Here is a 57,671-nt window from a genome sequence, read left to right on the forward strand (position 1 = left end):
GAAAATTCCCTTCTTTGCCGATCCCGATCAACCGTACAACGAAGTGATGGCCATGGTGGCCCTGCGTGCCAATGCCGATAAAATCATTTTAGGCGGCATGGGGCTTACCAACGACGACTACCTCTTTTTTCGCAATGTATTCGACAATGCCGGAGCACTCGATCGCATCATTTCGTTTGTAAATACCACCGAAGATCCGCCGGTTGAACGTTTGCTGGTGCCCGATATGGCACTGACTGCAGCCGAATATTTTGCGGTGGAGAAGCATGAAAAAGTGCTGGTATTGCTTACCGACATGACACTCTACGCCGATGCCCTGTCGATTGTCTCGAACCGTATGGATCAGATTCCTTCGAAAGATTCAATGCCCGGTTCACTCTATTCCGACCTGGCTAAAATTTACGAAAAAGCAGTGCAGTTTCCCGATGGAGGCTCTATCACCATTGTTGCCGTAACCACCCTGTCGGGCGGCGACATTACCCATTCAATCCCCGATAATACCGGATACATCACCGAAGGACAGCTTTTCCTGCGTCGTGATACCGACATCGGTAAGGTGATAGTCGATCCGTTCAGATCGCTTTCGCGCCTCAGGGGACTCGTAATTGGTAAGAAAACACGTGAAGACCATAAGGACATCATGGATGCCAGCGTGCGGCTTTATGCCGATGCCGCCAATGCCAAAACCAAACAGGAAAACGGCTTCGACCTTACCGAGTACGACGAACGTACTTTGAAATTTGCCAGGGAATACGCCAACGAATTGCTGGCCATCGATGTAAATATCAACACCGACAAAATGCTGGACATCGGTTGGGAACTGTTGAAGAAATATTTTAATGAAAATGAAGTGGCTATCCGTAAGGAAATGATGAAAAAATACTGGTGAGCTACAGTTGAAAATAATAAAGCATGGCAATAAAATACCAGTTTAATAAAACATCGCTGCAACAACTCGAAAAGCAGTTAAAGGTAAGGGTGAAAGCCCTTCCCACCATCAAAAACAAGGAGAGTGCACTTCGGGTTGAGGTGAAACGGGCCAAGTACGAAGTGCAGCGTCTTGAAGCACTGCTCGAGGAAAAAATAAAAGCCTACGACAACATGGTGGCCTTGTGGGGCGAATTTGACACTTCGCTGGTAAAGGTTGAGGATGTGAAGATGAAGGTGAAAAAAATAGCCGGTGTGCGCACCCCGATACTCGAAGGGGTTGAATTTGCCATTGCATCGTACAGCCTTTTTAACCGGCCGGCCTGGTTCCCCGATGGAATTGAGCTGGTAAAACAGCTGGCGCAGATTGGTATCGAACGTGAATTTTTCTATCAGAAAATGATACTGCTCGAACATGCGCGAAAAAAAACCACTCAGAAGGTGAACCTGTTCGAGAAAGTTCAGATTCCTGGTTACGAAGATGCCATACGAAAAGTGAAACGTTTTATGGAAGATGAAGAGAATCTTTCAAAATCGGCTCAGAAAATTGTTAAAGAACGACAGCAAAAGAAGGAGAATGCACTATGATTAGCAGCATGTCGAAATATACCTTTCTCATTTATCATGAAGAGTACCTTACTTTTCTCGATTTACTGAGAAACACCGGGGTGGTGCACATTCAGGAAAAAGCCGATGGCCTTGCTGACGACGAAGCGCTCAACGAAAAAATGAAGCTTCATCAAAAAATTAACGACAGCATAAAACTGTTGAAAGCAAGGAAAGTGGATGCCATAAGTCCGGCACAAACACACGAGGGCGCACCGGAGCTAATCGATCGTATTGAAAAGCTTACTGGCTCCCTTGAAAATGAAAGGGCAAAATTGCATGCGGTGTTAAAAAAATGGCAACAGGTAAAACCCTGGGGACCTTTCAGCATTAAAACCATCGAACAATTAAACGAAGCCGGTTGTACATTGCATTTTTTCTCCTGTAGCAAATCGAAGTTTGATGAAAAGTGGAGAAGCGACTATCAGTTGTTTGAAATCAATCGCGTTGGCTCCCAGATTTACTTTGTTCTTGTAAGCGATACACCTGAAGCACCGGTCATCGATGCTGAGCTTCAAGCGCTGCCCAACGACGATTTACTGGCTGTTGAAAGCAAAAAGAAACAGCTTGAAGAAAAGATCAAAGGCATTGAAAATGAGCTCGACCAAGTGGCAGCATCGGCCATTCCCCTGTTAGAGCAGTACAGAGAGCGTAACAACAGTGAACTCGATTTTCGTAAAGTGGTGCTTAATGCAGGGAATGAAGCAGAGAACCGCCTAAAAATACTGGAAGGCTGGGTGCCCGACGAACAAATGGAAGAATTGGAAGCAGTCCTGCTTGAAAGCGGTGCCTACTACCTGAGAAGTGAAGCCGGAGTGAATGATCAGGTTCCTGTTAAATTGAAGAACAACGCTTTTACCAGCCTCTTCGAAATGATCGGCTCGCTGTATTCGCTGCCCAACTATCGGGAACTGGATCTGACACCCTTCTTTGCACCATTTTTCATGCTCTTTTTCGGTTTTTGCCTTGGCGATGCAGGATACGGCCTGCTCATGTTGGCAGCGACCCTCGTTTTGCGCGCCAAAGCCAAACCTGCCATGAAGGGCGTTTGGACGCTTGGCTTCTTATTTGGAATCGCTACTGTGATCATGGGCCTTGTTAGTGGTACTCTCTTTGGTGTTGAACTGGTAAAATTAGACATCCCCTGGCTGGAGCAATACCAGCGAATGGTGCTTAACCAAAATCAGCTCATGTACTTTGCCGTGGCACTGGGTGTTATCCAGATTATTTTTGGGATTTGTCTCAAGGCGGCAAGGGCCATTAAAATGTATGGCATTAAGCACGCGCTTTCAACCATTGGCTGGGTCATTATTCTGGTAGGTGTTGGCGGAAGTTTTGGCCTGATGAAGATGGAAAACATCGATGCTGAATTGGCCAGTTACCTCATGATTGCTTTTGGCAGCGTGGGCGGCATTTTGGCCCTCTTTTTCAATTCCCCGGGAAAGAACATCTTTATCAATTTTGGACTCGGGCTATGGGATACCTACGGCACTGTAACCGGCTTGCTGGGCGATGTATTGTCGTACATCCGACTGTTCGCCCTGGGCTTATCGAGTGCCGTGCTTGGAAACGTGTTTAACCAGCTGGCTTTTTCTGTCAATATCGACCTGCCGGTAGTTAAGCAGCTGATGATTCTGATGATTTTGCTGCTGGGGCATTCCATCAATTTCTTTATGGCTGCCCTGGGTGCCTTTGTACACCCGTTACGTCTGACTTTTGTCGAGTTTTACAAGAATACCGGTTTTGCCGGTGGAGGAAAAAAATATTCGCCATTCCGTAAAATGGAAGAGGCGCTGAATGAATAGAAAATATTAATAAAAACAGATAATTATGGAACCTATTGTATTAGCTTACATCGGAATTGGTATTATGGTAGGCCTGTCGGGAATGGGAAGTGCTTTTGGTCTCTCATTTGGCGGTAGTGCTGCCATTGGCGCCATGAAAAAGAACGAGAGTTCGTTTGGTCAGTACCTCTTGCTGGGAGCACTTCCCAGTACACAGGGGATTTATGGCTTTGTGGGTTATTTCATGCTTGCTCCGCTGCTTACAAGCAGTATTACCTGGTTGCAGGCCGGAGCCGTTTTGGGTGCCGGTCTCGGACTGGGCGTGGTAGCTCTCTTTTCGGCCTTGCGCCAGGGACAGGTTTGTGCCAATGGAATTGCCGGATTGGGCGCCGGACACAATGTGTTCAGCATTAGTCTGATCATGGCCGTATTTCCTGAGCTGTATGCCATCCTTGCCTTGCTTGTTGCCATTTTGATTGGACAGGCTGTGGCATAATTTAAACGAACAGAAAAATCAAAAGAGGATGCTCGCTTGCGACCATCCTCTTTTTTTTGCCTGTACAGAACAAAAATTCTTAATCAGCAGCTGCTGAGTAAATTATTTGAACGGAAAAAAGAGCGTAAAGGCCAGCTGCCTTTACGCTCTTTTTTATATTCATCGAATATTGCTTTTATACAAAAATCAACTGAGCTAAAATGTATACCGGAAGTAATACAACCAGCGAAAACTTCACAATGTATCCAAAGAAGCTGGGCATTGGTATTTTGTTCTCTTCGGCAATGGCTTTTACCATGAAGTTGGGGCCGTTACCAATGTAGGTCATGGCACCAAAAAATACAGCACCCAAACTGATTGCCTTTAGCAGAAATTCAGGTACTTTGGCAACCAGGGGGGCATTTCCAAACTGGTCGGCAATGCCTTGGGCCAGATTATGGAATGAAACCGCAGTAGGTGCATTGTCGAGGAAAGCACTCAAACCACCGGTAGCATAGTAAAAATGAGCCCCGCTGCTTAAACCGAATGAATGGGCATTCTCCCGAAGGTACAACAGTGCCGGAACCATGGTAATAAAAATACCAAGGAACAAAAAGGCCACTTCGACAATGGGCCCCCAGGTAAATTTGTTTTCCTCGTAACGCATTTTCTTATTGGTGAATACCAGCGAAAGGAGGGCCATCAGCAGAATCACACCTTCACGTATAAATCCAAAGTAGTGATTGTCGTGGATAATGTGCAAATAATTCTCATTCAGAAAAGCCACCGATAGTACCACGCCAATCAGAAATACAAAATTCAGATTGCCTTTCATCCTGATGGGTTCAATTTCGGTGTGGTCTTTTACAATGGCTGCAGCTGGTTCTTTTTTGTGATAAAACGAATCAACAAAAAAGTAGATGAGCAGCAGCGTGGCATTAACAAATAACCATGGACCAATTAAACTGAAGAACCAGCCAAACGGTGCTCCGCGAAGATACAGCAGGAACAATGGCGGATCGCCCAGAGGAGTGAGCATACCACCGGCATTGGCTACAATGGCAATAAAAAACAGAATGGTGTGTACCTTGAATTTTCTTTCCGAATTGGTTTTGATCACCGGCCGGATCAGCAGCATGGCAGCACCCGTGGTTCCCATAAAGGATGCCAGTATGGCACCAATGGCCAGAAAGAGGGTGTTGATGGCAGGCTTTGCTTCAATGTCGCCTTTCAAATGAATTCCTCCGGTAATTACAAAAAGTGCTCCAAGTAAAATAATAAAAGGAATGTAATCGAACAGGATCTGATGCATCAATGCGTGACTTAAACCCCGTATTACTAAAACTACTGCCAGGGGAATACCCAATACCAGCGATACAATCAATTTGTTCTTGTTTTCCTCCCACCAATGGTGGAAAAACAGCGGACCAATTGCTATAAATAGCAACATTACCACAAATGGTATCGACAACCATAAGGGCATACTTTCTACAGTTCCATGGTTCATAAAGCCAATTTTTAAAATGATTAATTTTTTTGTGGGTTGAAAATAAAAAAATTATCCCCGAATTAAGCAATCACTCATTTAAAAACTGAACTTATAATATCTATAAATCGATTTATTTAAATACTTCAGGGTGAAAATAGGAAGCAAACACTAAACATAAAGTATACAACATCAGGCATTCACAACTTTTGCTTAAGCGTAATAAGACTCATTCTATATTTGTTGGCATTTGTTCATTGCTTCCCATTCGGGTCGATTGAAGCTCCATCCCATTGTAATGACTGTTTCCACTTTGTGCAAACACTTCGGCAGAACCAGCTCCGCAACTAATGATGGTTTTTATGGCAGTATCAACCGGGATGCTGCTTCTGACTACCTTTTCTTTTGGCAAATGATATATATTTCCCGAAGTGGGATTGGGGCCTGTAGGTACAAAAACAGTGATGTAATTGTTAATCTCTTGATAATCGGTAATGAAGCCAGTCATTAATACCCCTGAATTGAAAATATCGACCAGCACTACTTCAGAAAAGAACGACCGGTTTTTTCCAAAGAACTGCTGTACTATTTCACGGGCAGTTTTATAACCTGGAATTTTATAGAAATAAGTAGTTTCAATGTGTTTTAAAAGGAGATTTCCAAAACGGGTACGGATAAACAAACCAATAAAGAAGAAAAGCACAACAATGGCGATCACCGCTATAATGTATACTACCATAGTCGATATGCGGGTATTGGTTTCAAAAAGCTTAACCAGTGGTTCGAGATTCTTTTCGATCATTCCAATTACCCAGCGAAAAAGAACAACGATCAATCCAAGCGGCAGTATGGCTGCAAGTCCCCCAATTAATGTAGTACGAAGAAAATTCAAAATGCTCGATTTGGCCGACATATGAAATAGTATTTGTAATTTACTGAAATTTAAAACGTCTTTTTAAGTGTTGTGTTGCACCGTTCACAGGTAAAAAAGGGTCGTTCACCTTTTTATTCGATTAAATGCAGGTTTTTTTTAGCTGTTTTGTTGCACAAACTTAAACAAAAGCCATGAACATTAACGCTTACATCGAACAATTTACCCGCTTATGGGAACAAGCTGATCCGGCTTTTCCGGCAGGTGAAACACCTGTGCCGTTCGATGAGAAAATTAAACGCGAACAGACCTTAATTGGTTTTTCGGAAAAGCTAAAAAATGAAAGTGAATTTTCCTCTGCTGCCTTGCGTAAGCAGAAAAATAACCGACTGAACAGGGGAATCGAAGAATTTTTCCGTAAGATCATGAATTTCACCGAAGGCGAAGCAGCTGTAATTTCAGGAATGGCCGGTTCGGGTGTGTCGAAAAAATTTATGCAGATGGCCCGGGAATTCGATCCCGAAGTAAGTATGGATGATGTTTTTCAGGCCAGTCGTAACCTGTGGATCATCAATAGTCTGCAAATAATGATGGGCGAACCAATCAGGGTGACACCTTCGGTTTTTGCCTACAGCATGCTTTATCCCTACAGTGATAATTACCTCGACGATCCTGATGTTGATACCATTCAGAAAATCGAATTTAGTAAACGTTTCCGTTTGCGCTTATCAGGCGAAAAAGTGTTAGCCGTTAACCGCAACGAACAGCTGATCTTCGACCTGGTTTATTTGATTGAAAGTGATTGGGATCGAAATAAATTTCCCGGAGTATATCAAAGTCTGTTAGCAATTCACGATGCCCAAACCCGAAGCATCAGGCTGCTCAACGAACGCAGTCAGCTGAGCGACGCCGGGCTGCTCTCGATTTGTATCGATAAAGGAGGAACATCGGTATTGGCCGACGCCTACCTGATGAAAGGTCTGCTTACTGAAGCTGAGGAGCGCTTCTGTTTTGGCTTCGGAACATTCCTGCAATTTGTCGACGACATACAGGATTTGCACGAAGACCTGAACGGAGCACTCGAAACCGCTTTTACAAGGGCTGCCAACCACGGTCAGCTCGAAGAATTTGTGAACCGAACCATCAGTTTCAGTCGTACCGTAATGAACAACATGGATTGTTTCACAGCTCCCAATCTCCATCACATGCAACAAGTGATGATCAAAAGTGTGAATTTTTTGCTCACCGAAGCCATTGCACTCAATGAACGCTTCTTTGACATTGAATATGTTCAGCAAATGGAACTTGCATCTCCCTTTCGCTACGAATTTGTCCGACAACGAAGAAATAAAATGGCAAGCAATCGCATCTCACTGATGAAAAAAATCGAATCAATGGTGATGGAAACCCAGGAGGTGGCAATTTAGGCACGGTATTTGTTATTTTAGTAGTGCAAATAGAAGTAAAAGATTTTTCATAGGTTAGGTTTAGTTAGGTTAGATTAGTTAGTAAGAAGAGAGGGTTGAAGGCCCTCTTTCTTTTTGCCTCTTAAAACGCGACATCCAGACGAACGGCTTTTGTTTTACTACCTGCATGCTGAGCACTTAGCAATTGATATTCTCAAAGCATCCTCCATTTTCTTTTTCGCAATGAAACTTTTTGTCCCGAATTGGGAAGATATTATCTTGCAATTTTTTGTAACTTTTGCCAAACAACCAGGAAGAATGAAAACAGATTTGAAGAATAAAAAGGTGGGGCTGGCATTGGGTGGTGGTGCTGTATTGGGTGCAGCCCATGTTGGTGTATTGAAAGCATTGGCTGAATTCAACATCCGGGTCGATTACATCGCAGGCACCAGCATTGGTGCTTTTGTGGCTGCATTCTACGCCTTTGGAAATAAATGGGACGAAATTGAAGCCTTGGCCGAAGGATTAAACTGGTTCGAAATCAGTGCACTGTCTCTTTCGCGCTACGGCTTAATGTCAAACGAGAAATTAGGGAAACTCATTACCAAAACAATTGGAGATGAACGGATCGAAAACGCCGGCATCCCCTTGGCAATGATTGCCACCGATGCAAGTAACGGGGAAAAAGTGGTGCTTAAGGACGGTCCGGTTGACAAAGCCGCCATGGCCAGTACCTGCCTGCCGGGGCTTTTCAATCCGATAGAAATCAATGGGAAACTGCTGGTCGATGGTGGAATTGTTGAAAATGTGCCCATTGATACGGTTCGGTCGCTTGGTGCCGATTTCATTATTGGGGTCGACTTAAATGCAGCGCATAAATATGAAAAACCCGGAAACATTATCGATGTGTTGATCAATAGTTTTCATTTTACCATGATGGCGGCTTCACGTCTCCAAACCGAGGAAGCCGATCTGCTGATTAAACCCGATTTGTCCGGATTCAGTCGCTCCGATACCAGCCAGATTACTGCATTGATTAAACAGGGATACAAGGATGCTTACAAGGTGCTTGAAAATAAATTCGACAAAATAGAAGAAAGTAAAGCTGAGTAGCTATTCGTGTTTCATCCTGTTATGCTTTATTGTAAAGCAATGTTTTCTTTTGTAGTTTTTGTATTATTTTCATGGCCTGCTTGCCTCATTGTGATAACTGGCAAGTGGACAATGTTCTGATTGTGTTAAAATTCAACAAGATACTATGAAAACGACTCAGCTGTTAAGCATCCTCTTCATTTCCTTTCTTTTTCTCTCGTGTAATTTTGGATCGAAAAATGAATTAATACTTGCAGATAAACAGGGGGTAGCCAGTATTGTACTTTCGCCTCAAAGCGATGAGCTGATCAAATGGGCTGCCACTGAACTGGCCGGTGATCTGGAAAGCCTCAGCGGGCAAAAACCCCGGCTGCTTTTTAGCAACGAACTACCCGAAGGTGAAAACCGGATCATCATCATAGGAAAAGCGGGTGATGAATTGCTGACAAACAACCCGCCTGCTGTACTGGAACAAGTAAACGGTGCATGGGAAAAATTTATGATCGATGCCGTCGGTCAGCGGCTTTACATTGCAGGCAGCGATGTGAGAGGTACCGTTTATGGCATTTTCGAACTGGCCGAGCAGCTGGGCATTTCTCCCTGGAGCTGGTGGGCCGATGTACTTCCTGAACCGGGCAATAAAGTAAGTCTTTCTCTTCCCGAAGGAGGCATCGTTGAGGAGCCTTCGGTACAATATCGTGGTATCTTTCTTAACGATGAGGACTGGGGCCTGCATCCCTGGGCTGCACAAACCTTTGAACCCGAAACAGGCGATATTGGACCCAAAAGCTATGAAAAAATATTTCAACTCCTCCTTCGCCTCAAGGCCAATATCATCTGGCCGGCCATGCATCCCTGCACCAAAGCATTTTACGCCATAGAAGGGAACATGGAAATGGCACAAAAATACCATATGGTAATCGGAACCTCGCATGCCGAACCCATGTTGCGCAACAACGTGGATGAGTGGAAGCACAAGGAGCGGGGAGCTTTCAATTATTTTGAAAACAGCGAAGCGGTTGAAGAATACTGGCGCGAACGCATTCAGCAGGTAGCCGGTGGTGACCATCGTTTTATGGTCACTGTGGGCATGCGCGGTGTTCACGATGGAAAAATGGAAGGAAATGCCACTACCGACGAAAAAGTGGCCATGCTTGAAACCATTTTTGATAAGCAACGACAAATGCTTGAAGAAGAACTCGGGCTGCCGGCCAACGAGGTACCACAGGCCCTGGTGCCTTATAAGGAAGTGCTTGATTTGTACAATGCAGGGCTGAATGTGCCCGATGATGTTACGCTGATCTGGACCGACGACAACTATGGTTACATACGCCGCCGAAGCGATGCCAAAGAACAAATGCGCCCGGGCGGCAGCGGCGTGTATTATCACCTAAGTTATTGGGGGCGCCCGCACGACTACCTGTGGCTGAGTAGCACCCAGCCGGCCCTCATCTGGTACGAAATGAAAAGAGCCTGGGAAAACGGAGCACAAAAAGTATGGATTGGCAATGTGGGCGATATCAAACCGGCCGAATACAACATGGAATTTTTCCTCGACCTGGCCTGGAATATCGATGTGGTGAGTCACGAAAATATCGATGTTCATCTGAAAAACTGGGCGGCACGTGAATTTGGTGAAAAGCTTGCCGACGACATTGCCGCTTTAAAGCAGGAGTATTACCGGCTTGCCATGCTGCGAAAACCCGAATTCATGGGCTGGAGCCGCACCGAACCCAGTACGGCAACGCAACAGGGCGAATTCAGTACCCGGGGAATCAACGATCTGGAAATAAGGCTCAGTCAGTATCACCGCTTGTACCAACAGGCCGATGCCTTGAAAGAAAAAGTAGCTCCCCGTTTACGAGATGCCTATTTTCAGCTGGTAGAATACCCGGTAAAAGGAGCTGCTCTGATGAACGATAAATTCCTCTATGCCCAACTGGCTTACGAAGCCACCGACAAGATCAGCAAAAGCAAGTACGACAGCCTTTCGAGGGAAGCTTACGCCGAAATTGAAGCACTTACCAATTATTACAACAATGAGTTGAGTCAGGGAAAGTGGAAGCACATGATGAGTAGTAAACCACGCAAGCTGGCTGCTTACCAGATGCCCGACTATCATCTGGAGCAAAGTGCTCCTGTAAATGAAAAGGTCGAAAAGGCTGCTTCGAGCCAATTTATTCAGGCCGGTGACTATGTTGCTACTGCAGGCTTTGAACAGTATAAGTGGAAAAAGATTCAAGGCCTGGGCTACAGTGCTCAGTCCCTGACCTTATTGCCGCTTTCCGATCGAAGCTTCGAAACAACACAGCCTTCGGTCACTTACCGTTTTACCATCGACGAGCCGGGAGCATACGAGCTCGAGCTTCGCTGTTTGCCCACTCATGCCAATAATTTTGATCATCAGCTAAGTATTACGGCAGACAACAACGAAGCGCAGACTTTTAAACTGAATACCAGGGGCAGGAGTGAAGCCTGGAAACAGAATGTATTGCGTAATCATAGCCGTATTTTTTACCCGATGAATTTCGACAGTGCCGGTGAAAAAGAAGTTCGTCTCCGTGTGAATCAAACAGGCATTGTAATCGATCAGCTGGCTGTGCGGCCAGCAGGCAGCGAACGGCAGTACATGATTCCTGTAAAATAGTGATCGAAACAGAAATGTTTAAACAGGGGAAATGATTGTTGTATATTTTAAGTTTATTCAACTGCTTGAATGAAGTTCATCAATTCCCGGTCGTGATTATTTACTATGCGACATTCATTATCAAAATACATGGTGACACCGTTTTCGGCAGTGTAGGTTTCCCATGCCGGAAGCACATTCTCAACATTCGGATTGCCTGTTTTTATAAAGTTGATCCATGCCGAACTCATTTTATCGGCCATTTTCCATGCAGCTTCGGTATTTCCGGTCCAGTCGGGCCGCAAGTCAACCGTGTTGAATGCCAGTGGAATGTCCAGGCCGTGGAATGAACCTTTCGAGGCATCATCAACACCGCTTTTCCATGCTAAAAAATAAACATACAAGGGGGCATCGCTCTCCTGGGCCCTTGCATCGGCAGTACGTATGGTATAGGGCCTGAAAACCTTATCAATCGACAATAAATCCTGGGCTGTATAATCGGGGTAGGCCTTTGCGAATAACTCAATGTATCGATCCGTTTTGTCGCCGTAGGTTTTTGCCAGGCGTTCTTTGGCTTCTTCCAGCGTAAGGTCTTTTTCACCATAGAATACAGGCATCATCTCATTCAGCGTAGAACCCATCATCAGTGGAATTTCTTTGGAGATTTCGGCAAAGCCGGGGCTGAAAGGTTGCTGAAGCAACACAGTTCCATCGGCCGAAGGGGCAAAACCAAACATACGTGGCGATCCGGGTTTTCTTGGGCCCGCTATTTTGGCGATCGCCTCATTGCCGGCTTTTACAAGATCGCGGTAAGGAATCGTATCCAGCCTGGCCACTTCTTCGGGGCTGAGTCCTAAATTTTCGAGAACGGCTAAACCCAGTACCTGCGATTGCTCCTTGGTCATCGTATTGATCAGGGTTCCGCTTTGAATGATGGCTTTGTGAAACAAACCGTTTGCTGCCGGCATGCACAGGAGGGTACCCACTTTTCCGCCACCGCCCGATTCGCCTACTATGGTCACATCGGCAGGGTTGCCGCCAAATTTTTCAATATGGTTGTTGACCCACTCCAGCGCTTTTACAATGTCGAGCATACCCACATTGGCCGATTGGGCATATTTTTCGCCACAAGCCGACAAATCGAGAAAGCCCAGGATGTTCAGGCGATGGTTGACGGATACGAACACGATATCTCCCTTCTTTGCCAGGGCTTCTCCATAGGTCATCGGATCGTTGCTGGCACCAACATGAAAACCGCCTCCATGCAGCCAAACCATTACCGGACGCTTTTTGCCATCGTTGATGCCCTGTGTCCATACATTTAAACTGAAGAGTTCCCTTTCGTTCTGGACCGAATCGGGATACCAGGGCACAATTTGTCTCGCTACGGGACCAAAATCGGTACATTCGCGAACACCCTGCCAGGCATCGGGATCCTGCGGAGGCATAAACCTTTCTGCTTTGGCATAGGGAATCCCTTTAAAAGCAAATACTGTATCATGATAGCTGCCTGCAATTTCGCCCGGGGTGATTTGAACATGCGGTGCCTGATTTTGCTTCGGCTTCGGATTACAGCCGGAAAGAATTAATCCTGCTGCAATTAAATACAAAATAATGTTGATTGTTGGTCTCATAGTGTAACTGTTTTGTTGGTTTAAAGTAGGTAGCTTTAGTAAAAAATCATTTCATCACCGGGCGCTTAGGTTCGCTAAGAGTCAGGATTATTATGCGCAGTTTTTATTTTGTTAATTGGTAGTCCTTTATCAACAAATTGGCAGATAAATCAAGTCGTGTCGTTAATTTTCTTATCATGTCGACCGTTAATTTTCTTTTTCTGTTGAGCACTTCAGAAACTCTGCTTTTCCCTCCAATTTCGGGAATTAAATCGACTTGTTTAATTTGCATCTCTTCCATTCTAATCTTTATTGCATCGATTGGGTCAGGAGCCTCGATTGGGTAATGCTCATTTTCATAATTATCAATTAATAATGCCCAGATATCAGCCTCATCACTTTCTGGTGTCCCAATTTTTGCATCGAAAAGTTCATCAAGTCTTTGAAGCGCTTCCTGATAATCCTTTTCTGATTTTATAGGTTTAATGTTCATGTCAAACTTTTTTAAATTGTTTCTGCATCTATTTTGTCATACTCCACATGTGTGCCAATGAATCGAATAAACATCCATTGTTTCTCAAAATTGATCTTGGTAATCAATCGATAGGTATTCCCTTTGATATTAAAAACAATTCGTCCACCTTTTAAAACACTCGCTGAAGAATACGTTTTTTTCACATCAACCGGGCTTTTCCAATCAGCATTCATTGCTGTGTCGTACCAGGTTTTTAAATGTTGTTCACAATCAGCATGTTTCTCCCAATAAGCTCTAAGGGTACCTTTTGAAAATATTCGTTTCATTTTAAATTATTATGGAAACAAAGATAGAAATAAATTCTCGTTTTGAGAACAGAGTGTTCGCCTTATGGGAACTTATTTGTAGCACAATGGACGTCTGTCTACAAATCTGTCCTCGCCCTTGTTTGAACGCAGCGCTAGCGAGTTGTATTTTAGGGAATTACACGTTTTGATGATCAATCTGCACCTTTGGATGAGCATTCTGCATCTTTGGATGATCAATCTGCATGTTTTGATGATCAATCTGCACGTCTGGATGATCAATCTGCACCTTTGGATGAACAAGATTTTCATTTTGATGATCCATGTTGACGTTTGGATGGGCATGGTTTTCTTTTGGTTGAACAAAAGTAATTTTTCGAAGGTCATAGAATAAGTGCGAAACCCTTATCAAATAGTGCATAATCAGTATCAAAGTCAGCAACCGCATCATCAAAATCGGTTTAAGTCTTAGCAAAAAAGTATCGGGCTTCATCCAGAACGATTTTGACTACAGAGAAGCATCGGGGATGGAAGAAAAAAGATTGAAGAGATTGTAGGAAAAGATTGAAGAGATTGAAGAAAAAAGATTGATCATTCCCTTCAATCCTCCTTCAATCTTTACTCAATCTTCACTCAATCTAAAAAAAGCAGGATGTGCTGTTAAATGAAAATTACGATACGAGTCACCTAAGTGCAGCAACGCTGACAGACCGCCTGGTGGCGGTGCTGTCAGGTTTTAGAACGTGAAATGCTAAATCTTTGAATGAAGCGGCAACCCGACAGCGTCCGAAGGACCTGTCGGCGTTGAAAAGAGAAGGAAGAAAAATGATGGAAGTTATTGTAATGAAGGAAATGTCACCCACACCGCGTGGCATTTTTGTGAAGAAAGATCAGGCTCCCTCTACTGATGGCTGTATTATCGCTTAATGGCTCTTTGTTGTTTTTTCGTTTATTCCGATCACATCCCTTTTAGTTCCTTTTTAAGATAAATCATATCAACAAGTTGAATGTCTCCCTCGAACATCGGGTGGTCGTAATGCTCAGTAAAGAAATTCTTTACACGGTGCGATATTTCAAAGCCGCAACTTTTATAAAACGACAGGATGGCAGGTGTTTCGCCAGTTCCGACCAGCATTGTTGGGTAGCTGTTTTTGTAGAAATCGGAAATGAAGCTGATCAGGGCACGACCGTAACCTTGGCTCTGATATTTTTCGTAGGTGGCTATGTTCTTCAGTTCGCAGCTTTCGCTATCGATCGGTACTACCACGCAAACGCTTTTCAAATCATCGTCATACAGAGCAAACAGGTCGCCATCGGGCAAATACCTGTCAATCATGTCTTCCTGCTCGTCGGCCAGCAACAACAGGTCGAGGAACTGTTTCTTGTTTTCGTTAATTTTTTCTATTCTCATTGTTTTGTAGTTTTTTGCTGATTCTTCAAACAAGACAATAGCGAGCTGTCACTTGCTACAAGATGCCAGGCGAAGGTTTCGAACTAAGATAAAAAATATCCGAAACATCCGTAGGTTCCGGCTCCCGCTCGTTTGCAATGAGCCGGAGCAGGCTTAAGCTGTGCCAATCGGCGGCCATCGGTGGTGCTGCATGTTCAACATAGGCATTCAGCTGATCGGCAATTCAGGCAATAACAGGAAAAAATAAAGGTTTCTAAGGTTTCAGTTTCCAGATTTTATCAGACGCAGGCAAGTATTCGGGAAGTGCAGCCGAACCGTACCAGGTGAATATTTCATAAGCAAGTAAGCCGTTTTTGATGGCCGGATCGCTTTGAAGCAGGTTCTCAACTTCCTCTTTAGAATGGATATGGTCGAAAATAAAGATTCCCCGGTAGTTGTTTGCATTTTTTCCTAATGGCCCGGCTACCACCAGTTTGCCCGCTTTGACCAGTTGGTTGATGTTGGCTAAATGACCTTTGAAACTTTCACTAATCAATGCATTGTCGGAAGTCGTATTGCTTCCGGTAGTTAGAATGACAAAAAAGTAATTTTTCATTCCGAAAGCATCTCCACCTAATTTTTCGGCCAGTGCCGGGTCGTAATTCGGGTTCGCCAGTGCGCTGTCTTCTTCACTCGTTCCTGCATTATGTATGCTCATTTTGTTCGAAAGTTGAGCAGGACCGCTGTTGGCTTTCAGTGCGAAAAGTTCGCTTGATGTTGTTTCCTGAAAAACTGTTTTATTCGGATAATCGTCATGGTGGTTTGTATATTCCAGACTAGCTGAATGCTCATCCACCTGGTTGGTTTGTCCAAAGCTCAGCCTGGTCAAAACCATCAATGCAATTATCAAAGTTGGTTTCATCGATCGTACTTTTACTGTTACACTTTAAAGATACAAATCTTATTAATCTGAAGGGTGCTTACAGTTTAAAGGTTCAACGTGTATGGTTGAAATGATCCCAAGTTGTTTGAAAACAATGGTTTCAAGGTCGGTGGCAATTTTATGTCCGTCTTCGATGCTTAAGTCATTGCTGAGTTTGATATGAAAAGTCAATTCCTGATGCCCTACATAATTGTGGATATGAAAATGATGAAGCTGCAGGTCTTCGGGATAAAACGGCGCAATTGATTTTTTAATTTTATCAATCAATTCGGAGCTGGCCTGCTCTCCCAGTAGTTTGTTAATGGCCTCTTTTGCAATTTGATATGTTGCATAAAAAAGCATCAGTGCGATACAGGCGCCTAAAACACTGTCGATCCACCAGAAATGTTTTGCAAACAGAATTCCTGCCAGTACAATCAGCGACGACAAGGCATCTGTACGGTGATGCCAGCCATCGGCTTTGATGCTTACATTGCCGGTTTTTCGACCAATATAAAATGCATATTGCGCAAGCGCTTCTTTAGCAATAACAGAGATGACGGTCACAACGATGGCAAGGGTTCCAAACTCGGTTGCTTCGTGGTTTTTAAACTGGATAATCGCATCCTTAAGAAAATCGAATGCTATAATTCCGAGAAGAAAGGCAATGAACAAAGCAGCAATCTGTTCCCAGCGGCCATGCCCGAAAGGGTGTTCGTTGTCGGGCTTTTTCGATGACAGCTTCACGGCAACAATGACGATGATTGAACTTAACGAGTCGGAGAGTGTGTGCCATGCATCTGCGGTGAGGGCGATCGAACCTGTAACAATTCCTGCCCAAAATTTCAGAATAAAAAGTACGCTGTTAACCAGTACTGAAATCATTCCTTCAAGGTAGCCTGCTTTTTCCTTATTCATACTTGTTGAAATATAGTTATATCAATCTAATTAGTGCCTGGTGTTTTTTATTTTCATCAGCGATTTAACCGACTTGTTCAAGAGTACGATCAGTATTTCCTGTTCCGATTCGGTCATCTCTTCTGTCAATAGTTCTGCAATTCGTTTGTGCAGCTCGGCATGCAGATTAGCAGCTGTTTCGCCCTCTTTGCTTAAATGAACATGAGCACTTCTTCTGTCTTTGTCGGAGGTCACTTTGTATAAAAAGCTTCGTTTCTCCAGCCTTTCAATCATGACCGAGATGGAAGCTTTTGCGATGTTCATCTTCTCAGCCAACTCGCTGAGTGAAGGATTTTGCATGTTTTTTATTAATTCAATGCAATACAACTGTCTTGAAGTGAGTTGGTTTAAATTTGATTTTTGCTTCATTTCTTCTTCAAGTACTTCGCTTGAATGTAGAATGGAACTTAATAACTGTGCCAGGTTTTTCTGCATATTTCAATATTTTACGGAGCAAAAGTAATAAATAATTAGACAAGGCTAACTAAAGCAATGAAATAAATTTCAAACTATCAGGAAGTCCTTGTTTCATGGGAAGGAGTCATTAAGTCACTAGGAAAAAGTCAGTAAGTCATTGAGGAAAAAGCCATTTGTGTGAGATTGTTTGCATCGATGGCTTTCTCTTCTTTTCTAATGACTTACTGACTATTGACTTTTTCCTTTTATCAAATGACTGAATTATTATAGACATGGTGACTATTGACCTTCGGGTCTTTCACAGGGTAAAGTAGAGACGCACTATAGTGCGTCTCTACTGACCAATGACTCTTTCCTTCCTTTTCAATTAAAAAAATTCAGGAAAAAGGTGATTTTTTTTAATTGTCTGTAAAACAAAACGATGAATGTGAGTAGGCATGCTATGTAATCGTTTTCGTAAGCTCCTGTTAAAAGCAGGAAATCAATGAAATGGCTTTTTCGGCATCAAATTTGAACTGTTTGGCACTATACAAACCGCACCGAAAGTTCACCCGGTACCAATGAGCAGAAGTGCATAAAAAAACAAAGCTATGAAACGAAATATAACCTTCCTGCTTATAATAATATTGGCCAGCATGGGGCAGCTCTCTGCCCGGCAGGTAGTAACAGTAAAGGCCACCAGTTACGACATCAGTGACAACCTCGATTTGGAAGCCGTTGCCTTCCTGTTTGGAAGAGCAGACAACCTGGAGGATTTTGAAAGAAAACTGAATAACCCGGAGGAAAGAATTTCGAACCTCGATCTGAACCGCGATGCCTATGTCGATTACCTGCGGGTAGTCGAAGTTTACGAACAGGGAGTTCACCTGGTTAGTATTCAGGCCGTGCTCGACCGCAATGTTTATCAGGAGGTGGCTACCATCGATCTGGAACGCGATCGGCGTGGAACCATCCATGTTCAGGTGATTGGAAACGAGTTTCTCTACGGAATGAACTACATCATTGAACCGGTTTATGTACACCGTCCGGTAATTTTCGACTGGTTCTGGCATCCTTACCACACCGTGTGGGTTTCGCCTTACCGCTGGAATTATTACCCCGATTATTACCGTTACCGTCGTGCCCATGCAATTCATGTTTACCATCATCACATCAGGAACTATTACAGGCACCACGACTTTCACTGCCGCTATGTACCGAATCGTTACAGCAGGGTGGCAGAGAAGATTCACCACCATCACTACCGTAACGACTATGCACGCAAGCATCCGCACAAATCGTTTGAATACCGTAACAAAGGAGTTGAAAATCATCAACAGCTGGTTGAACGTCGTTCGGCACGGCCGGCAATTGAAAACAATCGCAGGAGTTCCGAAATGAATGCACCGGCCAATGTAAGGAGCAGCAACGATCGAAACAGGCAGGCAGCAAGCCCGAATGAGCGCAGTTCACGTCGCAGCTATAGTGCACCGGCTCAGGAAAGCAGAAAGCAGACCAGTCCGGAATACAGTCGGCGCAGTTCAGGCTCCCGGGAGGCCGTTCGCAGCGAAAGTCCTTCCAAGTCAACCACTGTAAATACCGGCAGGACAGCTGAAAGCAATCGCAGGGTTTATACCCGTAGCGAAAGCAGTCCGTCGATTGCAACAACCCGCCCGGCTCGTGAGCAGGTGAAAAGAGAAAGCCGCAGCACCAGCCGGACTTATCAAAAACCAGCCGACAGCCCTGCCAGAAGTAAACGCAGTACAACGGTAGCACCTCCGGCCCGCAAGAGCAACGATGCCCGTCCTGCTTCGCGCAGTGTGAACCGGAGCAGCAATACAAAAAGTCAGAAGGTAGCAGCTCCGGCAAGGTCAGCAGCAAAAAAGGATGAAGTTAAAAAAAGTGCCCCCTCGCGCCGTTCATCCTCCGACAATAAAAGCAACGGACGCAGATAAAGAGCACAACACAATGATATATTAAAAGGCAGCCCGAAACGGCTGCTTTTTTTTGTATGTGTATTTCCTGTATTTTTGAATAGCAAAAGTTTAAAAAATGAAGAAAATACATCGTCCTTACCTCTTATTCGTTCTTGGTATTATCTTGTTTGCTGATCCGCTGGCTGCTCAATATCAGTCGCTCGATCCTTCCTGTCCGATTGAATTTCATGGTACTTATCTGCTGTACAGGCAGCAGAAGATCGAGCTTGGACCCCGTGCCTTTTTCATCGACGGTCAGATGAGCAGGGAAGAGGCTGGTAAGCATCGGTGGGTATTTTCATCGGTGAACGAAGCAGTCGCCCACCTGAGTGATGGCACTGAGGATGAACCCATGGTGCTCTACCTTGCGCCCTGGGTTTACTGGATCGATGACCCCGATGACCAGGCGGTGCGGCGGGGGAAAAACGGTCGTCCTCCCTATGCACTTGAAATCAGTTGTGACTGGTTGCGTTTTTATGGTCTTAGCAACGATCCGTCGAAAGTCGTATTGGCTGTAAACCGTGGTCAAACCATCGGTGCCGAGGGCAACTTTACCATGTTCCGCTTTGATGGTGATGGCACATCGGCTGAAAATATCACTTTCGGAAACTATTGCAACATCGACCTGGACTATCCCTTGAAGCCTGAACTGGGAAGAGAAAAACGGGCCGCTGCCATCGTTCAGGCCCAGCTCATCCACTGCAATGGCGATAAGATAGTAGCCCGCAATACCCGTTTTGTAAGCAGGTTGAACCTTTGTCCTTTTGTTGGTGCCCGGCGTGCGTTGTTCGATCGCTGTCATTTCGAATCGACCGATGATGCCTTGTGTGGTACGGGTGTTTACCTGAATTGCACGCTCGATTTTTACAGTTCTAAACCTTTTTATTATACCCGGGGAACGGGAGCTGTATTTTTAAACTGCGACATCGATGTATATAACGGCGGGCGGCAATATTTCACAAAGGCCAATGGTCAGCTGGCCGTCATCGATAGCCGTTTTGTTTCGGAAAGCAGCAACTACATAGGCTGGCAGGATCATCCGCCACTCGAAACCCGGAATTATCAATTTGGAAACACACTGAACGGACAAGCGCTGTTTATCGGAAAAGAAGATACGGTTTCGACAGTTGACCTTCAGACTTTGCCCCTGCTTGCTGCCTACCGTCTGGAGCATGCCGATACGGTGCTTTACAATGTTTACAATTTGCTAAGGGGAAACGATGACTGGGATCCCACCCATACTGCCCGGCTGATCAAATCGTTGGAAATAAGCGAAAGGCACAACTACAGTATGCTTCCTGTTCAACTCAGGGTGAGCCCCACGCAGGTAAAGATCGAAACAGGAAAGGACAGTTTGCTGCTGAATGCTTCGCTGTTTCGCTTTGGAAATGTGCCTTTTCATGATGAAAAAATCAACTGGCGGCTGGCGGCCGGAGCAAAGCATTTACTTACACTTCATCCTTCAGCCGATGGAGCTGCATGTATCCTGATTCCGCATAACGATAGCAATGAAGCACAGCAGGTCATGGTGGAAGCTTTTACCGAAAGCGGGCTTGAAGCGGCAGCAGTAATCACGGTTTTACCATCGGAACTGCCATCGCCCGACTTTGTTGTTCAGCCTGTTATCCATGCAAAAGGCAATGGAGAGCTGGTGGTGGATTACCGGACCGACACTGCGCTTCCCGATCAGTCGTTTGTGAGCTGGTTTCGCTGTACCGATGCCTCGGGAAAGGATGCAATAGAGGTGGCGGTATCACGGAATGATCAGCCTGGCAAAAACTACCGGCTCACGGCTTCCGATGTTGGCTACCATGTGATGGCAGTTGTCAGCCCTAAAAATGCACGCAGTAAGCCGGGCAAGGCTTTTCGGACAATCACCGCTGTGCCGGTTGATGCTTCGATGGTAACAACAGATCGGGCATCCCTGAAAACGGACTTCCGGCAGCTTTCGGTGAATAATCAACCAGAAATCATCCCTGGCTTCTGGACTTTCAGGCATTTTGACGATTCGGGGACTGAGGCCCGCCAGGCAGTGCCAATGACCGGGAATGCCTGGCATTATGGTGAAGGTCGCGACGGTGCGCATGGGATGAGTGGTTTGTTGCAAAGCGGCAGAAGTGCCACCTTGTTGTATACCCCCTTGCCCGGGCAAAGGGGAAATATGAAACTAAATTTGGAACTGGCTCCATACAAAACGGCCGGACAGGGCTTTAGTGTTGCCCATCTCTACATGGATGTGTTGATTGCTTTCGACACCAAAAGCATGAGTGGTTACGCTTTGCGCCTGATCCGCACCACAAAATATGGAAATGCCGTCGATGCTTACTTTGTAGAGTATAAAAACAATATCGCGACTCCTGTTGGCAAGGCCGTAACCACAAGCGCATTCCGAACTCCCTGTACCATCGAACTCATTGCAAAGGGAAAGCAGCTTTCGGCCCGCTTATCCACCGAAGGGAATTATACCGATCCTGCATTTCCTGAATTATTACCACAGCTTGCTATTTCCGTTGATGTCGATTCGGTGTTCCATGGTGGTTTTGGAATCAATTACAACGGAGGTGTTCAAACCATGATCAGGCAAATAGAGGCAAGGTGGGAGCCATGAAAGCACTCGCTCAAAGGAAAGCGGACGATTTCACAGTGCCAAAATTCTTTAAGGAGATGAATGAAGCAGGCCGAAAACTAATTCTTTCTATTCATCCATGGTTTCAAATTCCAGTTCAATGCCTCCGGTCCATTTCGCCACGAGGTTGTACACCACACAACTGATGGCCGTAGTGATGAATCCAAATAAGGCATAAAGAATGGGCAAAAAAATGAAAAATAAGGTACCACCAAAGGGAAATCCGGGGAAGCCCTGATTGGCGCCCATGTGATTGAAGGTGTTGGCGATCAGTGAAACTGGTAAAATGATTACCAGCGAAAGCAGAAAGAAAATAACAGCAGCTACTTTGGATGTTTGATACACACCCAGTTTTTTTACACGTTTCATGTTGGTAGTTTTAAATTTGTTATGTCAGTTTAAACATGAAATAAATGTATACTTTATTTTCTACTTTTCATAATAAGTTGCTGTGAAATTGCTCCTTTGCTTTCAATACGCACCAGGTAGCTTCCAGCCTTCAAATCAGTGATGTCGATCGTTCGGTTTAGGGGTGTGATCTTCTTCACCAGTTTACCCTGCATGGTATAAAACGTGACCAGGGTAAGCTCCTCATCGCCCGAAATGTTAATAAAAGCTCCGGCCGGGTTGGGATAGAGTTTGAGTGTTGAAAGCTTTGAGTCAGCCGTACTGCTGGTATCGTATACAACGGCGATGTAGTACAGGTTGGCCACATCGGCTTTGCTGATTTCGCAGGTGCCTGCAGCCAGCGTGATGCTTACGATGCCGTTTACGGCCTGATGGTTTTCACCGTTGATCTTGATACTTCCTGAGAAATCTTCATTGAACACGAGGGTCAAACTTGCTTCCTGCGTGGTGGTAAACGAAATGCTGGTGGCTGATTCAATTTTGAGACAGTGGGTCAATGTAAGTTCGTTGTAGTGAACCGTTCCTTTTGAGTCGGAAAGATTGCCACTAATGGAATAGAAGCTGCTGCTCAATCCGGCAGTGGTGAAATTGTGGATCATGTCGCTTTCGTCAACCGGTTCATCGGGATCGTCGGAGTCGTCATCATTGGGAATACTGTCGCCCTGCACAGCCTCCAGTTTCGTTTGGTAACTTAGGAGTGCATTTTTCAAGGCAGTATTGACGGTATAGGCAGCATCGTCGACAGCATTATTGAAGGTCCATGTAAAGTCACCTCCGTGCATCCGTCCGGCATATTTTATCACGGTTTCGCGAGCAGCTTCGGGCGTTTCGGCCGTGTAGTCATACATGAGTTCCGTATTGGTGTCGAAATTATTGTAGCTATTGCCGCCGTAAACTGTTTTGACAGTGCTTTCAATTTTGTTTTCCCTTTCGCTTGCCACAAAGGCGTCGAAATCGTTTTGCGAAGCAGGAAAAGCAGGATCATTGTAGGCTACAAAGCGCTTTTCGCCCGCCATGAAATTATTAAAAGCCTTGATGATACCACCATCTTCCTTCGAAAAGGTAGGCATGTCGGAGTAATCGTTCGAATTGGCTGCTTCATCGTATACATCGGAACCCTGCATCGAAATGAGCATGGGATACTTGCAGTTGCGGAAATAATTGCCTTCGACAAAAACCGATGATCCGTTGGTGGCACCAACGCCGTATTTGGCGATACCGTCGTAATAATTGTTGTACACATGGGCTGAGTAGTAGCGGACACGCGGATGACGCGAATCGGAATGGTCATACCAGTTGTGATGGTAGGTGATGTACCAGCCGGTGGTGCTTCCCTCGCTTAAACCCAGCAGGTTCGATTTGCCGGTGTCCCAAAAATGATTGTACGAAAAAGTGACCCAGGTTGATTTTTTGCAGTCGAGGGCGCCGTCGCCTTTGGCCTGGTCGGCATCTCCACCGGCATTTCCGTAGAAAAAATCGCAATGATGCACCCAAATGTATTCGTTGTTTTGTTGCAGGCCCAAATCATCGCCCTCGTCGCTGTCGGTGTTCATGAAGCCAATGTTCCGGATTTCGATGTTGCTGGCATTTTTAACCCTGATGCCCCAGCCGTCGGCCACAGCATCGTTGCCAATGCCTTCAAAAGTAATGGAGCCCGTTGCGTTGTTGCCGTTTTCGATGACCAGATCGCCTTTATCGGTGTAGGCCGGGTCGGTAATTTGCCCGATCATGCGCACATTCAACGGACGCATGTCTTTGCCTTTTTTAAAACCTTCGAGGATGGCTTGAATGCCAACGCAGGGATTGGAGTTGGCTCCGGCAACTTCGAGCGAAATGCTGTTTTTATTGTTTTCGGTGAGGTACAAAACCACCGCATTGTCTTTTAATGTACCATCGGCCATGTAGGCACCGGGGGTTCTGTTGTTTGAAAAAGCAAAACCTGTCCGGTCGTGCGATATTACCTGTAATTCAGGAGTTGCAATACTTTGGCCTTCCACGTCCTTGTATACCGGTACAACTTCCAGAACATAGTTACCTGCTTTCAATCCCGGTATGTCGGCACGGAAATAGCTGCCGTATGATCGGATCAGCGGCTCATCGATGGCCTGTCGGGCCAGATCTTCTCCTCTAAGATAAACATGGTAGGAGTCGGCTTCTTCATCGGGCTGCCAGCTTACAAAGGCCGATTCAAGCCAGCCTTCATATTCGATAAGACTGATTGTTTGTGCACTGCCTGTAAACGTTACCAAAAGTAAAAACAGAATGAAGGGTATGCGCTGAATCATTGCTTTTATAATAGGTTAATCTGATGTGCAAGATACCTTTTTGGATTGACAAATGAATGCATATACAAAGAAACTAGGGCGGTAAACTATCCTATTAATAAGGGGTAATCGCTTTTCTAAATTTAAAACGACCGATGTCGTTTTCCCTGTCAGCATAAAATTCCAGTAGAATTTTAACCTTTTTGGCTAATTTCAACAAGCTTGGTGGCATCAATAATTTCTATGTTTTTACCTTTGATGCTGATGAGTTTTTCTTCTTTAAACTTGGTAAGTATGCGTGTGGTACTTTCGATTGACATGCCTGCCAGTTCAGCCAGTTCTTTTCGGGAGAGTTCCAGATCGAAGGAAGTTTTTTTATAGATGCGGTTGGCCAGGCAGAGCAGTACATCGGCCATACGGCCATAGGTTTGCTTGTTGGTAAGACAGAAGAATCTGCCATAATTAATTAAGGTATGTTCGCACATGATATCGATAATTCGTTTTCCAAAACTGGCGTTCTGGCCAATTATCTGACGCAAAATCTTGATATCAATTAACTCAACAGTCGAATCGATGTACGCCTGGCAGGAATAAAAGAAAACAGAGTTTTCCTCGCTTAAAAAAGAGATTCCCAGGAGGTTAATCGGGGGAAGTATTTTCAGAATAAGTTTCTGTTCACTGTTGTTATCGGCAATAAACATTTTGGCCAGGCCTTCAGTAAGTAAACCAATGTGTGTCGCAAAGGTTCCCTGTTTAAATATCATCTCACCGCTTTTGTACCGTACTTCGATGCTGTTTTTGTGAATCAATTCGAGTTCTTCTGCCGTTAGCATATCAAAAATCAGTGCTTCTGAAAACGAGAAGGAACAACTATAAGGTATTGATGTGTTGGTTGGCATTTTTCTTTCTGTTAATTCAGGCACTAAAATAGATAAATGTATCAATACTTTTATTGACCTGTGTCAAGTTTTTTACTTGCCGCCGTCACAAAAAATGCCTTTTCATCTCATTCGTTCGACCGTTTCATTGCCAGTGCTAATTCTGGGTAGAAAGGCTGGCCTGTTATAGCTTTGAAACCATAACAAAACCTAAAATTTTCAATATATGAAGGGGAACTTTAAAGAAAGGCTGGAAACGCTGGTTGTTGTTTTTCTATTACCAGTTCTTACTGCGGTTATTCTTTTTCAACTAAAAGAAACCAAGAGCGATCCGGTAAAACCGGAAGCTGTTTTGCAGTCAGAATTACAGATTTCAGCCGATCACAGCAATTATGAGCTACTTCAACAAGCGTTTACCGATCCCAGAAAAGTTACTGAAGCCTGTTTGACCTGTCATACGAAACGGGACGAGGAAATCATGGCCACTGCTCACTGGAAATGGGAAAGGGAAACCGAACTGCCCGACGGACAAAAGGTGAGCATTGGTAAAAAGAACCTCATCAATAACTTTTGCACCGGAGCAGTAGGAAACAATGGATCGTGCATGCGTTGCCACATTGGCTACGGTTGGAAAGATGAATCGTTCGATTTTAACGATCCCAACAATATTGATTGCCTCGTATGTCACGATAATACCGGTACTTATTTCAAGCAAAAGGGACAGGCAGGCTTGCCGGCCACTGCCGAAACTGCTGATGCTTTTTATTCGGTGCCCGACTACAACTATATCTCGGCCAATGTTGGTTTACCCAAACGCGAGAATTGTGGCATCTGCCATTTTCATGGAGGAGGCGGTAACAATGTTAAGCACGGCGATCTGGAAGAAGCCCTGCTCGATTGTTCAAGAGAAGTAGATGTTCACATGACGACCGAAGGAGCCAATATGCAGTGTACCGATTGTCATATTACCGAGAATCACAACATCAAAGGCAGGGCCTATTCGGTTTCAGCAATGAATACGAACCGAATCAGTTGTGAACAATGCCATACCGACGCACCGCATCAAAACCGTATTTACGACCAACATGTTTCGAAAGTGGCCTGTCAAACCTGTCATATTCCAAGTTATGCCAAGGTAAATGCCACCAAAATGTGGTGGGACTGGTCAAGTGCCGGACAAACCAGGGATGGCAAGGCATATCACGAAAGTGATGTTGATGGAAATCACAATTATTTGACAATCAAGGGGAATTTTGTGTGGAACGATGATGTTGAGCCGGAGTATTATTGGTTTAACGGGACAGCCGATCATTATCTCACAGGTGAAAAAATAACCGGAGAACCTGTTAAGATCAATGAATTAATGGGTGATTACCACGATAAGGAGGCAAAAATATGGCCGGTAAAGGTACATCGTGGTAAGCAAATTTACGACACTGAATCGATGGAACTGCTCAATTTAAAATTATGGGCAGAGTTTGAAGGAGAAGGTGCCTTTTGGAAGGATTTTGACTTTGATACCGCGGCTGTTTTGGGAATGGAATATGTTGGCCGTGAATACAGCGGAAGCTACGACTTTGTGAGAAGTGATGCCTATTGGCCAATTAATCACATGGTAGCACCAAAGGAACAAACGCTAAGTTGTAAGGAATGCCACAGTCGCGACGGTCGTCTGAATCAGCTCGATGATTTCTATCTGCCGGGCAAGACTTATAGCGCCTTTGTCGATGGCTTTGGAATGCTGGCTGTAATCATGTCGCTTCTTGGAGTAATAAGCCACGGTATTGGCAGGTATTTTTTCTCGTTAAAACGTAAAAAGCAGAATTAGGATGGAACAAAAAATAAAATTGTACGGAAACTACGAACGCTATTGGCACTGGGCCCAGTTTGGTGCCATTGCCACCCTTACCCTCACTGGTTTTGAGATTCATAGTTCCTATGAGCTGATGGGGTATGAAAGGGCTGTAAATGTTCATAATGTTGCAGGATGGGGTTATTCAATATTGCTTGTATTCACGCTCTTCTGGATGCTTGTGACCGGCATGTACCGTCAGTTTTTGCCAACCACAAAACGGTTTCATGAGCAGTTCAGGTTTTATGCCTTGGGAATCATGAAAAATGAACCTCACCCGGTAAAGAAAACACCTGAGAACAAAATGAATCCTATTCAACGGCTTACCTACTTCGGTTTGATGTGGTTTTTGCTGCCCTTGCAGGTGCTTACGGGTTTGCTGTACCTGTATACCAATATTGCAAAAGACCTGTTCGGTATCGAAAGCATACGGTGGATCGCCCTTTTACATACACTGATGGCTTTCATGGTCATTGTATTTGTGATTGTTCATGTGTACATGATAACCACAGGACATACATTAACTGCTTACCTTGAAGGAATGATTACCGGTAAAGAAAAAGTAGAAGTTCACGAATAAACATAACTCAAAAACAAATACTATGAAACTTAAGTGCATATTATTACTGGTTACCGGCCTGGTAACAGGTTTGATCACCATGGGGCTGATTAGCGATAAAGAGCATTTTGTGTCGACCAATGAAATGGTGGCAATTGCTGAAAACGAATGTCAGGTTTTAAATGCCGAAGGTTTGGCTGAATTGATGATGGGCGAAGAAGTGTACACCCTGATTGACGTTCGCCAGGAAATTGAACACTACTACGGTTACATTCCCGGATCGGTGATGCTGCCCCGTGGAAGCCTGGAATTTAATATTGAAAACAAAGAATTCTGGGAAAACGAAGGAATTTACATGCCCCTGAAGGAGGAAGCCATTGTGGTTTACTGTAAGAAAGGCAATCGTGGAGCCCTGGCTGCTCATACACTTAAACACATGGGCTACAAAAAGGTATACTATCTCGAAGGTGGTTTTAAACAATGGGAGTTGTCCTACCCCGATTATGTAGAGAAAAATCTTCAGGCCCTTGGCGGTGCACATGAAGAAGAAGACACCGGTGGTTGCTAAATCAACCAGGTTCAATGAAAGTAGTATTACAAAATCTATAAAACCGAAAAATTAAAAAAAATTATTATGAAAAAATTGATGAAGTTGATGGTGCTGTTCACCATCGTACCCGCATTATTCTTTACAAGTTGTAAACAAACAACAGAAGAAGCCAATGAATTTCTGACCTTAAAAAGCTATATGGAAGCTAACAGCCTTGACTTAAGTGCGGTTATGACCAATGCCGATGGAGCAAAATTTGTAATCGGGGTTAAAGAGGGAACTGAACTGGATGATAAATATGTGATTGACATTCGGTCGGCTGCCGACTTTGCAGCAGGTCATATCGATGGGGCCAAAAACTATGCCTTTGCTGACATTCTTACTGCTGCTGCCGATGCTGAAACAGCTGGTAAGGCCCCCGTTGTGGTTTGTTATACCGGACAAACGGCTTGTTATGCTACTTCGCTGTTGCGCATGGCCGGTTACTCCGATGCTCAGGCATTGAAATGGGGGATGAGTGGCTGGAGTGAGCAAACCGATAAATGGACTGCCAATTGTGCCGATATCGCCGGGGATCATGCTAACTGGAGTTATGAGGCTGCTCCTTCGATGCAAGCCTTTGCTGCACCGCTGGTTGTAACCGGTAAAGAAGGTGGAGCTGAAATTCTTCAGGCCCGTATTGAAGCAGTAATTGCCGAAGGTTTTAAAGGGCTTAAAGCAACCGATGTGCTGGCTGCCCCTGAGAACTATTTCATCAACAACTTCTTCTCAGAAGCCGATTTCAGTGCTTTTGGTCATATCAAGGGAGCATATCGTATTTCGCCACTGGGATTAAGCAATGTTGAAAATCTTGATCCCGAAGCCAAGGTGGTGACTTATTGCTATACCGGTCAAACATCGGCCGTAATCACTGCCTATTTGCGTGTTTTGGGTTACGATGCCCACAGTTTAATGTTTGGAATGAATGCCCTGTACAATTCAAACGAGGCATGGTCGTCGAATCAGTGGGGCGGAGATTCCAAATCGAAGCAATTCCCCCTGGCCCAATAATTTAAACTCTTTGATTGTTCGTGGTGCAGTATCGCACTGCATCACGAACATTTTTCTGCTTCAACTGAAGGTTTTTGGCCTTCAGTGCCCTGACCGAAATATTAAACATAAAAAATTAAACAATGCAACTAAAAAGAAGAATAGTACTTGCATTTTTGCTAATGGGTGCAATTAGTGCCGCACATGCCCAGGGCTGCGCCGAGCCTTCGTCAGAAGAAGGGGTTTCAGTATTTGGCTTTATTCAGCCTCAGTTGGAAGTTGGATTCACCGATCCTTCAACAAGCACTTTTTCTTTTGAAAGAGCCCGTTTGGGGGTAATGGGAAACATTCCCTACGATTTTTCTTACTATGTGGTAATGGAAATGAGTCCCTTTCTGAACGAAGCGGTACCATATCCTACCTTACTCGATGCTTTCATCTCCTATACCCGCTATGATTTTCTGAAAGTTTCAATGGGATCGTTTAAATCGCCCTTTGGAATGGAGACCAATACCGCCTGTTCTGGTCTGGCCACGGTTTATCGTTCGAAAGCAACCCTTGAATTGAATGCTCCGTTTCGCGATTTGGGTTTGATGGTACTGGGTGGCAGCAGCGATACAAAGTGGCAGTATGCTCTAGGAATAATGAACGGTGCCGGATTGGGACACCGTGATGACAATCATTTTAAAGACCTTGTAGGCCGTTTGGGTGTTAATCCGCTTTCGTGGTTGCATCTTGGAGTGAGCGGCAAATACGGACAGTCGCCTTCGGCTGCCGGTTTGGAGGATCCCGATATCAGAACCCGGCTCGGTGCCGAAATCGAAGCTAATTTCAGTGGTCGTCTGATTGTTCAGGGTGAATACATTTATGCCATGGATCAGGGGAGTTCTATTGTTGGTGGTGGTTGCAGCGGTGGCGGCGAAGTGGTCATTGGCGACAAAGTCCGCTCAGGTGGCTATGTACAGGCCATGTACAATTTAAGCTACCAGTTACAACCGGTGGTGAAATTTGAATATTACGACAGCGATGCCAATATTGTCAACAACGAAGAGTATGTGTTTACAGCAGGTGTAAATTATTTCTTCAACGACTGGACCCGTTTGCAAATGAACTACCGTTATGCTGCTGAAATGCCTGTTGATACACCAAACGACCAGATAGTTCTTCAATTACAAGTTAAATTCTAAAAACAGTATAAGATGAAACAATTAAGCTTAATTATACTATTTGTCGTTGCAGTTGGTCAACTGTTTGCCGCAGGCGACTTTGCAACGGTAAAGGAAGTAACATCAAAAATGATGGACAAAAACACGGTCATTATCGATGCCCGTGCCGGGAAAGAATACAAAACAGTGCACATCCGAAATGCCGTCAATATTCCCATAGAAGAGTTGTCGGTAAAAGAACCGGTTGAGGGAATGCTTAAAAGCAAAGAAGAAATCGCTAAGATTTTTGGAGACCAGGGGGTAACTCCCGATAAAAACGTCTACCTGTACTGCTCGAAAGGAAACAATGCCGGACGCATGTACTGGGTCATGAAAATGATGGGTTTTGAAAATGTGAAAATCATTGATGGCAACCTCGATGCCTGGAAGGCTGAACGCAAGCCGGTTACCAAAAATCCAACCATGGTGAAAAAAGCGACTTTTACACCTGTAATGAACACTTCAACATTGGTTGCTATTGACGATGTTAAGGCAAAAATGAATTCTGCTGTTATAGTTGATGCACGCGCTGATAATTATTTCAACGGTACCGATCCGAAAAGTAAAGGGCATATAAAGGGGGCTGTCGGCATCAACTCCGACCTGATGAAAGACGATCAGGGAATGTTGAAATCAGCCGACGAACTGAAGAAAATTTTCGAATCGAACGGCGTTACCCGTAACAAGGAAGTAATCCTTTATTGCCAAACCAGCACCCGTGCAGGTTTATTGTATGCTATTTTGACTACGATTCTCGATTACCCCAATGTAAAGGTATATGATGGAGCCTACAACGAGTGGGTGGCCAAAGGTAATGAAGTGGTAAAATAATATTGGAATGACTGAAAAATGACTAAAAAAATCCGGATGGACTTTTACCAGTGTATTTCATTTAAAAATACCGTACTGGTCTGGCTGTGATAAAGTTTAATATTTTCGGTTTTGTTAAAGGGGCTGTCTGTACAGGCAGCCCCTTTTTTTGATATAGAATAGTTGTTTTTATTCCGGATCGATTTCCAGATTGACTTTGTTTACTCCTTTGGCAGAGGCACTGATCGTAAAGACATTGCCCGATTCTCCAATTCTTATCAGTGCGGTGGCAATGCCGGCTTCGCTAAGAGGCATTTCCGGATTGATGAGTTGTGCATCGCCTGCTACTTCAAAGTTGACTGTCACGTCGTTGGTGCGAACTATGCTTCCGTTTTTAGCTAGCAGTTTTGCATATACGAATACCACGTCGTTTACTCCCGCGCGGGGTGCTTTTCCGCTTTCGTCTGCAAGTAATTTAATTTCCGAAACTGCTTCAGGAGTTTTCACGCTGTGGCTGGCCACTTCTTCCTGATTGATATAAGCCTTTGCCATCAACTCGCCTGCAATGAACTTCTTAAGCTGAAAGGTAAAGGGCGGGTGAGGAAGCTTGTTGCTGATACGGTTTTGATCGGGCTTTTGTCGTCCCATGCTTTTCCCGTTAAGAAACAGTTCCACTTCTTCGGCATTACTGAAAACCCGTACATTAAGTGGTGATGCTTCGGTCCACCATGAGGCAATATGTACCATGGGGCCGCTTTCATAATGCTCCGAATGTAGCGCAGCATCGCGCTGGCTTTGGTAAAAATAGTAGCTAAACTTGGGCACACGATCGATGCTCATTATTCCCGAGGCTTCGAGGTCGTCGGAGTACCCCCTGTTGTAGTCGAACATTACCCAGTAGCTGTCGGAAAATGCCGGTGTGTCGTAATTCGAATTGTGGGCTTCCTGAATATTGGTGGCTTGCTGAAGCAGACGAACTTCGCCATCACTGAGTAGTTGTCGGCTCGAACGATCGGCCTGTTTCAAATCGCCCCAGTTATCCTGATCCAATCCGGCATTTTGGGCATAGTATTCCCAGTCGCCATATTCCGAAACACTGTAGGGTTTTGTGGGTTCTTTGTAGTGCCCCAGACGGTGCTGGCGGGCCTGCAGGTAGATATCATAGCCATATTCCTGCCAGCCTGCAGTATAACACTGATCACCGGGATATTCAGCGTGGGCAATGCGGTGCAGCTCGTCGATAAAGCTTTCGTCCATCCACGATTCGTTGAGCGATACCTCCCAGGCAAGAACACTGGGATGGTTGCGGTCGCGCCGTACCAGGTCGTGGGCTGTACGGAAAATTTGTTGTTGAAAGAGGCTGTCGCGGCTGTAATACTGCCAACCCAGGATGGCGTCGAGTACTACAAGTCCCAGTTCATCGCAGGCATCCATAAAGGCAGGTGAATGGGGATAGTGCGAAAGACGCACGTAGTCGAAACCTGCCGACTTGATTTTGTAGGCATCGCGGTATTGGGCATCATTGCTCAGGGCATAGCCCATATAGGGATATTCCTGATGACGGTTCACGCCGCGCAGAAACATTTCTTCACCATTGATTTTGAACGAGCCTTTCGTCACTTCGATGTGACGGATCCCAATGCGTGTACTTTCGCCATCGAGCTCTTTCCCGTTTGCAATCACCTTGGTTTTAAGGGTGTATAACGAAGGTGAGGCCGGTGACCACAATTCGGGGTTTTTCACCTCGATGGAAGTGCTCAGTGCTGTGTCACTTCCTGCTTCCAGGCTGGTTTTGCTACTCAGTCCCGAAGCCACCATTTTCTGATCTTTCCACAGTTCGTTAATGACCAGAAAGCTGTGGGAACTTTTGTCCTGATTGCTTACATGGGTTTGAACCTGAACGACTGCCAGTTCCTTGCTTACTTTGGGGTAGCTTACAAAGATGCCACCACCGGCCGTTTTGTTGGCCAGAATGGGATCGGTGATGTGTAGCTGATTTTTGGTAATGAGCCATGCATCGCGATACAAGCCGCCATGCATGTTAAAATCAAGTCGGCGCATGGGTTTTGGACCAGTAATCTTATTGTCGGTATTATCGAGCTTCACCACAATGGTATTCTTCTTTCCGGGAAGTGCTTGTTCAGTAAAATCGAAAACAACCGGCAGATAACCGCCCAGGTGTTTTTTTACCTGCTGACCGTTCACCCAGAATTCTGAAACATTCATGGCTCCTTCAAATCGAAGCATTAGTCGCTGGCCTTTGGCCGATGCGGGGATTTCAAAATCTTTTTTGTACCAGCAGGTGCCCTGCCATTGTCCTTCCATCACCTTAGGCGCAATTACCGGAGTGTGGGGCAGGCTCACTGCTTCCCATTTGCCAATGCTTTCAATTTCTTCAAATTCGGCATCGGCAATGGCAAACTGCCAGTTGTTGTTGAATAAAACTTTTGTTGACTGTGTTTCATTGCAGGCACTTAGCCAAAGAATTGCAGAAACGGTTAAAAATAATTGGATCACCCTTGTCATATTGTATAGATTTTAAATATAGTAAAAGTAAAAAGTCATTGGTCATTAAGTAAAAAAGGAAAAAGTTACTAAGCTAATGCTTAATTTTTTTGTTATGGATAAACCAATGGTGATGGTAAAAGTACTGACATTTTCGTTCCAAAGCCTTCCTGACCATTGACTTTTTCCTTTTTCAACGACTCTTTCCATTCCCAAGGACTTAATGACTTTTTCTTTCTTAATGACCAATGACTCATTGACCAATGACTTTTTTTTATTTCTTATTGAATGCTGAAATTCCCTTTAATGCGTTACCTTCTCTGTCGAACAAACTGCGGCCGATAAACCATACTTTTGATTCGGGTACATACAATCCGTCGGGCTTCCAGTAAAAAATTCCCTTTACCTGAGGATATTGACGTACAATGCTGTCGAGATCGGTCAGAAACCGAAATTGTCCGTCTTCGGTAGGCGGATAGGGCTGTACATCGAGCACCCACTCGCCGGGTTCGGGATAGTGTCCGTTGGCATAATAAGCTGTCTCAACAATGACAATGTCTTCATCGTAATTGTCGGATAACCAGCGCAGGTTCTCTTCCAGATCAGCGAAAGTACCGTGCCACCAGGGATAGTAACTCAGGCCGATCAGGTCGTATTCTATGCCGTATTCGGCCATTTTTTTGAAAAAGTATTCCGTCTCTTCCTTGTCTCCTCCACGGTCGATGTGGATCATGATGGGTACTTCGCGTTCACCATAGGCCGCTTTAACGCCGTTAATACCTGCTTTGAGCAGGGTGGTAAAGCCGCTCCAGTCTTCAATGGAGTCTTTCCATATTTTTCCATCGGGCCAGATCATTCCCGGGGTAATCTCGTTGCCCACCTGCACCATGTCGGGCAGTACTCCGGCTGCTTCCATGGCTTTGATTACCTGGTAGCTGTACTGATACACACTGTCGGTAAGGACCTCAAATGTAAGTCCTTCCCAGGCTTTGGGTTTGTACTGTTTTTGCGGATCGGCCCAGGTGTCGGAATAGTGGAAGTTAAGCAGGAGCTTCATGTCGGCCTCCCTGATTTTTTTCGAGAGTGCAATGGTGTAGTCGAGCGAGTTGCACACAGGCCCTTCCATGTTGGGACTGTGAAACAGGCGCACACGTCCGTAGTTGTAGCCGTTGGCCTTGAAAAGTTCAAGTGCATCTACCGCTTCTCCCTTGTATTTGTATACACCACCTGTATCTTCCATTTTTTTCAATATGGAAAAATCACCACCAATCATGAATTCTTCCGCTTTGTCGGATGATTTGGTGTTGCTGCATCCTGTGCCGGCTGCGATGGTCAGCAAAGCGAGCGCGATTAAGTAGCGTGTTTTTTTTAACATCGTTAGCTGATTTATTTATTGAATAAGTACTTTTTGCGTATAAAGCTGTTGCTTCGCTCTGAAGCACAGCAGGTAAAGTCCCTGTTGCAGCGACTTGGTGCTGATGATTGTCTGTTGCGTGTTGCTTTGCAGAATTTCAATCGTCCGGGTAGTTCCGTCCGTTCTGATCATTTCGATCATGGTAAGGTCATTGGCCCATGGCGGATGATTGATGAATAGCTTGCCATCCGAATTGGGATTGGGATAGATTTTCCATCCTGATTCGTTTAACAGCGAAGAACGACTGCTGGTAAATGTTTCACACGATGCCCACACATAGCTGATGATGGTGTCGGATTGCGGAACTTTAAAGGCACGGTCGGTAGTCCAGTCGGGGTCGTTCAGCAGTTCGTCGGAATTGGCACATGCTTCGGGTACAGTTTCGCGGTAGCTTTCGTAAGCATCCCAGCTGTTGTTGGTGATGAAGTAATAGGCAAACACTTCACCGGGCAGTAGTTCGAATGAAACGGAATAAACATGGTTTCCCTTGTGTTGCATGGCCACAAATTCCCAGTTCGACACCTGACCTACGATGTAAACTCCCCGTGAAACATCCTGCTCACTCATGTCGACATTGAAAGTCACTTTTACCTTGCTGTTGGTGCTCCCGCTTCGAAAAGCATCAGGCCAGCCGCCTCCGCCGTTTTTCATGAAAGAGAGCTGGTTGCGGTGATCAAAAAAGGCAACGTGTTCCTGTGACGAACCAAGCCCCCAGGGAGTCCGGCAAGGAGTAGAAACCCAGGCTGGTTCCCAGAAAATAACGCCGCTGCCTCCGTTTTCTTTCACTGCTTTCGACAAATCGACCATGAACTTTTGCTGGGTAGCCGGCGATACGGGTTGATAGGATGGCGAAGATTTGCCAATGATATTCCCCAGCTGGTCGATGTTTTGAGTATCCCACAAATAGCCGGTTTCGACCACCATGGCCTCGTAGCCCGGATGTTGTGAGCGAAGGGTTTTAATGCTTTGCCCTACTTCGGAAGGCGTTTGTCCGTGATAGGAATAATAATACGTGAAGCCCATGATGTCGAAATCGCTCACCCCGTTGCTAATGATGTTGTTGTAGAACCAGGGCGCTTTAGCGGGATCGGCTACGTGCAGGGCAATTTTAGCCTGAATGTCCGTTTGTTTCGACACATCCCTTACTGCCTTGATGGCCGAGTTGTAGAGTTTAGCATGGCGTGACCATGAAGTGCTGAGTGGTGTTTTCCCGCTGTAATCGCTGTTCATACCCGCATGCGTCATGATGCCGCTGTTGTTTTCGTTTCCGATTTTGACGTATTCGGGCATCAGGTCTTCGGCAGCAAGTGTCGTGAGTGTTTTGAATACGTAATTGTAAACCGAATCGGCCAGGACTTCGGTATTGTTTGCTACTGCTTCCCATGCTTTGGGCACAATCTGACGGCCCGGATCGCACCAGAAATCGGAGAAGTGAAAGCCCAGCATCACTTTCATTCCGGCCATTTTGGACCTGAAAATGGTTTCGCGGGCATCTTCAAAATTGTTGTATTGGGCTTTCACTCCGGCGGGCTGCTTCAAATCTTCCTGCCAGTCGGGATTGTGCCAAAGCCGCACCCTTACCAGATTGGTGCCATTGTCAGCAAAAATCTCAAAAACATCTTTCACTGCACCGTCCTCCCTGAATTCGGCCCCGCAATCTTCCATCATGTTGGCATACGATAAATCGGATCCGGTGATGAATGCTGACTGGGCCTTCAGCTGAAAGCCTGTAATTGTTAAAATGATGAAAAACAGGATATGTAAGCTTCTTATTTGCATCGTATTTTGCTTGAATGGTTCAAGATATAAACTTTCTCTGAAACCAGGTTTGATTTCTGTATCAAATCAAAGTCACAGCGTCCGGTTTTATACCTAGCTGTGACTTCAATTTGTTTTTATTCCTGTTATTTATTGGCTTATTTCATAGTTGGCATTGATTAAATCGACGGTAAGCGTATAGCTTCCGGCTGACAGGTTTGCATCATCGGTGATGTTGCTGCCTTTATAATTCAATTTTCCGTTGGCTCCTCCGTAGTAGTTGTTCCATGAGTCGTTCAGGTGTATCTGGAAACCCCATGGAGAAGCACCTGCAAAGGTTATGGTACCGGAATAGATACCGGGAGTTTCAGTGGCCGTGAGTACCGTGCTGAAATCCCAAATATCGTCCAGTCCTGATACATAGATTTCATTTCCAACTTCAATAAGCTGATAGCTCAATGCTTTTAGCGAAACATCGATAAGATAGAGACCCGGATCAGGTGCAGGCAGGTTGTTGCTTCCCTTGAACAACAGCGTACCGGCATAGGCATCTCCTTCACCAAGAAAGTAAGCATCGTCCCAGTTGTCCTTCTCAATGTTGATGTTGTAGCCCCAGAGTGAGTTCACATTCACCACTCCGGAATAGGCGAGATCTTCTTCGTTATATAGCGAAAGGATGTTGTCAAAGTTCCATGAACCGGAGCTGCCGTCATCAATTCCCGGAAGATAAAGCAGGGGATTGATCTCTTCGGGCTCATCTGTGCCTGATTCAGCAGTGCAGGTCAAGGCTGTCGGGTTGCTCAGATCGATCGTCAGCGTGTATTCACCAAGCGAAGGAACGGTCACTGCGATATTGGATGCCTGACTGTTTAGCCCAATGTACTCACCATTTTGAACAAAGGCTACGGGCATGTCGATGGCCAAAGCATCGTCGGTGTTTGTTGTTACATTGTACAGCTTTCCTGTTCCGTTTACCTGTATGTTCAAACTGGTCGCAGTGGCGTTAAAGCTAAGAAGCCATTTGTTGTTCGCACGATCGAAGTTCATTTCGCCTGAAACGTCGCCACTTACTGTAAGTGTTGGAATTAGCAAAGCCGACCATAGTAAGTTGTTGGTGTCGAAATCGACATAGTAACAACCGCTTAAGCCAGGGAACCAGCAATTCCATCGGCCTTCGTCGGATGAGAGTTCAAAGGGAACTTCACTCACTGCATTGTTTCCCCAAAGGGTCCCGTCGCCCTCGAGCAAGAAGAAATTAAACCATGATGTGGCTCCCACAAAGCCGGAATATTTCCCGTCGGAGGAAGCTGAATAAAGGTAAATACCTGTATCTTCCTGATCGGCATTTAAGATAAAGCCCCTCGACATGTCAATTTCGAAGGGAGTGATGTTTACGCTTACCACATTGCTGAAAACCGGTTCCATGTTGTTACCGGTCGAAGCCTTCAACCTGAAATATACAGGTGTTGATTGTGCAGCCTGAGCGCCCAGATTTTTTGCAAGGGTATTCAGTTCAGCTCCTGTAAAGGTTTTTGAAAGACCTGTTTGTGTTGTTGATGCAACATTCTCAGAGAAGTTGTTCGTGGTTGATGCTTCGAGTATGCTGGTAATGAGGTCGGGTACCGACATTGAAGTATCGCTGATGCTAAGTGTGCTTTGGTTCCACGAAAGGGTGAGCACAAGCTGTTCGTTGTTTTCCTGTGTGATAATCACATCGCTTTCGCTGGCCTGAAGATCGTTCGCTTCAAGTCCTGAAATAGTGATCAATTCTCCCTCTTTTTCACAAGCAGTGAAGGCTGAAATTAAGCCAATGAAGAGGGAAAGTAGTCTTATTTTGTTCATTTTCATAATTTTATATTTATTAGCCAGTCCTTTCATTATTAGTAATCTTCGTTGTATAGATTGGGATTGGCAGTTAAATCAGATTCAGGTATCGGATAAATGTTGAATTTATTGTCAACAGCCATGCCTTCGTTAACACCGCCTTTCCATTGCCAGATATATTCGGCTGTTGTGAATTTGTTGTACCTGATTAAATCGGTACGGCGGGTGGCTTCCCAGTAAAGCTCACGGGCACGCTCGTCGAGGATGAAGTCGCTTGTTAATTCGCCTGCAGTAATTTTTCCTTCGCTTTCATAAGCTTCGCCAAAGGCCCGGGCGCGGAGCAGGTTCACCAGATCAAGTGCCACCGCTTCGGAACTGCCCTTGCCTCCGCGAAGTACACTTTCGGCCAGCATGAGGTACACATCGGCCAGGCGAAACATAGGATAATCGGTATTCACACCTCCGTCGACTGTGTTCGATGCGATTTCACCTTCGTCGGTCAGGTTGGTCCATTTTTCAACATAATAGCCGTTTGTCTGATTGTCAATCACATCGACGGTTTTTGTTTGTCCTTCGGTGAAAAAAAGCTTACGGCCATCGTAGTCATTAAACAAATCAGGCAATTCACCACGTGCCCTGAACATGCCCCACCCACTGGTTACACCATAGTTTTCGGGTACCTGATAATCGGACGTATTGCTTACTGCCCCGCAAACAATGTAGGTGGTTGCGCCCCACGAAACGGTGTAAGTAGCATCTACAGGAAGTGGAAAGATGATTTCGTTGCTGCGCTTATGGTTGTCGGCATTGAAAAGTTTTCGGTAATTGTTTTCGAGTGTGTAGCCGCCTTCGTTGATAATCCTGGTACTCCAGGTGATGCATTCGGTGTATTTGGCTGTACCGGTGTATACTTCGGCATTCAGGTAGAGCCTGGCTAGCAGCGTCCAGGCAGCAGCTTTGGGTGCGCGCCCGTATTCGCAGTTTTCTTTTGAAGGCAGGTCGCCTTCGATGGCGATGAGTTCCGATTCGATGAACTCAAAAGCCTGAGCTGCTTCGTAACGCGGAGGAATGAAAGCACCTACCGGATCGTTTTCGTCGACAAAAGGAATGTTACGGTAGAAATCGAGCGCATGATAATAAGCTAGGGCACGCAGAAAACGTACTTCGGCACGGTAACTGCGGATTTCATTTTGTTCGGCATCGCTAAATCCGACAATTTTGTCATCGACGGAATTACGGAGGAATTCATTGGCCAGCGCAATGGTATAGTAAATACGGTAATACATATCGGCCACCCACGGATCGTTGGCATCCCAGGTAAGAAAGGTCAAATCACCTACTTTGTCCCCTTCGAGCCAGGTTGATGCCAGTTCGTCGGTTCCACATTCCTGCAGGTTAAAATAACAGCGCATGTAGTCGTAACCATTGTTACTGCTCAAATCCTGATTACCGCCTCCTTTTTCCTGTCCGGTAAGTACAAACGAAGCGTACACTTTTGCAAGAACAGCTTTGTAGTTTTCTGCTTCGGCATATACTGTTGCCGAAGTGGTTTCGGTGTTGGGCATCTGATCCAGATCGTCGACGCACGAAACAAACAGCAGTAAGCCAAGGATGATGGTGTAGTTTACTATTTTGTTCATAGCTTTTCTTTTTGAAGTTTAAAAATTAAGACCCAAAGCAAGTGAATAAGTACGTGGTCGTGGATAGAACGATAAATCCATTCCCTGTGGTACTTCGGGGTCAACACCGGTATAATTGGTGATGGTGAATACGTTTTGCACCATCGCACTTAGGTTGAGGCTGCACCAGTTGTTTATTTTACCAAAATTGTAGTTGATTGATAAATTGTCCATTTTCAGGAATGATGCGTTTTCAACATAGTAATCGGAAAGGTATTGGCGGTTTCTGAAACGGGTATCCAGAAAGCTCTTTGAGAGCTTGTTCAGTTGGTACGAGTTGTAGCTGACCGTGCTCCAGGCTCCGGCATTCATGGCCATTCCGTTGTACACATAGTTTCCTGCATTGGCCCTGAAACTCATGTCGATATTCCAGTTTTTATAGTTGACCGAAGTGCTCAAACCAAACAGAAAGTCGGGAGCCGGCGAGTTGTATCGGTACAGATCGGAAGAGTTGATGGTGCGGTCCTTATTCAGATCGGCATACGCTCTCTCAACAGGTATGCCGGTTGTTTCGTCGTACAACTGATGGTAAAGGTAGAACATATAAGGCTCATAACCTTCGGTGAGCACCTGAAAGTGATAGGTGTCGATGGTGGGGCCCACCAGTGTGTTGCTTGCTTCACCACCATCGACCAGTGAAAGATTTTTTACTACCATTTGCTGCCAGGTGGCATTGAAGCTGATGTTCCATTTCAGGTTTCTGGTATCGACAGGTATCGCTGTTAGCACGAGTTCAACTCCACGGCTGTCAACATTCCCCACGTTGGTGAGGATACGTTTGTCGAAGTTACTGCCCGCAGGAACCGGAACAGTTGCCAACAAGTCTTCTGTTTGCCGGTTGTAGTAGTCAACACTGGCCGTGAGTCGTTCGTTGAACATGCCAAGGTCGAAGCCTGTATTCCACGATTTGGTTTTTTCCCATTTGAGATTTGAAACATAGGCTTCGGGGCGGTAAGTGTGATACCACAGGTCGCCAAACTGTACCTGTGCTCCGTCCTGGCTGTAGGTGTAAACAGGCAGGTAGCTGTAATTGCCGATTCCATCCTGTTGGCCTGTAATCCCGTAACTTGCTCTAAACTTTAGGTTGCTGATCAGCCCACTGTCTTTAAGAAAAGCTTCTTCGCTTACACGCCATGCCATGGCCAGCGAAGGAAAGGTTCCCCAACGCATGTCTTCGCTAAAACGTGAGGTCCCGTCGCGTCTGAATGAGGCTGTTAAGAGATAGCGTGAATCGTAACTGTAGTTGAAGCGTGCGTAGTACGATAGCAAGGCGTGTCGCTGGTCGCGCGGAGCATTGGTGTTTTGGATTTCCCCAAGCGTATTCAGCTCACTGTAAGCAGGTGTTGTGGTTTTCCAAAACTGGTAGTCGTAACCAAGTGTGGCTTCTACCGTACTTTTGAGCGCATCAAAATATTTGTTGTAGTTCAAATACGTGGTAAGCAGCCGGTTAATGTTTTTTTGCGGGCCATAAGCAAAATCACGTCCAGTAGTCGTATAATATTGTGTGGCTTCAGCTGGCACAAAAACAGTTCCCTGGCCTTTGGCATAATCATAGCCCATGGTAGAGTGAAATTTTAGTTCTGGTAAAAAGTGCAGTTTGTAGTCCATGTCGATGTTTCCTACCAGACGGTTTACCTGGCTCCTTGAATCGTATTGTTCGATCAGTCCCAGTGGGTTCCGTACGGCAGCGTTTACCGGAAGACCGCTGTTGTCGATGGCTTCGGTGTAAGCTCCGAAATTGTTGTTTCCTGAATACACCTCAAGAGTAGGATTGAATGTTGAAGCGGCCCAGATGGCACCGGTGTTGGCAAAGGTATTGTTGTTTTGCGAGCCCTTGGCATTCAGGGTGAATTTAAGATGATCGTCGAAAAAAGATGGCGAGACCGACAGATTACCACTCATGCGTCGGGCCTGGTCGGTCTTTAAAATCCCGTTTTGCAGATAATAGCCAAGAGAAACCCGTACAGGGGTATTGGGCAAAAATTGCCCCGACAAGCTAAGATTGTTGTCGGTACCCATTGCAGATTGGAAAACCTCGTTGTTCCAGTTGGTATCGGCCGTGCCGAGCAGTGCTTTTTGATCGGCCGTACCATAAGTGTTTATCGCGTCGATGAATTGGTTGGTGGATAGCATTTCGGGAAGACGGGTGAGGGTTTGTATCGAATTGGTACTGGTAAAAGAAGCTTTCAGCCGCTCATTACTGCCTTTTTTGGTTGTAATCATGATCACTCCGTTTGAAGCACGTGATCCGTAAATGGCCGTTGAGGAGGCATCTTTTAAAATGGTGATGTTTTCGATGTCATTGGGGTTGATGAGGCTCATGAAGTTGTTGCTGTTTCCACTGATGCCTCCCCGTTCAAGTGGCAGCCCGTCGAGTACAATCAGCGGGTCGTTGCTGGCGTTAAGGGAAGCGCCTCCACGTATCCGGATTGTGCTTCCCGAGTTGGGTGAGCCATTGCCTGACATGATTTGTACTCCCGAAACTTTTCCATTGATCAATTGTTCGGGTGAGGAGATGAGACCTTCCTGAAAATTGTCGCTGCTTACACTCGATACAGAACCGGTAAGGTCGCTCTTGCGCTGTGTCCCGTATCCAATGGCAACCACCTCGTCGAGGCCCATTACCAGCTCTGAAAGGCGAATGTTGATGTTCGATCTTCCATTCACCGCTTCTTCGATGGTCTGGTATCCAACAAAAGAAAAACGAAGCGTGGCATCGGCGCTGACTTCAATGGAAAAGACGCCATCGAAATTACTGACTGTTCCATTGCCTGTGCTTTTTTCGAATACCGTTACACCAGGCAGCGGTTCTCCCGAAGTGTCGGTAATGTTACCGGTTACAGTGATGTTTTGCGCCCAAAGAAGTTGCTGGGACAAAAGAAACACCATAACACCAATTAGCTGTTTCATTCTCATAGTAATTACATTTAGGTTAAGTTGAAGTGCTTGTACTGCATTATCAGTAAATGAAAAGCAAATAACCCAGGAGCAATACAAGCATTGTAATCACCGTCGCCAATATGCTGATGATGATCTGATACCTGATTGCTTTTTTTTCGGGCTGACTTTTCATGACTCATCACAAAACTACCCGACCCACTTTGCTTAGGCTGGTTCAGATTGCATTATGTTGAAAAGAGAATGATTTAATATGAAAACAAATTGGTCAGATATAAAAACAAATTCGGCATGATAAAAAACCGAGCCAGGCGATTATTCAGATAATAAGTGCCTTGAAGCGTGTTTTACTCTTTGGTGTTGGCATAATCACGGGGATTCATCTGATATTGTTTCTTAAAACATTTAGCAAAGTAGGAGTGACTGGTAAAGCCGGTTTCATCCATGATTTCGGCGATGGTGAGTTTTCCGGTTTTAATCAGCCTTGCTGCTTTTCTCAGTCGGATGCTTCTAACCAGCTCGTTGACCGACATACCGGTTTGCGACTTTATTTTTCGGTAGAGGCTTGAGTGGCTGATGCCGATTGACCTGCTCATTGTTTCCAGTTTGATTTCCGGATCGGAGAGGTGTTTGTTCACATAAGTGATTACTTCCTGCAATAGTTTTTCGTCGGAAGAAAGCACTTCAACCTGCTGGTTCTCGATAATGAGCTGCTGTTTTATAAGCTGATCGGTTTTCCTGCTTTTGAGCAAGAGGTTCTCAATTTGTGCTTTGAGCAGGCCAATGTTGAAGGGTTTGCTTAAGTAGGCATCGGCACCGGCCCTGAAACCTTCAATTTGTTGATTGTCGAAGGTGCGGGCTGTGAGTAAAATGAGGGGGATGCTTCCGTGTTTGGGATGATTTTTCAATTGTTCGCAAAAGGTAATGCCGTCCATATCGGGCATCATGATGTCACTGACGATGAGGCTCACCTGTTGTTTGTCGATCAGTTGTAGCGCTTCATCTGCACTGCTTGCCGTTAAAACAGTATAACTGTTGGCCAACTCAATCGAAAGATAGTTTAAGGTGTCGAAGTGATCGTCAACAAGCAGTAGTACGGGGGCATCGTGTAACTGCGGCCATCGGTCGTATTTTTCTTTTGTTTGCAGTGCTTTTTTTTCTGAGACCATGGTTGTTAACTCCTCCCGATAATTCAATATCTTCAGTGGTAAATCAACGAAAAACGTACTTCCTTTTGCTAATTCACTTTCGTAGCTGATTTTTCCTCCCATTAATTCACAGTATTCACGACTGATGTTCAGCCCTATGCCGTAGCCGGTTGAATTACTGAGGGCCTGTTCGTTATGATAAAAACGCGTGAAAATCTTTTCTTCCATTCCCGGAGCAATTCCACATCCGGTGTCTGCTACCTCGATTCTTAGCAAGCCGGGTTCATGCAAAACTACTTTTAATGAGATGCTTCCACCTTCGCTTGTAAACCTGAAAGCATTCGACAGCAGGTTTTGTACTATCGATTCTGTTTTGTTGATGTCGATGGTACATTCAAGTAGCTTGCAATCGGAACTGAAGCTATAGTGTATCTGACGATTTTCTGCCCTGTCGGCAAAAAGCTGAAACTGCCTTTGAAACAGGTCGATGATGTCGCATTTTTCTTCGTGCAGCTCCAGTGTATTGTTTTCGATTTTTCGTAAGTCGAGCAACTGGTTTACCAGGGACAGCAGGCGACGGGCATTTTTTGAAATTAATTCTACCATACGGTAGTTTTTATTTTCGGAACTTATTGACTGGAGGAGTGAGTCGACCGGTCCCATGATCAGACTTAACGGGGTACGAAATTCATGTGAAATGTTGGTGAAGAATTGTTGTTTGACCCTGGCCAGTTCTTCGTTTTTTTCTTTTTCAATGGTGATGAGCCTGATTTTTTCCTTCCACCTGACTTTGTTGCGATACGTGATAATGAGCGATACGATGGCTGCCTGAAGCAAAAGCAAATAAATGATAATGGCTGCCGGTCCGGCCCAAACGGGTGGTTTTACCTTAATCTGAAGGGTGGCCATGTTGTTGTCGAACCAAACGCCGTCGTTGTTGGTGGCTTTTACCTTAAACAGGTAATTGCCGGCAGAAAGATTGGAGTAGGTAGCCATGTTTTTTCTTCCGCTGGTATAGTGCCATTCGTCGTCGTAGCCTTCCAGCCGATATGCATATAAGTTTCGTTCGGATGCTCCGTAATGAAGGGAGGCAAATCCCAGCTCAAACGAATGCTGATCGTATTTCAACACAATGTTTTTGTTATAGGTGACCATGTTGTCGGTGTTGTTCAGTCGGTTGAGTTGTTTTAACGAAGCAATTTTTTTGTTATTCACAACAAGACTGCTGATAATTACCCTGGGTTCATAGGTGTTTTTCTCAATTACAGCCGGATCGAAGGAGATATAACCATCATTGCCACCAAAATAAATGGTTCCGTCAGGCGAAACTGCCTTGCTTTCATGTAAAAAATTATCGAGTGGAATTCCGTTGTTTTTGGGGAAGGTTTCTACGTTTCCGGTCGGGGTTTCCAATTTGAAAATAGAAGTGAGGGTGGTACCCCAAATGTTTCCCCGGTGATCTTCAACCAGGTTGAGCAGGTAGCTGTCGGCTCCGGTAAACACCGGAAACGAAGCAATGGTTCCTGTATTGATGGTATAACTGAGCAAGAGGTTGTGGGTTCCAATCCATAAGGTGCCGGTAGCCGAAGCATGAAGCGAAGTAACAGTTTCATCTGCGAGCTGCTGGTTGAGCCGGGTAAGCGATTCAATTTTAAAGGTGAGCAAGTCAATCGAATAGATTTTATTTTCTTGCCGCAGCCAAATCTTCTTGTTCGTTGTAACTACATTGGTGTTGAAGTTGGTAATGTAGTCGAACGATAGTTCTTCAATCTCGTTGAAATCGCCCGATACCTTGTACATACCTCCTCCCCAGGTCGACAACCAGAACGAACCGTCGGGCGGACTGATAAAGGCACTGATGTAGTTTGAGCGCAAGCCGCTGTGCAAGTCAAAACTGGCGGTAATGGTATGCATCCGTTGCTTTTTCGGGTCCCAAACATTAATTCCTCCGGCACTCCCTATCCATATTCTTCCCAGACGATCGCCGTGTATGGTGTTAATGTTATTCATTACCAGCTTGTTGTTTGTGGTGTTGGCGGTGAAGCTTGTACGTTGCCCGTCGGGCGAAAGTGCGATGATCCCCTTTTTGGTGGCCAGCCAAACCGTTCCTTCCTGGTCGACATACAAATCGTTGATCTGTGTGCCGATGGTTCGTTCACCTTCGTTAATAACGATGGGTGCAAAGTGGAAAAGAGATGGTTTGCTATTGATTTTGCTGATTCCGTTTGATGTGGCCAGCCATAAAATTCCGGCCTTGTCCTCAAAAATATCCCAAACTACATTATTGGCAATGGAGTAGGTGTTGAATGGATCGTGAAAAGATGCCTGTACCTTTCGGCTTTCGGTATCGATCTGGTAAAGTCCAAAATCGGTTCCAATGTAAACCATTCCGGGCGTAGGGGTGTAAATGCATTTTACCACCTCGTTTTGAATGGCTGTGTTTGAGAGGTTGTAAAGTGCTTTTATGCTTCCCTTTTGCTTATCAAAGAGCACCAGCCCGGTTTCAGTACCAATCCAGAGTAGGGTCTTGTTATTGGCACCAAAGGGTTGTATGTCAAGAATAAGATTGTTTTTCAATTCGGGCTTGTAAGTTCCCTTCAGGTCGTAATGAAGTATTTGTCCTTCGGAATTTAGCTGATTTAAGCCGTCGAAGGTGCCAATCCACAAAGTTTTTTGGCTGTCGAGATAAAGGGCTCTGATAATATTTGAACCAAGATTTGAATTTTGCTTGTTATAAAGATAGAAAGCGCCTGTTTGCAGGTTGATCTTAAAGAGGCCTTCCGACGATCCTGCCCAAAGAATACTGTCACCCTGGTTCAACAGGCACCTGATTTCACGATGGCCACCCAGGTCGATGGGATGACTGTTTCCTGTTGGAGTGTCAAAATAGATCAGGCCTTCGTAAGTGGCCACCCAAAGCCCGGCTTTACTGCTATTTTCCAATGCGGTGATCTGATTGTTGCTTAAAGCCACTTTTCCTTTGGAGCTTTTCCGGTAGATTTGCATTTCATAACCATCGTAGCGTACAAAACCGTTGTTGCTTGCAAACCACATAAAACCGAGTGAGTCCTGGGTAATGTTATAAATTTCGTTGTTGGGAAGTCCGTCTTTTACCTTAAGGTTGTCGAACAAGGGAGTGTTACCATTTTGTTGAGCAAAAAGAATTAGTTGCCCAAGCAGCAGGTAAGCGCTTAAGGCCAGCATAAAACTGTATTTGAACTTATTCTTCATTTTAGGTAGCGTTACAAACCTACTAATTTTTTTTATGGATGCGGCCGAAGGTTTTGAAAAGGGAATACAAAGTGGCAGAAGTTTACGGAAGTTGAAGGGTTAAAAAAAGCCGGAATGGGTATCCGGCTTTTGTGTATTATTTAGAATGGTAAATCGTTCACTGGTGGTGCATCCGAATCGGGTGGTGGCGGAATGTCGTCGGGCGAGAAGCCCGGAACATCGTTGGCCGTTTGCGCAGCAGCAGTAATTTTCCATGCATTGATGTTGTGAAACCAGCGCCCGTTAAATTCGCGCGATTCGACATTAAATGCCACTTCCACTTCATCGCCTGCCGAGAACCCGCTCAGCAGCGATATTTTATCACCAAAAAGAGTAAAGCATACCTTTTTGGGAAACTGCTCATGGGTTTCAATCACAAACTCCTGTTTCGACCATTCGTTACCCGCTTTGCTTGTTCCCGACTGAACAGGAAGTACCTGTAACAACTGACCTTTTACTTCTAAACTCATAAATATGACTTAATTATTCTACAATTTCCAGTAATTCCACTTCAAAAACAAGGGTTGAATTAGGTCCGATCATACCGCCTGCTCCACGTTCGCCATAGGCCAGATTAGCGGGCAGATAGAATTTGTATTTCGATCCAACCGACATCAGCTGTACCCCTTCGGTCCATCCGGGAATCACCCCGTTGAGCGGGAACTGTGCAGGTTCACCTCTGTCGACCGAACTGTCGAACACTTCACCATCGATGGTGGTACCATGGTAATGTACTTTTACTGTGTTCTCAGCACTTGGTTTTGCTCCATTGCCTTCGGTCAAAACTTCGTACTGTAAGCCACTTTCGGTTACCATTACCCCTTCGCGTTTTGCATTTTCGGCAAGAAATGCTTCACCTTCCTTTAGATTAACATCGGCCTGGCGCACACTTTCTTCCTGCAAATAAGCTCTGATGGCCATATCAGCTTCCTGTTCTGAAGCAAAAAGCGGATTGGCTTCTCCTTCGAACGACTTAACAATGCCTTCGGCAATAAGTGCTGCATTTACATTGGGAAACTGTTCTTTTAAGTTGGCTCCGATTGAATATCCCAATGAAAGGGCTACTGAATCGACTTCGGTTTCAACCACAGCCGACGAGCCAGCTGTTTTGCTGTTGTCGCAGGCTGTGAAAGCTGCCAGCATTACCAGGGCAAAAATTACTACTAGATTTCTGATTTTCATTTGTTTATTTTTTTTAGACAATTTCCAATAATTCAACATCGAAGATCAATGTTGTTTTGGGACCAATGGCTCCGCCTGCTCCCTGATCGCCATAGGCAAGATGGGGCGGAATAAAGAGACGCCATTTCGAACCAACCGACATCATTTGCAGGGCTTCAACCCATCCCTGAATTACACCGTTAACCGGGAATTCGGCGGGCTGGCCACGCTCTACCGAGCTGTCGAAAACAGTGCCGTTAATGAGCGAGCCGTGATAATGACAACGTACCTTGTCGGTGGCTCCCGGCTTTGCTCCGTTTCCTTCGTTGATTATTTTGTATTGAAGACCGCTTTCGAGCTCCACAACTCCTTCTTCTTTTTTGTTTTGTTCAAGAAAGGCTTTTCCTTCTTCAACATTGGCTGCTCCTTCGTTGTTTTGTTTGTTTTTGAAGAAACTTTCGATTAAATCGTTGGCTTCCTTCGGACTCATTTGAGGCTGACGGCCTTCCATTACATCACCAATGGCACTGTAAAGGGCGTTTAATTCAACTTCCATGATTCCTGACTGAAGCAGATTACTGGCCAGACTGAGGCCGATGGCATAACTAAATTTTTCTGTTTGAGATGCTAATGACATATATTATTCTTTTAATTCCGGTTCATAAAATGCATGTCCGGAGTGCTAACTGCTGCGAAAATAGTTAAAATTGGGCAACCAGAAAGGAAATGTTTATTTTATTCCCCTGAGCATCTCTCTTTTCCCGGGTGGCCCCTGGAGCCGCTCAACAAGGTAACCAGCAGCCTGTAACATGCGTCGAACGCTTCCCTTGGCCGAATAAGTTACCAGGACTGCCTGGGTATTGGAATGAGCGTACAATTGTTCAAAAACTTCGGCCTGCCACAAATCACGGTGTTTATCGGGGCCAAAGGCATCGAAGTAGACCAAATCGAAACAGGGTAAATTGCTGAATGATTGTTGCAGCAGATCGCCTTTAAGCTTTGTCAGGGTGAAGTATTGGTCGATTTTTATCGCCTGGTTCCATGCACATCGGTGAAGTTGCATAAATGCTTCCTTTTCATTGCTATTGTGCTGTTCGGGATAATTAAGGGCCGTGTATTCATTAGCCGTCAGCGGGTATTTCTCTATGCTGATGTAGTGTGTCTTCTGTTTTAGTTGTTTGGCTTCAAGCAAAGTAAGCCAGGCATTCAGGCCGGTACCAAAACCAACTTCGAAAAGGGTGAGGCTTGCTGAAGGCTTACAAGCGCGCAAGCCTGCTTCAATGAATACATGCATCGACTCCTGAATGGCTCCACGGTCGGAATGATAATGTTCATTCAGTTCAGGAATATGAAGGGTATGCGAACCGTCGGCAGTGAGTATCAGCTTTCGTTCAAGGCCTGATTTCAGTTTTTCTTTCATGGCTAATTCTGATTGAGCACTTTAATTACCTGCCGCTCATATTTCTTTGATACCGGAATAACTTCTTCCTCATTGGTATTCATAATCAGCTCATAACTTTTTTTACCCTTCCTTAGCATTTTTACATTTTTGGTATTGACTGCAAATTTCCGGTGAACCCTGGCGAGTGGATAATCCTTAAGGCTTTCCTCAAAGTTTTTTAAACTGTTCCTGATCATAAATACCTTCTGTTTTCCATTGCTCAGATAGTGAAGGTTAACATAGTTGTCGTTGGCTTCCATGAAAATAAGATCGGCACATTTGACCGAGATTCTTAACTGTCCCTTTTCGTCATGAAAGGGAATGAAAAGCTCTGACGGATCACGGAATTGCTGAACCACCTTATCAAGCTTCTTTTTAATGTCGGTCCAGGCAAAGAACAGGATAGTCAGCGTATAGGGTATGAGCAAAATCAGCGCCGTGTTTTGTACCGCATTAAATAGCAAGGCCAGGGCAGGCCTTTCATCCTTTAAAATGAAAATTTCGAAGGAAGTGAAAAACAAGCCCATAAATAGTATTTCGGCCACAATGAACCAGGCATACACCGCAAAGGTAATTTCGTGAGAGCGCTTGATGTAAAAGAGAAAAACGCGACTGAGAATAATCACGATCATTCCGGTGAGGATGACCACTGCCGATGCCAGTAACAATTGCCACTGATAAACCTCCTGGTACCAGTTTTCGTATCCAAACGGACGATAAATATTGATGAAAATATAAGCAAAAACGGCTGTAAATGCCGTCTGAATAATTGTATTCCTGCGGGTAACCAAATAGTCGGGTACTGTTTGTGCTAATCCCATGATGGCTTTTTAATTTTCATTTCGCTGGTAAAAGTAAGTTTTATGTTGAAGAAAGTACTGCGGTGGTATCTATTTTTTTCAATGCTTATGCTTATTCTTTTTCATCCCTGTATATTTTATTTCACCCCGAAGCCGGACACATTCGCACCAAAATGCGCATGTCCACTTCATATATTTTTTTATCTCGATGAAAAGTGATTCATTTGATCAACGATTTGAAAATAAAGGTCTTTGGGCCGGGAATGTGGTGAATGAATCACAGGTTTTCAAGTTGTTGCAGATAAATAATAACAATTTCCATAACCAATCCAGAATTTCCAGAAGCCTCCGGTGTTTATCCAGAACCCGGAGGTTTTTTTTATTGCTGACTTTTTGTCTTCCCGATCGTCGGTTTTCATCACAGAAAGTGAAAATACAAATTGCTAATGCACATCGATGCCGCTGTAAATCTTTGTGTGCGCTGCATCATCATGTTTTTTAACGTTCCAATTCACCCCTTTATTCATTTTTCAGCCCCATAGACTTGCTTGTTAGCCCCATCAATGGCGCAGCGACTACATTTTTTTCCAATTCATTGGGCAATGTATTTACTTTGACATCAGTGTATTAGTGCAGGTTGTTTTAACTTGCCTCCATACCATCCAATTTAATCGAATAAAATAGAAGAAAGCATGCAAAATAAAACAGAGCAGCTGCTAAAGGCAGAAAAAACAAATCAGGGCGAAAGCGCAGGGGCGGCCATCGAGAGCTATTCATTCACCTCCGACTATAATCTGTCGGTCGATGAAATGCAGGAAGTACAAGGCGATTTGTTTCTGCACGAATTGGTTGATATGGCAGTAACGGCCAATGCACATTTTAAGTACGAAGTACTGGTTCCCGAAAAAGGAAAGAAATACAACAAGGCCATTGTGCTTTTGCACGGACTGAATGAAAAGAGCTGGGAGAAATATTATGCCTGGGGCACAAAACTTTGCCAACAGCTGAACCGGCCGGTTATCTTTTTCCCGCTGGCATACCACATGAACAGGGCACCTAAGCAATGGAGCAATCCCCGGCATTTAAAGGAAGCAGTGCAGCAAAGGAAGGCAGAACAGCCTGGTGGGGACGCTACCTTTGCCAACGTGGCATTGAGTATCCGCCTCGATTCGCGACCCGAGCAGTTCATTTATTCAGGAGTGCAAAGCTATTATGATATCTGGAAACTGGCCAGACAGATCAAGGCAGGCGATCATCCGCTTTTTGAAGGGGGTACTGTCCCCGACTTTTTTGCCTATTCCATTGGTGCCTTCCTGGCCGAAATTCTTATGATCAGTAATCCGGGAGCACTGTTTACTCATTCACGGCTGATGATCTTTGCCGGAGGAACCACCTTTGACCGCATGCACGGTACATCGCGCTACATTATGGATCTTAATGCCTTTAAAAGTTTATTGTTGCTGAGAAAAAACAAAAAGCTGAAGGAAGTGTACCAGCGGCTCAGCGCATGCGAATTGCCCGATTTTGATCAGGTATGGCGTGGTTTTTATGCAATGGTACACGGACGTAAAGGTCGTAAGCTGCGCAATGAGTGGCTGAAAAATTCCAACAATCAGGTATTTATACTGGCCTTACAGAAGGACAAGGTGATGCCGCTGAAGTACATCCTGAAGGCCTATAAGGGAAGCCGTTTTGCTCCGCGCATCGATGTAATTGATTTTCCTTTTGCTTATACCCATGAAAATCCTTTTCCGACAACAAGAGATGCGGGAGAACAGCACTTGGTGAATCGTGCCCTGGACACCGTATTTGAAAAGGCGGTTCGTTTTTTCGCCAGAGGGCAGACTGTGACGCTGGGCAGCAAGGGAATGGCAACATTCAGCAAAGGCAGTTTGTCGTTTGGAATGCAACCCTAATTGTAATGCCAGCCATAAATATGGGCAAAGATGGAGTGGTATGACAAAATTTTGTAATTTTGTGGCCTCATCATGGGGCTGACTGGTTTTGACAGCAGGTCGGGATGGTGAGTAAGCATGCAGGGTTTCGTTTGTTTGCCCTTAATTAAGCAATCAAAATCTAATTGGCGAAGAAAATTACGCTCTTGCTGCGTAACCGAATCAAGTAGGTTACCGCTTAATCCCGGTACAAGGTACCAGGACAAGACATCTCCCGGATGGTTCCGTTTTCTACCGGTCCGATAGTGAGGTGCTATAACAGAGAACTAGGGAATGGCATGCTCCGTGTTATTTCCGAAGCTAAAGGAGCTAAGGCAGCAGTCGGTGGCCCTGATCCAGCTGATGCTCGAAAACCAAGTCGGGGCTAAGCATGTAGAAAGCTGATTATTTCCCTGTTTGGACCCGGGTTCGATTCCCGGCAGCTCCACTTTTTCAAAAAGCAGAACAAAGCAAACTCCTGTAAATGGCACATTTTCAGGAGTTTTTTGTTTTTGGCTCCTGCATCTAAAAGCAAATAAATACACATTTCGAGGTGGCGCTGAGGTGGCGCAGTAAATTTTGCCTTGCGCCACCTTTTACGGTTCTAATGCGCTGTTTTGCACTATTTTGCGTTTCTGTTTCTTCCGTTTGCAAAGTAATTTTACAACCAAAATTTAAATTATTTTACAATGAAAGAAGAAGTAAATTTTAAGGTGCGATTTTTCGCACGAAAAAGCAGAGGTAGAAAGACAGGTAACTACCTTCTCTTAGTGAGAGTTACAGTTAATTCGAAACGAGTTGAAATTTCCTTGAAAAAGGAGGTTCCCATCGATCTTTGGGATGAGAAAATGCAATGTCTGAAGGGACGAAGTCAAAGTGCAAGCAGGTTTAACAGCTATCTTGACAAGATAAAAATGCGATTTAACCTGATTGAACAACAACTACTTTTTGAAAATAAGAAACCAACTGCTGAATTGGTTAAAGCGCGCTATAATGGCGATCCCGATCCCGATGAAGAAACGATACCAACTTTACTCGAACTCTATGATGAACACAATCGTAGATTTCAAGAATTAATTGGAACTAGGAACCATTCAGAATCAACTTACAAACGTCATCTTACTTCGCGCTCACACACCTGCGATTTTATCTTTGAGGTATACGGAAAGGTTGATTTGCCTTTTGAAAAGGTGAATTACAAATTTCTTGGTGATTATGAACATTATCTGAAAGCAGTCAGGAAATGTAACCATAATTCAACGATGAAATACATTAAAAACCTTGGCAAGATTATCAATCAGGCCTATGGTGAAGGCTATATTGAGCGCAATCCGTTTGATAAGTTTAAATTGAGTTTTGAGAATGTGGAACGAGAAAGACTTAGTCAAGTAGAAATTGACAGGATGGTTGAAATGGATATTCCGGAAAAGCGACTTGACAGAGTAAGAGACTTATTTGTTTTTTGTATTTATACCGGAATAGCTTATGGTGATGTGAAAGCCTTGCGTATGCAACATTTACACATTGATGAAGATGGTACCAAATGGGTGAAAAATAAGCGATTGAAAACCAGTGTTGAATTTCTGGTTCCGATTTTACCAATAGCTCAGAAGGTAATTGATAAATATGCTGATCATCCCCAGCGTCTCGAATTTGGCCAGGTGATTCCTGAAATCAGCAATCAAAATTATAACGGCTACCTTAAGGAAGTTGCAATTCGTTGTGCGATCGATAAGAATTTAACGTCACACATGGCACGCCATACCTTTGCTACCACCATTGCATTGGATAATGGCGTTCCGCTTGAGGTACTTTCTAAGATGTTAGGACATACTGATACCAAAACAACTCAGATTTATGCAAAAATGCAGGAAAAAGGCATTAAGCGGGGGATGGCTAATTTGCTGAAACAAAACAAGAAAAAGAACAATCAAAAAAATGAAGGAGGAAATAACAATGATTAATATGGGAAAACTGATACTGCCTACTGTGGTGATAATGGAATACAAATCGGAAAAGCTCACTTTGCGTTTGCCAGAATTCATGTCAAGGAGCTATTTTGATAACAGCCAGTGCTATCTTCATTTTAACTTTGCAAGGTCGACAGTTTTTGTCGACTACTATTGTGAGGACGATTTCTACCTGTCGGATAAATTGGATCTGGATGATTTTGCCAAAGGTGACCTGGAAAAAGAAAGCTTCGAAGCCATTCAGGAACGTGCCCTGAAATTGCTCTGCCAATACATCGACGACGACCAGCAGGAAATGCTGGAACATTTCGATCACTTGTAAGTGAAATAGAATAAGAAAGCGTTAAAGCCCGGTCTATTTTGATCGGGCTTTCGTATTTGCACTACCAAAATTAACAGAACATCATAAATCTGAATCAACTCAAAGAAATTCCAACCCGACTTTAATAGTTCTCTGAATGTTTTAGAGAAACGCTGATATTAACTACTAATCCTTGCAAAACAGTAGGGGGTTTAACGGATGCTTACAATTGCAAAGAACACCGATTCGATTTCTTTCAATAAACATAAAAAAACCTTCTTTAATTACAGAACACCGTAGCGGGATGGATGTAGTTCAATTCGCCAGTTGGCTGAAATCATCGCTGGGCGCTGCATGCCGCTCAGCGTTCTATTTATTAGCAACCGTAATTTATATTTCTAATCTTCTATTCGTGTCTTGTCTATTATCCCAAAATGAAACTATTTGAATATGATCTTGATGCACTTCATAAAAAATCAAGTACACTTTCATTGGAATAACACGGGTAAGCTTATTTGAAGTTAGTCTCCCAATTAATTCATTCTTAGAAAGACTCTTGGTCAACTCCTCAATCTCATTTAACAGTTTTAAGCTATATCGAGTGCTTTTGTTTCTTTGATTGAAATATTCAAGAATCTGTTTCAATTCGTTACTCGCGTGAGTTGACCAGATTATTCTTTTGTCAGCCATTCTTTTATCTCAGACATTAGTTGGTCATTCTCGATAGAATATCCATTTTTAATTTCTTCTCTGCCTTTGATGATTGATTCATGCTGCTCAGGTGATAACTGGTATAGAGATTGTTCAGATGAATCAAAAATTATTTGAAGAGCCTTTAAAAAATTCATATCATTCGAGTCTTTTATTCTCGAAATCAAGCTGTTTTTTATTTGAGTTGTCATATCCATAATCATCTGTTTTCAATCACTTACTCAAAAGTAAACAATTTTATCGAATCTGCTGATTTGCCAAAAATTTTATGGTTGCTAAGGGCAGTCTGTCTAAAAACCAACCATCAGATCTAAAAGATGGCTGTTTTCTAGCCGTTTTATACGGCCCTTACAAAATAGTCATTAATATTTGTTTTGTTAATCAAATGGCTTAAAATGTTTAAATCTAGCTTCTTAATGACTCCTTTTGATCCAAATCTCAAAGTCAAAGCCTGAATCAACTCAAAGCAACTCCAAGCTGAATTTAATAGTTCTCTGAATGGTTTAGAGAAGCGCTGATAGTAACTCCTATTCCTTGCAAAACAGTAGGGGGTTTACCGGATGCTTACCACCTTCTCAGAAGGTGGATTATTTAGTTTTCAATTAAAACCATAAAGAGACCAAAACTGCTTGAGGGGTCAACATGGTCCGAAATCGGTTGGCCGATGCCAACAACGGGGGCGATCATAATTGAGAATCGGAGCTAAATCGCCACCAGCAATTGCGAACATCCTGAATAGCAGGGGGGCTTAACAGATGCATAGATTTATTATACATTGAATTTGATTTTATTTACTATTTGCTATTGAATTAAAATGATAAAAGCTGTGAGGACTATAACAATAATATTTCAATGGTATCAAATTCAATTGGTTCGGGTAACTTATAGGACTAAAGCTATTACATTTTGTAAAGTATTTATCTCGATACAGCCCATAAATCTCATCTGCAAAATCACCAATTTCATTAGATAAACATTTCGAATATATCACTTTGGGGCTGTCATTAAAAAAATCAACATATTCTATTAAATGGTTTGACACAATAATACATAGTTTGTATTTTACAGCATATTTTTTTAAGTAAAACAGTATTTGGTTAATTGTAATGCTCTCATAATCACTGTCAAGGTGGTTAACCAACATATTTAAATTATCGATGAATATATATCGATAATCTCTTAATTCTAATAAACTCTTTTTTAACGCTGTCCAATTATCAACATGACTTATATCTATCGAATGACTATGGTGATGCTCTCCAATGACTTTTTTGAGTTCATCCAAGTTTGAAATATTTAAAATTCGTTGTTCTGGCTGTAATGGCGTATGGAATAATTCAAAGAAGCTTTTAAAAATGCGTTCTTCACT

General features: G+C 44.4%; 47 protein-coding genes and 1 other RNA gene (2 of these 48 running past the window's edge). 20 read left to right on the forward strand and 28 right to left on the reverse strand.

Annotation, left to right across the window (positions count from 1 at the left end):
- The 4 genes in view from FHS86_RS03860 to FHS86_RS03875 are tightly spaced (at most 25 nt apart) and all read left to right on the forward strand, a layout consistent with a single transcriptional unit that may run on beyond the window.
- A protein-coding gene (locus FHS86_RS03860; protein ID WP_429411338.1) for a V-type ATP synthase subunit B crosses the window boundary here: on the forward strand, positions 1-889 show its 3' portion. It extends 422 nt beyond the left edge of the window; 889 of the gene's 1,311 nt are visible here — the last part of the coding sequence; its start codon lies beyond the left edge, outside the window; its stop codon occupies positions 887-889.
- Positions 890-912: 23 nt separating this feature from the next.
- Positions 913-1,515, forward strand: coding sequence for a V-type ATP synthase subunit D (locus FHS86_RS03865; protein WP_429411340.1), 603 nt, complete (start codon positions 913-915; stop codon positions 1,513-1,515).
- A gap of 8 nt (positions 1,516-1,523) precedes the next feature.
- Positions 1,524-3,338, forward strand: a complete 1,815-nt coding sequence (locus tag FHS86_RS03870) for a V-type ATP synthase subunit I (protein ID WP_429411341.1) — start codon at positions 1,524-1,526, stop codon at positions 3,336-3,338.
- Positions 3,339-3,363: 25 nt separating this feature from the next.
- The gene (locus FHS86_RS03875) at positions 3,364-3,813 is read left to right on the forward strand and encodes a V-type ATP synthase subunit K (RefSeq protein WP_429411343.1); all 450 of its coding nucleotides are present in this window, start codon (positions 3,364-3,366) and stop codon (positions 3,811-3,813) included.
- A 175-nt stretch (positions 3,814-3,988) separates the two neighbouring features.
- Here the strand turns inward: FHS86_RS03875 and FHS86_RS03880 are convergent, their stop codons facing one another.
- Both FHS86_RS03880 and FHS86_RS03885 read right to left on the reverse strand, forming a co-directional pair.
- The gene (locus FHS86_RS03880) at positions 3,989-5,299 is read right to left on the reverse strand and encodes a sodium:proton antiporter (protein ID WP_429411344.1); all 1,311 of its coding nucleotides are present in this window, start codon (positions 5,297-5,299) and stop codon (positions 3,989-3,991) included.
- 208 nt (positions 5,300-5,507) lie between these two features.
- Positions 5,508-6,191 carry a DUF502 domain-containing protein gene (locus FHS86_RS03885; protein ID WP_429411346.1) on the reverse strand — a complete coding sequence of 228 codons (684 nt, stop codon included), beginning with the start codon at positions 6,189-6,191 and terminating at the stop codon, positions 5,508-5,510.
- Between the two features lie 152 nt (positions 6,192-6,343).
- On the opposite strand from FHS86_RS03885, the gene FHS86_RS03890 reads away from it, so the two are divergent.
- The 3 genes from FHS86_RS03890 (at position 6,344) to FHS86_RS03900 (ending at position 11,294) form a co-directional block, all read left to right on the forward strand.
- The gene (locus tag FHS86_RS03890; protein WP_429411348.1) at positions 6,344-7,576 is read left to right on the forward strand and encodes a hypothetical protein; all 1,233 of its coding nucleotides are present in this window, start codon (positions 6,344-6,346) and stop codon (positions 7,574-7,576) included.
- Positions 7,577-7,873: 297 nt separating this feature from the next.
- Positions 7,874-8,668, forward strand: coding sequence for a patatin-like phospholipase family protein (locus FHS86_RS03895; RefSeq protein WP_429411350.1), 795 nt, complete (start codon positions 7,874-7,876; stop codon positions 8,666-8,668).
- A gap of 145 nt (positions 8,669-8,813) precedes the next feature.
- Positions 8,814-11,294, forward strand: coding sequence for a glycosyl hydrolase 115 family protein (locus FHS86_RS03900; protein WP_429411351.1), 2,481 nt, complete (start codon positions 8,814-8,816; stop codon positions 11,292-11,294).
- 53 nt (positions 11,295-11,347) lie between these two features.
- Here the strand turns inward: FHS86_RS03900 and FHS86_RS03905 are convergent, their stop codons facing one another.
- The 4 genes from FHS86_RS03905 to FHS86_RS03920 form a co-directional block, all read right to left on the reverse strand.
- Complete coding sequence (locus tag FHS86_RS03905) at positions 11,348-12,907, reverse strand: carboxylesterase/lipase family protein (protein WP_429411353.1); 1,560 nt, start codon at positions 12,905-12,907, stop codon at positions 11,348-11,350.
- Between the two features lie 103 nt (positions 12,908-13,010).
- The gene (locus FHS86_RS03910; protein WP_429411355.1) at positions 13,011-13,379 is read right to left on the reverse strand and encodes a helix-turn-helix domain-containing protein; all 369 of its coding nucleotides are present in this window, start codon (positions 13,377-13,379) and stop codon (positions 13,011-13,013) included.
- 11 nt (positions 13,380-13,390) lie between these two features.
- Positions 13,391-13,687 carry a type II toxin-antitoxin system HigB family toxin gene (locus FHS86_RS03915; protein WP_429411357.1) on the reverse strand — a complete coding sequence of 99 codons (297 nt, stop codon included), beginning with the start codon at positions 13,685-13,687 and terminating at the stop codon, positions 13,391-13,393.
- A gap of 157 nt (positions 13,688-13,844) precedes the next feature.
- A complete protein-coding gene (locus tag FHS86_RS03920; protein ID WP_429411359.1) occupies positions 13,845-14,159 on the reverse strand; it encodes a hypothetical protein in 315 nt (104 codons plus the stop codon).
- A 266-nt stretch (positions 14,160-14,425) separates the two neighbouring features.
- On the opposite strand from FHS86_RS03920, the gene FHS86_RS03925 reads away from it, so the two are divergent.
- Positions 14,426-14,593: a hypothetical protein gene (locus FHS86_RS03925; protein WP_429411361.1), complete on the forward strand. Its 168-nt coding sequence runs from the start codon at positions 14,426-14,428 to the stop codon at positions 14,591-14,593.
- Between the two features lie 31 nt (positions 14,594-14,624).
- Here FHS86_RS03925 and FHS86_RS03930 read toward each other — a convergent pair whose 3' ends face one another.
- From FHS86_RS03930 to FHS86_RS03945, 4 genes are all read right to left on the reverse strand, one after another.
- Positions 14,625-15,077 carry a GNAT family N-acetyltransferase gene (locus FHS86_RS03930; protein ID WP_429411363.1) on the reverse strand — a complete coding sequence of 151 codons (453 nt, stop codon included), beginning with the start codon at positions 15,075-15,077 and terminating at the stop codon, positions 14,625-14,627.
- A gap of 253 nt (positions 15,078-15,330) precedes the next feature.
- A complete protein-coding gene (locus FHS86_RS03935) occupies positions 15,331-15,978 on the reverse strand; it encodes a YciI family protein (RefSeq protein ID WP_429411365.1) in 648 nt (215 codons plus the stop codon).
- Positions 15,979-16,020: 42 nt separating this feature from the next.
- Complete coding sequence (locus FHS86_RS03940) at positions 16,021-16,896, reverse strand: cation diffusion facilitator family transporter (RefSeq protein ID WP_429411366.1); 876 nt, start codon at positions 16,894-16,896, stop codon at positions 16,021-16,023.
- A gap of 30 nt (positions 16,897-16,926) precedes the next feature.
- A complete protein-coding gene (locus FHS86_RS03945) occupies positions 16,927-17,370 on the reverse strand; it encodes a MarR family winged helix-turn-helix transcriptional regulator (RefSeq protein ID WP_429411368.1) in 444 nt (147 codons plus the stop codon).
- Positions 17,371-17,942: 572 nt separating this feature from the next.
- Here FHS86_RS03945 and FHS86_RS03950 point away from each other — a divergent pair.
- Together FHS86_RS03950 and FHS86_RS03955 are read left to right on the forward strand one after the other, a co-directional pair.
- The gene (locus tag FHS86_RS03950) at positions 17,943-19,286 is read left to right on the forward strand and encodes a hypothetical protein (RefSeq protein WP_429411370.1); all 1,344 of its coding nucleotides are present in this window, start codon (positions 17,943-17,945) and stop codon (positions 19,284-19,286) included.
- A gap of 97 nt (positions 19,287-19,383) precedes the next feature.
- A complete protein-coding gene (locus tag FHS86_RS03955) occupies positions 19,384-21,915 on the forward strand; it encodes a pectinesterase (protein WP_429411372.1) in 2,532 nt (843 codons plus the stop codon).
- 87 nt (positions 21,916-22,002) lie between these two features.
- Here FHS86_RS03955 and FHS86_RS03960 read toward each other — a convergent pair whose 3' ends face one another.
- The 3 genes from FHS86_RS03960 to FHS86_RS03970 form a co-directional block, all read right to left on the reverse strand.
- Positions 22,003-22,302, reverse strand: a complete 300-nt coding sequence (locus FHS86_RS03960; RefSeq protein WP_429411374.1) for a hypothetical protein — start codon at positions 22,300-22,302, stop codon at positions 22,003-22,005.
- Positions 22,303-22,355: 53 nt separating this feature from the next.
- A complete protein-coding gene (locus FHS86_RS03965) occupies positions 22,356-24,626 on the reverse strand; it encodes a pectate lyase family protein (RefSeq protein ID WP_429411375.1) in 2,271 nt (756 codons plus the stop codon).
- 173 nt (positions 24,627-24,799) lie between these two features.
- Positions 24,800-25,504 carry a Crp/Fnr family transcriptional regulator gene (locus FHS86_RS03970; RefSeq protein WP_429411377.1) on the reverse strand — a complete coding sequence of 235 codons (705 nt, stop codon included), beginning with the start codon at positions 25,502-25,504 and terminating at the stop codon, positions 24,800-24,802.
- Between the two features lie 205 nt (positions 25,505-25,709).
- Between FHS86_RS03970 and FHS86_RS03975 the strand changes: the two genes are divergently transcribed.
- The 6 genes from FHS86_RS03975 to FHS86_RS04000 all read left to right on the forward strand — a co-directional run bounded on the left by FHS86_RS03975 (position 25,710) and on the right by FHS86_RS04000 (position 31,509).
- Entirely contained in the window at positions 25,710-27,311 is a 1,602-nt protein-coding gene (locus tag FHS86_RS03975; RefSeq protein WP_429411379.1) for a tetrathionate reductase family octaheme c-type cytochrome, read from the forward strand.
- A 1-nt stretch (position 27,312) separates the two neighbouring features.
- Complete coding sequence (locus FHS86_RS03980) at positions 27,313-27,915, forward strand: cytochrome b/b6 domain-containing protein (protein WP_429411381.1); 603 nt, start codon at positions 27,313-27,315, stop codon at positions 27,913-27,915.
- 22 nt (positions 27,916-27,937) lie between these two features.
- Positions 27,938-28,462 carry a rhodanese-like domain-containing protein gene (locus tag FHS86_RS03985; RefSeq protein ID WP_429411383.1) on the forward strand — a complete coding sequence of 175 codons (525 nt, stop codon included), beginning with the start codon at positions 27,938-27,940 and terminating at the stop codon, positions 28,460-28,462.
- A 66-nt stretch (positions 28,463-28,528) separates the two neighbouring features.
- Positions 28,529-29,494: a rhodanese-like domain-containing protein gene (locus FHS86_RS03990; RefSeq protein ID WP_429411384.1), complete on the forward strand. Its 966-nt coding sequence runs from the start codon at positions 28,529-28,531 to the stop codon at positions 29,492-29,494.
- A 122-nt stretch (positions 29,495-29,616) separates the two neighbouring features.
- Positions 29,617-30,660, forward strand: a complete 1,044-nt coding sequence (locus FHS86_RS03995; protein WP_429411386.1) for a porin — start codon at positions 29,617-29,619, stop codon at positions 30,658-30,660.
- A 12-nt stretch (positions 30,661-30,672) separates the two neighbouring features.
- A complete protein-coding gene (locus FHS86_RS04000; RefSeq protein WP_429411388.1) occupies positions 30,673-31,509 on the forward strand; it encodes a sulfurtransferase in 837 nt (278 codons plus the stop codon).
- Positions 31,510-31,677: 168 nt separating this feature from the next.
- Here the strand turns inward: FHS86_RS04000 and FHS86_RS04005 are convergent, their stop codons facing one another.
- From FHS86_RS04005 to FHS86_RS04060, 12 genes are all read right to left on the reverse strand, one after another.
- Positions 31,678-34,014: a glycoside hydrolase family 2 TIM barrel-domain containing protein gene (locus tag FHS86_RS04005; protein WP_429411390.1), complete on the reverse strand. Its 2,337-nt coding sequence runs from the start codon at positions 34,012-34,014 to the stop codon at positions 31,678-31,680.
- A gap of 253 nt (positions 34,015-34,267) precedes the next feature.
- Positions 34,268-35,368, reverse strand: coding sequence for a glycoside hydrolase family 53 protein (locus FHS86_RS04010; RefSeq protein WP_429411392.1), 1,101 nt, complete (start codon positions 35,366-35,368; stop codon positions 34,268-34,270).
- A gap of 15 nt (positions 35,369-35,383) precedes the next feature.
- Complete coding sequence (locus tag FHS86_RS04015; RefSeq protein WP_429411394.1) at positions 35,384-37,186, reverse strand: glycosyl hydrolase 53 family protein; 1,803 nt, start codon at positions 37,184-37,186, stop codon at positions 35,384-35,386.
- Between the two features lie 129 nt (positions 37,187-37,315).
- On the reverse strand, positions 37,316-39,007 hold the full coding sequence (locus tag FHS86_RS04020) for a DUF5114 domain-containing protein (RefSeq protein WP_429411396.1): 1,692 nt from the start codon (positions 39,005-39,007) through the stop codon (positions 37,316-37,318).
- Positions 39,008-39,045: 38 nt separating this feature from the next.
- Positions 39,046-40,629 carry a RagB/SusD family nutrient uptake outer membrane protein gene (locus tag FHS86_RS04025; protein ID WP_429411398.1) on the reverse strand — a complete coding sequence of 528 codons (1,584 nt, stop codon included), beginning with the start codon at positions 40,627-40,629 and terminating at the stop codon, positions 39,046-39,048.
- Positions 40,630-40,647: 18 nt separating this feature from the next.
- On the reverse strand, positions 40,648-43,584 hold the full coding sequence (locus FHS86_RS04030; protein WP_429411400.1) for a SusC/RagA family TonB-linked outer membrane protein: 2,937 nt from the start codon (positions 43,582-43,584) through the stop codon (positions 40,648-40,650).
- A gap of 329 nt (positions 43,585-43,913) precedes the next feature.
- A complete protein-coding gene (locus FHS86_RS04035; RefSeq protein WP_429411402.1) occupies positions 43,914-47,945 on the reverse strand; it encodes a two-component regulator propeller domain-containing protein in 4,032 nt (1,343 codons plus the stop codon).
- Positions 47,946-48,085: 140 nt separating this feature from the next.
- Positions 48,086-48,454, reverse strand: a complete 369-nt coding sequence (locus FHS86_RS04040; protein WP_429411404.1) for a DUF3127 domain-containing protein — start codon at positions 48,452-48,454, stop codon at positions 48,086-48,088.
- Between the two features lie 13 nt (positions 48,455-48,467).
- Positions 48,468-49,166, reverse strand: a complete 699-nt coding sequence (locus tag FHS86_RS04045; protein ID WP_429411406.1) for an FKBP-type peptidyl-prolyl cis-trans isomerase — start codon at positions 49,164-49,166, stop codon at positions 48,468-48,470.
- Positions 49,167-49,179: 13 nt separating this feature from the next.
- Entirely contained in the window at positions 49,180-49,782 is a 603-nt protein-coding gene (locus FHS86_RS04050; protein WP_429411408.1) for an FKBP-type peptidyl-prolyl cis-trans isomerase, read from the reverse strand.
- Positions 49,783-49,875: 93 nt separating this feature from the next.
- Positions 49,876-50,565 (reverse strand): tRNA (5-methylaminomethyl-2-thiouridine)(34)-methyltransferase MnmD, encoded by a 690-nt coding sequence (gene mnmD, locus FHS86_RS04055; protein WP_429411410.1) that lies wholly within the window; start codon positions 50,563-50,565, stop codon positions 49,876-49,878.
- 2 nt (positions 50,566-50,567) lie between these two features.
- Positions 50,568-51,407, reverse strand: coding sequence for a LytR/AlgR family response regulator transcription factor (locus FHS86_RS04060; protein ID WP_429411412.1), 840 nt, complete (start codon positions 51,405-51,407; stop codon positions 50,568-50,570).
- Between the two features lie 671 nt (positions 51,408-52,078).
- Between FHS86_RS04060 and FHS86_RS04065 the strand changes: the two genes are divergently transcribed.
- From FHS86_RS04065 to FHS86_RS04080, 4 genes are all read left to right on the forward strand, one after another.
- Positions 52,079-53,302, forward strand: coding sequence for a DUF6051 family protein (locus FHS86_RS04065; RefSeq protein ID WP_429411414.1), 1,224 nt, complete (start codon positions 52,079-52,081; stop codon positions 53,300-53,302).
- A gap of 74 nt (positions 53,303-53,376) precedes the next feature.
- Positions 53,377-53,771, forward strand: a transfer-messenger RNA (tmRNA) gene (gene ssrA, locus FHS86_RS04070).
- 238 nt (positions 53,772-54,009) lie between these two features.
- Complete coding sequence (locus tag FHS86_RS04075; protein WP_429411416.1) at positions 54,010-55,284, forward strand: site-specific integrase; 1,275 nt, start codon at positions 54,010-54,012, stop codon at positions 55,282-55,284.
- A 1-nt stretch (position 55,285) separates the two neighbouring features.
- Entirely contained in the window at positions 55,286-55,612 is a 327-nt protein-coding gene (locus FHS86_RS04080; protein WP_429411418.1) for a hypothetical protein, read from the forward strand.
- Between the two features lie 369 nt (positions 55,613-55,981).
- On the opposite strand, the gene FHS86_RS04085 is transcribed toward FHS86_RS04080, so the two are convergent.
- The 3 genes from FHS86_RS04085 to FHS86_RS04095 all read right to left on the reverse strand — a co-directional run.
- Positions 55,982-56,281 carry a type II toxin-antitoxin system RelE/ParE family toxin gene (locus tag FHS86_RS04085; protein ID WP_429411420.1) on the reverse strand — a complete coding sequence of 100 codons (300 nt, stop codon included), beginning with the start codon at positions 56,279-56,281 and terminating at the stop codon, positions 55,982-55,984.
- Entirely contained in the window at positions 56,263-56,499 is a 237-nt protein-coding gene (locus FHS86_RS04090; protein ID WP_429411421.1) for a hypothetical protein, read from the reverse strand. Before FHS86_RS04090 ends, FHS86_RS04085 begins: the two co-directional genes overlap by 19 nt.
- Positions 56,500-57,089: 590 nt before the next feature.
- Positions 57,090-57,671, reverse strand: the 3' portion of a protein-coding gene (locus FHS86_RS04095) for a hypothetical protein (protein ID WP_429411423.1). 225 nt of this gene lie beyond the right edge of the window; only the last 582 of its 807 coding nucleotides appear in the window; its start codon lies beyond the right edge, outside the window — the gene reads right to left on this strand; its stop codon occupies positions 57,090-57,092.

The sequence above is a fragment of the Roseimarinus sediminis genome, assembly GCF_050433125.1.
GTDB classification, from domain to species: domain Bacteria; phylum Bacteroidota; class Bacteroidia; order Bacteroidales; family Prolixibacteraceae; genus Roseimarinus; species Roseimarinus sediminis.

Excerpts from the sequence above, each read along its gene's own strand:
- FHS86_RS03865 (WP_429411340.1), top strand. The coding sequence starts at position 913 with ATGGCAATAAAATACCAGTTTAATAAAACATCGCTGCAACAACTCGAA.
- FHS86_RS03870 (WP_429411341.1), top strand. The coding sequence starts at position 1,524 with ATGTCGAAATATACCTTTCTCATTTATCATGAAGAGTACCTTACTTTT.
- FHS86_RS03875 (WP_429411343.1), top strand. The coding sequence starts at position 3,364 with ATGGAACCTATTGTATTAGCTTACATCGGAATTGGTATTATGGTAGGC.
- FHS86_RS03880 (WP_429411344.1), bottom strand. The coding sequence starts at position 5,299 with ATGAACCATGGAACTGTAGAAAGTATGCCCTTATGGTTGTCGATACCA.
- FHS86_RS03885 (WP_429411346.1), bottom strand. The coding sequence starts at position 6,191 with ATGTCGGCCAAATCGAGCATTTTGAATTTTCTTCGTACTACATTAATT.
- FHS86_RS03890 (WP_429411348.1), top strand. The coding sequence starts at position 6,344 with ATGAACATTAACGCTTACATCGAACAATTTACCCGCTTATGGGAACAA.
- FHS86_RS03895 (WP_429411350.1), top strand. The coding sequence starts at position 7,874 with ATGAAAACAGATTTGAAGAATAAAAAGGTGGGGCTGGCATTGGGTGGT.
- FHS86_RS03900 (WP_429411351.1), top strand. The coding sequence starts at position 8,814 with ATGAAAACGACTCAGCTGTTAAGCATCCTCTTCATTTCCTTTCTTTTT.
- FHS86_RS03905 (WP_429411353.1), bottom strand. The coding sequence starts at position 12,907 with ATGAGACCAACAATCAACATTATTTTGTATTTAATTGCAGCAGGATTA.
- FHS86_RS03910 (WP_429411355.1), bottom strand. The coding sequence starts at position 13,379 with ATGAACATTAAACCTATAAAATCAGAAAAGGATTATCAGGAAGCGCTT.
- FHS86_RS03915 (WP_429411357.1), bottom strand. The coding sequence starts at position 13,687 with ATGAAACGAATATTTTCAAAAGGTACCCTTAGAGCTTATTGGGAGAAA.
- FHS86_RS03920 (WP_429411359.1), bottom strand. The coding sequence starts at position 14,159 with ATGAAGCCCGATACTTTTTTGCTAAGACTTAAACCGATTTTGATGATG.
- FHS86_RS03930 (WP_429411363.1), bottom strand. The coding sequence starts at position 15,077 with ATGAGAATAGAAAAAATTAACGAAAACAAGAAACAGTTCCTCGACCTG.
- FHS86_RS03935 (WP_429411365.1), bottom strand. The coding sequence starts at position 15,978 with ATGAAACCAACTTTGATAATTGCATTGATGGTTTTGACCAGGCTGAGC.
- FHS86_RS03940 (WP_429411366.1), bottom strand. The coding sequence starts at position 16,896 with ATGAATAAGGAAAAAGCAGGCTACCTTGAAGGAATGATTTCAGTACTG.
- FHS86_RS03945 (WP_429411368.1), bottom strand. The coding sequence starts at position 17,370 with ATGCAGAAAAACCTGGCACAGTTATTAAGTTCCATTCTACATTCAAGC.
- FHS86_RS03950 (WP_429411370.1), top strand. The coding sequence starts at position 17,943 with ATGAAACGAAATATAACCTTCCTGCTTATAATAATATTGGCCAGCATG.
- FHS86_RS03955 (WP_429411372.1), top strand. The coding sequence starts at position 19,384 with ATGAAGAAAATACATCGTCCTTACCTCTTATTCGTTCTTGGTATTATC.
- FHS86_RS03960 (WP_429411374.1), bottom strand. The coding sequence starts at position 22,302 with ATGAAACGTGTAAAAAAACTGGGTGTGTATCAAACATCCAAAGTAGCT.
- FHS86_RS03965 (WP_429411375.1), bottom strand. The coding sequence starts at position 24,626 with ATGATTCAGCGCATACCCTTCATTCTGTTTTTACTTTTGGTAACGTTT.
- FHS86_RS03970 (WP_429411377.1), bottom strand. The coding sequence starts at position 25,504 with ATGCCAACCAACACATCAATACCTTATAGTTGTTCCTTCTCGTTTTCA.
- FHS86_RS03975 (WP_429411379.1), top strand. The coding sequence starts at position 25,710 with ATGAAGGGGAACTTTAAAGAAAGGCTGGAAACGCTGGTTGTTGTTTTT.
- FHS86_RS03980 (WP_429411381.1), top strand. The coding sequence starts at position 27,313 with ATGGAACAAAAAATAAAATTGTACGGAAACTACGAACGCTATTGGCAC.
- FHS86_RS03985 (WP_429411383.1), top strand. The coding sequence starts at position 27,938 with ATGAAACTTAAGTGCATATTATTACTGGTTACCGGCCTGGTAACAGGT.
- FHS86_RS03990 (WP_429411384.1), top strand. The coding sequence starts at position 28,529 with ATGAAAAAATTGATGAAGTTGATGGTGCTGTTCACCATCGTACCCGCA.
- FHS86_RS03995 (WP_429411386.1), top strand. The coding sequence starts at position 29,617 with ATGCAACTAAAAAGAAGAATAGTACTTGCATTTTTGCTAATGGGTGCA.
- FHS86_RS04000 (WP_429411388.1), top strand. The coding sequence starts at position 30,673 with ATGAAACAATTAAGCTTAATTATACTATTTGTCGTTGCAGTTGGTCAA.
- FHS86_RS04005 (WP_429411390.1), bottom strand. The coding sequence starts at position 34,014 with ATGACAAGGGTGATCCAATTATTTTTAACCGTTTCTGCAATTCTTTGG.
- FHS86_RS04010 (WP_429411392.1), bottom strand. The coding sequence starts at position 35,368 with ATGTTAAAAAAAACACGCTACTTAATCGCGCTCGCTTTGCTGACCATC.
- FHS86_RS04015 (WP_429411394.1), bottom strand. The coding sequence starts at position 37,186 with ATGCAAATAAGAAGCTTACATATCCTGTTTTTCATCATTTTAACAATT.
- FHS86_RS04020 (WP_429411396.1), bottom strand. The coding sequence starts at position 39,007 with ATGAACAAAATAAGACTACTTTCCCTCTTCATTGGCTTAATTTCAGCC.
- FHS86_RS04025 (WP_429411398.1), bottom strand. The coding sequence starts at position 40,629 with ATGAACAAAATAGTAAACTACACCATCATCCTTGGCTTACTGCTGTTT.
- FHS86_RS04030 (WP_429411400.1), bottom strand. The coding sequence starts at position 43,584 with ATGAGAATGAAACAGCTAATTGGTGTTATGGTGTTTCTTTTGTCCCAG.
- FHS86_RS04035 (WP_429411402.1), bottom strand. The coding sequence starts at position 47,945 with ATGAAGAATAAGTTCAAATACAGTTTTATGCTGGCCTTAAGCGCTTAC.
- FHS86_RS04040 (WP_429411404.1), bottom strand. The coding sequence starts at position 48,454 with ATGAGTTTAGAAGTAAAAGGTCAGTTGTTACAGGTACTTCCTGTTCAG.
- FHS86_RS04045 (WP_429411406.1), bottom strand. The coding sequence starts at position 49,166 with ATGAAAATCAGAAATCTAGTAGTAATTTTTGCCCTGGTAATGCTGGCA.
- FHS86_RS04050 (WP_429411408.1), bottom strand. The coding sequence starts at position 49,782 with ATGTCATTAGCATCTCAAACAGAAAAATTTAGTTATGCCATCGGCCTC.
- mnmD (WP_429411410.1), bottom strand. The coding sequence starts at position 50,565 with ATGAAAGAAAAACTGAAATCAGGCCTTGAACGAAAGCTGATACTCACT.
- FHS86_RS04060 (WP_429411412.1), bottom strand. The coding sequence starts at position 51,407 with ATGGGATTAGCACAAACAGTACCCGACTATTTGGTTACCCGCAGGAAT.
- FHS86_RS04065 (WP_429411414.1), top strand. The coding sequence starts at position 52,079 with ATGCAAAATAAAACAGAGCAGCTGCTAAAGGCAGAAAAAACAAATCAG.
- FHS86_RS04075 (WP_429411416.1), top strand. The coding sequence starts at position 54,010 with ATGAAAGAAGAAGTAAATTTTAAGGTGCGATTTTTCGCACGAAAAAGC.
- FHS86_RS04080 (WP_429411418.1), top strand. The coding sequence starts at position 55,286 with ATGGGAAAACTGATACTGCCTACTGTGGTGATAATGGAATACAAATCG.
- FHS86_RS04085 (WP_429411420.1), bottom strand. The coding sequence starts at position 56,281 with ATGGCTGACAAAAGAATAATCTGGTCAACTCACGCGAGTAACGAATTG.
- FHS86_RS04090 (WP_429411421.1), bottom strand. The coding sequence starts at position 56,499 with ATGGATATGACAACTCAAATAAAAAACAGCTTGATTTCGAGAATAAAA.